Source organism: Mesorhizobium sp. M3A.F.Ca.ET.175.01.1.1, from assembly GCF_004791945.1.
Lineage (GTDB): Bacteria > Pseudomonadota > Alphaproteobacteria > Rhizobiales > Rhizobiaceae > Mesorhizobium.
The window spans coordinates 114,936-170,855 of sequence record NZ_SRTP01000006.1 but is presented as its reverse complement, the minus strand read 5'-3'; the positions used below and the strand labels follow the sequence as shown (position 1 = coordinate 170,855).

The 55,920-nt window shown below is 63.8% G+C and carries 57 protein-coding genes (2 of these 57 running past the window's edge); 30 read left to right on the top strand and 27 right to left on the bottom strand.

The annotated features are described in order from the left end of the window. From trpS to EN818_RS16580, 3 genes are all read left to right on the top strand, one after another. Window positions 1-797: the 3' portion of a tryptophan--tRNA ligase gene (gene trpS / locus EN818_RS16590; RefSeq protein ID WP_095806666.1), read on the top strand. 271 nt of this gene lie to the left of the window's left edge; 797 of the gene's 1,068 nt are visible here — the last part of the coding sequence; the start codon falls outside the window, past its left edge; the stop codon is at window positions 795-797. Window positions 798-891: 94 nt separating this feature from the next. Further along, window positions 892-1,383 carry a universal stress protein gene (locus EN818_RS16585; RefSeq protein WP_095806667.1) on the top strand — a complete coding sequence of 164 codons (492 nt, stop codon included), beginning with the start codon at window positions 892-894 and terminating at the stop codon, window positions 1,381-1,383. Window positions 1,384-1,571: 188 nt separating this feature from the next. After that, window positions 1,572-2,141 carry a NifU family protein gene (locus EN818_RS16580; protein ID WP_095806668.1) on the top strand — a complete coding sequence of 190 codons (570 nt, stop codon included), beginning with the start codon at window positions 1,572-1,574 and terminating at the stop codon, window positions 2,139-2,141. A 261-nt stretch (window positions 2,142-2,402) separates the two neighbouring features. Here the strand turns inward: EN818_RS16580 and EN818_RS16575 are convergent, their stop codons facing one another. Further along, window positions 2,403-3,020, bottom strand: coding sequence for a L,D-transpeptidase (locus EN818_RS16575; RefSeq protein WP_129553517.1), 618 nt, complete (start codon window positions 3,018-3,020; stop codon window positions 2,403-2,405). Between the two features lie 227 nt (window positions 3,021-3,247). Here EN818_RS16575 and cueR point away from each other — a divergent pair, with 227 nt between their 5' ends. From cueR to EN818_RS34315, 3 genes are all read left to right on the top strand, one after another. Continuing rightward, entirely contained in the window at window positions 3,248-3,661 is a 414-nt protein-coding gene (cueR, locus tag EN818_RS16570; RefSeq protein WP_095806669.1) for a Cu(I)-responsive transcriptional regulator, read from the top strand. A gap of 109 nt (window positions 3,662-3,770) precedes the next feature. Then, window positions 3,771-4,064: a DUF1330 domain-containing protein gene (locus tag EN818_RS16565; RefSeq protein ID WP_095806670.1), complete on the top strand. Its 294-nt coding sequence runs from the start codon at window positions 3,771-3,773 to the stop codon at window positions 4,062-4,064. 131 nt (window positions 4,065-4,195) lie between these two features. After that, complete coding sequence (locus EN818_RS34315; RefSeq protein ID WP_280952445.1) at window positions 4,196-4,321, top strand: hypothetical protein; 126 nt, start codon at window positions 4,196-4,198, stop codon at window positions 4,319-4,321. A gap of 163 nt (window positions 4,322-4,484) precedes the next feature. Here the strand turns inward: EN818_RS34315 and EN818_RS16560 are convergent, their stop codons facing one another. Further along, on the bottom strand, window positions 4,485-4,781 hold the full coding sequence (locus EN818_RS16560; protein ID WP_095806671.1) for an immunity 53 family protein: 297 nt from the start codon (window positions 4,779-4,781) through the stop codon (window positions 4,485-4,487). 169 nt (window positions 4,782-4,950) lie between these two features. Here EN818_RS16560 and EN818_RS16555 point away from each other — a divergent pair, with 169 nt between their 5' ends. The 4 genes from EN818_RS16555 (at window position 4,951) to EN818_RS16535 (ending at window position 7,558) form a co-directional block, all read left to right on the top strand. Beyond that, window positions 4,951-5,223 carry a hypothetical protein gene (locus EN818_RS16555; protein WP_165349929.1) on the top strand — a complete coding sequence of 91 codons (273 nt, stop codon included), beginning with the start codon at window positions 4,951-4,953 and terminating at the stop codon, window positions 5,221-5,223. Between the two features lie 125 nt (window positions 5,224-5,348). Then, entirely contained in the window at window positions 5,349-6,281 is a 933-nt protein-coding gene (locus EN818_RS16550) for an IS1595 family transposase (RefSeq protein ID WP_135904805.1), read from the top strand. Between the two features lie 193 nt (window positions 6,282-6,474). Then, the gene (locus EN818_RS16545) at window positions 6,475-7,047 is read left to right on the top strand and encodes a Panacea domain-containing protein (protein WP_135904803.1); all 573 of its coding nucleotides are present in this window, start codon (window positions 6,475-6,477) and stop codon (window positions 7,045-7,047) included. Window positions 7,048-7,372: 325 nt separating this feature from the next. Further along, window positions 7,373-7,558 carry a hypothetical protein gene (locus tag EN818_RS16535; RefSeq protein ID WP_135904799.1) on the top strand — a complete coding sequence of 62 codons (186 nt, stop codon included), beginning with the start codon at window positions 7,373-7,375 and terminating at the stop codon, window positions 7,556-7,558. A gap of 9 nt (window positions 7,559-7,567) precedes the next feature. Here EN818_RS16535 and EN818_RS16530 read toward each other — a convergent pair whose 3' ends face one another. Beyond that, on the bottom strand, window positions 7,568-7,771 hold the full coding sequence (locus EN818_RS16530) for a hypothetical protein (RefSeq protein WP_245518828.1): 204 nt from the start codon (window positions 7,769-7,771) through the stop codon (window positions 7,568-7,570). Window positions 7,772-7,830: 59 nt separating this feature from the next. Then, window positions 7,831-8,142, bottom strand: coding sequence for a hypothetical protein (locus tag EN818_RS16525; protein ID WP_135904795.1), 312 nt, complete (start codon window positions 8,140-8,142; stop codon window positions 7,831-7,833). Between the two features lie 197 nt (window positions 8,143-8,339). Here EN818_RS16525 and EN818_RS16520 point away from each other — a divergent pair, with 197 nt between their 5' ends. Then, window positions 8,340-8,840, top strand: a complete 501-nt coding sequence (locus tag EN818_RS16520) for an MmcB family DNA repair protein (RefSeq protein WP_165349931.1) — start codon at window positions 8,340-8,342, stop codon at window positions 8,838-8,840. Window positions 8,841-8,883: 43 nt separating this feature from the next. Here the strand turns inward: EN818_RS16520 and nhaA are convergent, their stop codons facing one another. The 4 genes from nhaA to hrpB all read right to left on the bottom strand — a co-directional run bounded on the left by nhaA (window position 8,884) and on the right by hrpB (window position 14,906). After that, window positions 8,884-10,074 (bottom strand): Na+/H+ antiporter NhaA, encoded by a 1,191-nt coding sequence (gene nhaA / locus EN818_RS16515; protein ID WP_095806674.1) that lies wholly within the window; start codon window positions 10,072-10,074, stop codon window positions 8,884-8,886. Window positions 10,075-10,252: 178 nt separating this feature from the next. Next, window positions 10,253-10,816 (bottom strand): ActR/PrrA/RegA family redox response regulator transcription factor, encoded by a 564-nt coding sequence (locus tag EN818_RS16510; protein WP_095806675.1) that lies wholly within the window; start codon window positions 10,814-10,816, stop codon window positions 10,253-10,255. Between the two features lie 214 nt (window positions 10,817-11,030). Continuing rightward, a complete protein-coding gene (locus tag EN818_RS16505) occupies window positions 11,031-12,356 on the bottom strand; it encodes an ActS/PrrB/RegB family redox-sensitive histidine kinase (protein ID WP_165350077.1) in 1,326 nt (441 codons plus the stop codon). Between the two features lie 48 nt (window positions 12,357-12,404). Further along, a complete protein-coding gene (gene hrpB, locus EN818_RS16500) occupies window positions 12,405-14,906 on the bottom strand; it encodes an ATP-dependent helicase HrpB (protein ID WP_095806677.1) in 2,502 nt (833 codons plus the stop codon). A gap of 121 nt (window positions 14,907-15,027) precedes the next feature. Between hrpB and EN818_RS16495 the strand changes: the two genes are divergently transcribed. After that, window positions 15,028-15,720: a PIG-L deacetylase family protein gene (locus EN818_RS16495; RefSeq protein WP_095806678.1), complete on the top strand. Its 693-nt coding sequence runs from the start codon at window positions 15,028-15,030 to the stop codon at window positions 15,718-15,720. A 92-nt stretch (window positions 15,721-15,812) separates the two neighbouring features. Then, window positions 15,813-16,847, top strand: a complete 1,035-nt coding sequence (locus EN818_RS16490) for a nucleotidyltransferase family protein (protein WP_095806679.1) — start codon at window positions 15,813-15,815, stop codon at window positions 16,845-16,847. Window positions 16,848-16,956: 109 nt separating this feature from the next. On the opposite strand, the gene EN818_RS16485 is transcribed toward EN818_RS16490, so the two are convergent. Genes EN818_RS16485 through EN818_RS16475 form a run of 3 tightly spaced genes read right to left on the bottom strand, consistent with a single transcriptional unit; the run spans window position 16,957 to window position 18,661 of the window. Further along, window positions 16,957-17,943: a serine kinase gene (locus tag EN818_RS16485; protein ID WP_095806680.1), complete on the bottom strand. Its 987-nt coding sequence runs from the start codon at window positions 17,941-17,943 to the stop codon at window positions 16,957-16,959. Further along, complete coding sequence (locus EN818_RS16480) at window positions 17,940-18,374, bottom strand: lasso peptide biosynthesis B2 protein (protein ID WP_095806681.1); 435 nt, start codon at window positions 18,372-18,374, stop codon at window positions 17,940-17,942. The genes EN818_RS16485 and EN818_RS16480 overlap by 4 nt, the downstream gene beginning before the upstream one ends. Beyond that, window positions 18,374-18,661, bottom strand: a complete 288-nt coding sequence (locus EN818_RS16475; protein ID WP_095806682.1) for a PqqD family protein — start codon at window positions 18,659-18,661, stop codon at window positions 18,374-18,376. The genes EN818_RS16480 and EN818_RS16475 overlap by 1 nt, the downstream gene beginning before the upstream one ends. A 478-nt stretch (window positions 18,662-19,139) precedes the next feature. Here EN818_RS16475 and EN818_RS16470 point away from each other — a divergent pair, with 478 nt between their 5' ends. From EN818_RS16470 to EN818_RS16460, 3 genes are all read left to right on the top strand, one after another. Further along, window positions 19,140-21,047: a propionyl-CoA synthetase gene (locus tag EN818_RS16470; protein WP_095806683.1), complete on the top strand. Its 1,908-nt coding sequence runs from the start codon at window positions 19,140-19,142 to the stop codon at window positions 21,045-21,047. Window positions 21,048-21,177: 130 nt separating this feature from the next. Continuing rightward, window positions 21,178-22,257, top strand: a complete 1,080-nt coding sequence (locus EN818_RS16465) for an acyltransferase (RefSeq protein ID WP_095806684.1) — start codon at window positions 21,178-21,180, stop codon at window positions 22,255-22,257. A gap of 204 nt (window positions 22,258-22,461) precedes the next feature. After that, window positions 22,462-23,169 carry a metallophosphoesterase family protein gene (locus EN818_RS16460; protein WP_165349932.1) on the top strand — a complete coding sequence of 236 codons (708 nt, stop codon included), beginning with the start codon at window positions 22,462-22,464 and terminating at the stop codon, window positions 23,167-23,169. Between the two features lie 74 nt (window positions 23,170-23,243). Here EN818_RS16460 and EN818_RS16455 read toward each other — a convergent pair whose 3' ends face one another. The 6 genes from EN818_RS16455 to EN818_RS16430 form a co-directional block, all read right to left on the bottom strand. After that, on the bottom strand, window positions 23,244-25,628 hold the full coding sequence (locus tag EN818_RS16455; RefSeq protein WP_095806685.1) for a polysaccharide biosynthesis tyrosine autokinase: 2,385 nt from the start codon (window positions 25,626-25,628) through the stop codon (window positions 23,244-23,246). Window positions 25,629-25,795: 167 nt separating this feature from the next. Next, window positions 25,796-26,692 carry a UTP--glucose-1-phosphate uridylyltransferase GalU gene (gene galU / locus EN818_RS16450; RefSeq protein ID WP_095806686.1) on the bottom strand — a complete coding sequence of 299 codons (897 nt, stop codon included), beginning with the start codon at window positions 26,690-26,692 and terminating at the stop codon, window positions 25,796-25,798. A gap of 74 nt (window positions 26,693-26,766) precedes the next feature. After that, window positions 26,767-27,717, bottom strand: coding sequence for a glycosyltransferase family 2 protein (locus EN818_RS16445; protein WP_095806687.1), 951 nt, complete (start codon window positions 27,715-27,717; stop codon window positions 26,767-26,769). Beyond that, the gene (locus EN818_RS16440) at window positions 27,707-28,642 is read right to left on the bottom strand and encodes a glycosyltransferase family A protein (protein ID WP_095806688.1); all 936 of its coding nucleotides are present in this window, start codon (window positions 28,640-28,642) and stop codon (window positions 27,707-27,709) included. The genes EN818_RS16445 and EN818_RS16440 overlap by 11 nt, the downstream gene beginning before the upstream one ends. Further along, the gene (locus tag EN818_RS16435; protein WP_095806791.1) at window positions 28,642-29,637 is read right to left on the bottom strand and encodes a glycosyltransferase family 2 protein; all 996 of its coding nucleotides are present in this window, start codon (window positions 29,635-29,637) and stop codon (window positions 28,642-28,644) included. Before EN818_RS16435 ends, EN818_RS16440 begins: the two co-directional genes overlap by 1 nt. Window positions 29,638-29,680: 43 nt before the next feature. Next, entirely contained in the window at window positions 29,681-30,853 is a 1,173-nt protein-coding gene (locus EN818_RS16430) for a glycosyl transferase family 1 (protein WP_245420370.1), read from the bottom strand. Window positions 30,854-31,050: 197 nt separating this feature from the next. Between EN818_RS16430 and EN818_RS16425 the strand changes: the two genes are divergently transcribed. Then, on the top strand, window positions 31,051-32,547 hold the full coding sequence (locus tag EN818_RS16425; RefSeq protein WP_095806792.1) for a lipopolysaccharide biosynthesis protein: 1,497 nt from the start codon (window positions 31,051-31,053) through the stop codon (window positions 32,545-32,547). Window positions 32,548-32,619: 72 nt separating this feature from the next. Continuing rightward, window positions 32,620-33,642, top strand: a complete 1,023-nt coding sequence (locus EN818_RS16420) for a phosphoribosyltransferase (RefSeq protein ID WP_095806690.1) — start codon at window positions 32,620-32,622, stop codon at window positions 33,640-33,642. Window positions 33,643-33,662: 20 nt separating this feature from the next. On the opposite strand, the gene EN818_RS16415 is transcribed toward EN818_RS16420, so the two are convergent. The 8 genes from EN818_RS16415 to EN818_RS16380 form a co-directional block, all read right to left on the bottom strand. Beyond that, complete coding sequence (locus EN818_RS16415) at window positions 33,663-34,742, bottom strand: glycosyltransferase (protein WP_095806691.1); 1,080 nt, start codon at window positions 34,740-34,742, stop codon at window positions 33,663-33,665. Window positions 34,743-34,814: 72 nt separating this feature from the next. Further along, a complete protein-coding gene (locus tag EN818_RS16410; protein WP_095806692.1) occupies window positions 34,815-35,258 on the bottom strand; it encodes a hypothetical protein in 444 nt (147 codons plus the stop codon). An 11-nt stretch (window positions 35,259-35,269) separates the two neighbouring features. Then, window positions 35,270-36,715 carry a GMC family oxidoreductase gene (locus tag EN818_RS16405; RefSeq protein ID WP_095806693.1) on the bottom strand — a complete coding sequence of 482 codons (1,446 nt, stop codon included), beginning with the start codon at window positions 36,713-36,715 and terminating at the stop codon, window positions 35,270-35,272. Between the two features lie 93 nt (window positions 36,716-36,808). Then, complete coding sequence (locus EN818_RS16400; protein ID WP_095806694.1) at window positions 36,809-38,140, bottom strand: UDP-glucose/GDP-mannose dehydrogenase family protein; 1,332 nt, start codon at window positions 38,138-38,140, stop codon at window positions 36,809-36,811. A gap of 77 nt (window positions 38,141-38,217) precedes the next feature. Next, window positions 38,218-39,090 (bottom strand): glycoside hydrolase family 16 protein, encoded by an 873-nt coding sequence (locus tag EN818_RS16395; RefSeq protein ID WP_095806695.1) that lies wholly within the window; start codon window positions 39,088-39,090, stop codon window positions 38,218-38,220. A 129-nt stretch (window positions 39,091-39,219) separates the two neighbouring features. After that, complete coding sequence (locus tag EN818_RS16390) at window positions 39,220-39,597, bottom strand: hypothetical protein (RefSeq protein ID WP_095806696.1); 378 nt, start codon at window positions 39,595-39,597, stop codon at window positions 39,220-39,222. 119 nt (window positions 39,598-39,716) lie between these two features. Then, window positions 39,717-40,748 carry a glycosyltransferase family 2 protein gene (locus EN818_RS16385; RefSeq protein WP_095806697.1) on the bottom strand — a complete coding sequence of 344 codons (1,032 nt, stop codon included), beginning with the start codon at window positions 40,746-40,748 and terminating at the stop codon, window positions 39,717-39,719. A gap of 70 nt (window positions 40,749-40,818) precedes the next feature. Next, window positions 40,819-41,970 (bottom strand): nucleotidyltransferase family protein, encoded by a 1,152-nt coding sequence (locus EN818_RS16380; protein ID WP_129553524.1) that lies wholly within the window; start codon window positions 41,968-41,970, stop codon window positions 40,819-40,821. A 471-nt stretch (window positions 41,971-42,441) separates the two neighbouring features. On the opposite strand from EN818_RS16380, the gene EN818_RS16375 reads away from it, so the two are divergent. The 6 genes from EN818_RS16375 to EN818_RS16350 all read left to right on the top strand — a co-directional run bounded on the left by EN818_RS16375 (window position 42,442) and on the right by EN818_RS16350 (window position 48,248). Continuing rightward, window positions 42,442-42,594: a lasso peptide gene (locus EN818_RS16375; protein WP_095806793.1), complete on the top strand. Its 153-nt coding sequence runs from the start codon at window positions 42,442-42,444 to the stop codon at window positions 42,592-42,594. Between the two features lie 184 nt (window positions 42,595-42,778). Continuing rightward, entirely contained in the window at window positions 42,779-43,048 is a 270-nt protein-coding gene (locus EN818_RS16370) for a PqqD family protein (RefSeq protein WP_245420371.1), read from the top strand. Further along, window positions 43,032-43,448, top strand: coding sequence for a lasso peptide biosynthesis B2 protein (locus tag EN818_RS16365; protein WP_129553525.1), 417 nt, complete (start codon window positions 43,032-43,034; stop codon window positions 43,446-43,448). Before EN818_RS16370 ends, EN818_RS16365 begins: the two co-directional genes overlap by 17 nt. A 2-nt stretch (window positions 43,449-43,450) precedes the next feature. Further along, on the top strand, window positions 43,451-45,355 hold the full coding sequence (locus EN818_RS16360; protein ID WP_129553526.1) for a lasso peptide isopeptide bond-forming cyclase: 1,905 nt from the start codon (window positions 43,451-43,453) through the stop codon (window positions 45,353-45,355). Beyond that, the gene (locus EN818_RS16355; RefSeq protein WP_129553527.1) at window positions 45,352-46,344 is read left to right on the top strand and encodes a serine kinase; all 993 of its coding nucleotides are present in this window, start codon (window positions 45,352-45,354) and stop codon (window positions 46,342-46,344) included. The genes EN818_RS16360 and EN818_RS16355 overlap by 4 nt, the downstream gene beginning before the upstream one ends. Before the next feature lie 8 nt (window positions 46,345-46,352). Further along, window positions 46,353-48,248 (top strand): ABC transporter ATP-binding protein, encoded by a 1,896-nt coding sequence (locus EN818_RS16350; protein ID WP_129553528.1) that lies wholly within the window; start codon window positions 46,353-46,355, stop codon window positions 48,246-48,248. Window positions 48,249-48,347: 99 nt separating this feature from the next. Here the strand turns inward: EN818_RS16350 and EN818_RS16345 are convergent, their stop codons facing one another. Further along, complete coding sequence (locus EN818_RS16345; RefSeq protein ID WP_129553529.1) at window positions 48,348-48,599, bottom strand: exopolysaccharide production repressor exox; 252 nt, start codon at window positions 48,597-48,599, stop codon at window positions 48,348-48,350. 210 nt (window positions 48,600-48,809) lie between these two features. On the opposite strand from EN818_RS16345, the gene EN818_RS32715 reads away from it, so the two are divergent. The 4 genes from EN818_RS32715 (at window position 48,810) to EN818_RS16330 (ending at window position 52,437) form a co-directional block, all read left to right on the top strand. Further along, the gene (locus EN818_RS32715) at window positions 48,810-48,947 is read left to right on the top strand and encodes a hypothetical protein (protein ID WP_165349933.1); all 138 of its coding nucleotides are present in this window, start codon (window positions 48,810-48,812) and stop codon (window positions 48,945-48,947) included. Between the two features lie 262 nt (window positions 48,948-49,209). Continuing rightward, window positions 49,210-49,887, top strand: coding sequence for a sugar transferase (locus tag EN818_RS16340; protein ID WP_095806704.1), 678 nt, complete (start codon window positions 49,210-49,212; stop codon window positions 49,885-49,887). 154 nt (window positions 49,888-50,041) lie between these two features. Then, the gene (locus EN818_RS16335; RefSeq protein ID WP_245420372.1) at window positions 50,042-51,232 is read left to right on the top strand and encodes a polysaccharide biosynthesis/export family protein; all 1,191 of its coding nucleotides are present in this window, start codon (window positions 50,042-50,044) and stop codon (window positions 51,230-51,232) included. A gap of 113 nt (window positions 51,233-51,345) precedes the next feature. Continuing rightward, window positions 51,346-52,437, top strand: coding sequence for an acyltransferase (locus tag EN818_RS16330; protein ID WP_095806706.1), 1,092 nt, complete (start codon window positions 51,346-51,348; stop codon window positions 52,435-52,437). Window positions 52,438-52,555: 118 nt separating this feature from the next. Here EN818_RS16330 and EN818_RS16325 read toward each other — a convergent pair whose 3' ends face one another. Continuing rightward, window positions 52,556-53,839, bottom strand: coding sequence for an O-antigen ligase (locus tag EN818_RS16325; RefSeq protein ID WP_135904793.1), 1,284 nt, complete (start codon window positions 53,837-53,839; stop codon window positions 52,556-52,558). Between the two features lie 311 nt (window positions 53,840-54,150). Between EN818_RS16325 and EN818_RS16320 the strand changes: the two genes are divergently transcribed. Then, window positions 54,151-55,080: a TIR domain-containing protein gene (locus EN818_RS16320; RefSeq protein WP_095806708.1), complete on the top strand. Its 930-nt coding sequence runs from the start codon at window positions 54,151-54,153 to the stop codon at window positions 55,078-55,080. A gap of 99 nt (window positions 55,081-55,179) precedes the next feature. Further along, window positions 55,180-55,920 carry the 5' portion of an SDR family NAD(P)-dependent oxidoreductase gene (locus EN818_RS16315; protein ID WP_095806709.1) on the top strand. It continues 3 nt past the right edge of the window, so 741 of the gene's 744 nt are visible here — the first part of the coding sequence; its start codon is at window positions 55,180-55,182; its stop codon lies beyond the right edge, outside the window.

Sequence of the window (55,920 nt, the reverse complement as noted above, 5' to 3'; positions counted from 1 at the left end):
CCGAGCTCGCCTGGATCTTCAATTGCGTGGCGCGCATCGGCTGGATGTACCGCATGACGCAATTCAAGGACAAAGCCGGCAAGGATCGTGAGAACGCCTCGCTCGGCCTGCTCGCCTATCCGAGCCTGATGGCCGCCGACATCCTGCTCTACCGTGCCACGCATGTGCCGGTTGGCGAGGACCAGAAGCAGCATCTCGAGCTCACCCGCGACATCGCGCAGAAGTTCAACAACGATTTTTCCGAGCGCATCGCCGCTCTTGGCGTAGGCGTCGAGATGGAGGTCGGCGAAGAGACCGTGAACGGCTATTTCCCGATCACCGAACCGGTGATCGGCGGCCCCGCGGCGCGCATCATGAGCCTGCGCGACGGCTCCAAGAAGATGTCGAAGTCGGACCCTTCGGACCTTTCGCGCATCAACCTGACGGACGATGCCGACACCATCTCGAAGAAGATCCGCAAGGCCAAGACCGATCCCGCGGCGCTGCCGAGCGAGGTCGACGGGCTGGAGAGCCGGCCGGAAGCGGAGAACCTGGTCGGCATCTATGCGGGGCTCGCCGAAATCTCCAAGGCCGACGTGCTGAAGGAATATGGCGGCCAACAGTTCTCCGTGTTCAAGCCGGCGCTCGCCGACCTTGCCGTGGAAAAGCTCGCGCCGATCGCTTCCGAGATGCGCCGCATCGAGGGCGACCGCGCCTATGTCGACGCCGTGCTCAAGGACGGCGGCGATCGTGCCCGTGCGATCGCCGAGGGGACGATGAAGACGGTACGCGACATCATCGGCCTGCTGCAGGACTGATCGGTCCCGCCTTCCATCGCCCTGTCGGCCGGCGGCTTGCCGCCGGTTCGTGGCGGTGGCAGATTGCGCCGAGTCTCATACCGAGCAGACAGACATGGTTTCCAAACGCCTTAGCCGCGAAATCGGCCATCGCCGCAAGTTCCTGGCGATCATCGACGACACGCCGGAATGCGAGCGCGCCGTCGCCTACGCCTCGACGCGGGCGCAAAGCACCAGCGGCGTGCTGGTGCTGCTCTATGTGATCGAGCCGGACGATTTCCAGCATTGGCTGGGCGTCGAGAAGATCATGCGCGAGGAGGCAAACGCGACCGCGCGCGCGGCGCTCGACACCTACGCCAACAAAGTACGCCAGAAGCTCGGCATCGAGCCCGAGCTGGTGGTGCGCGAGGGCAAGCCGACGGAAGAGATCCACAAGCTGATCGAGGAGGACCAGGACATCGCCATCCTCGTGCTGGCGGCCGGCGCCGGCAAGGAAGGTCCCGGCCCGCTGGTGAGCGCCGTGGCCGGACGGGGGGCCGCGTTCCCGATTCCGGTCACCGTGGTGCCGCAGAATTTGTCCGATGAGGAGATCGAGAGCCTGGCTTGAGATGTGCAGGTATTCCGGTGAGGCCGGCCTGACCCGAATACCAGTACATCTCAGCGTGAGTGCAAAGGGCCGAAAAAACATTCCGCCAGCCAGCCATTCGGGCGACGCGTTTCGCTTGAATGTCCAGCCGATAGAGCCTATTTAGAACTATTCCAAACTATCGGCCCGGCAAGGGCCTGGAGATATCCATGTTCATCCAGACCGAATCGACGCCGAACCCGGCGACGCTCAAGTTCCTGCCCGGCAAGGAAGTGCTGCGCGACGGCACCGCCGATTTTCGCGACGCCGCCAGCGCCGGCGAAGCCTCGCCGCTGGCCGGTCGGCTGTTCGAGATCCCCGGCGTCACCGGCGTGTTCTTCGGCTATGATTTCATCACCGTCAGCAAGGACGGGCCCGACTGGCAGCATCTGAAGCCGGCCATCCTCGGCGCCATCATGGAGCACTTCATGTCCGGCGCGCCGGTGATGGCGTCCGCGGCTCCGGCGAGCGACGCCGGCCAGGCCGGCGAGTTCTACGACAAGGCTGACGAGGAGCTGGTTCTGACCATCAAGGAACTGCTCGACACCCGCGTGCGCCCGGCGGTGGCGCAGGACGGCGGCGACATCACCTTCCGCGGCTTCGAGAACGGCACCGTGTTCCTGCACATGAAGGGCGCCTGCGCCGGCTGCCCGTCGTCGACGGCGACGCTGAAGCACGGCATCCAGAACCTGCTTCGCCACTTCGTACCGGAGGTGCAGCAGGTCGAGCAGGTCGCCTGACGCCCATTGATAGTTCTACCCTGCTGACCATCTGGCTCGGTTTCCTGCGCTTCCGGTGCTCACGTACCAAAACGTACGCTCCGCTCCGGTTCTCGAAAACCAAACCATATGGATTCAGCAGGGCGAACTCTCAAAAGGGCGTCGATCCGCAACACGCCAAAAACAAAAAACCGGGCCGAATTGCCCGGTTTTCTGTTTTTGGACGTCTTGTTGTTGCCTAGACGGTCCGCCCACTAAAGCTTTTGGCCGCGGCCATCGCGATCACATCACGATGACCTTGGCACCGACCGAGGTCCGGTCGTAGAGGTCGATGATGTCCTGGTTCATCAGGCGGATGCAGCCCGAGGACATCGCCTTGCCGATCGAGAACCACTCCGGGCTGCCGTGCAGGCGGTAGCCCATGTCACCGCCCTTGTTGAACAGGTACATGGCGCGCGCGCCGAGCGGGTTCTTCAGGCCCGGCTCCATGCCGCCGGCGAATTTGGCGAGTTCCGGCTGGCGCCTGATCATCTGCGAGGGCGGCGTCCAGGTCGGCCATTCGCGCTTCAGCGCGATACGGGCGGTGCCGTGCCATTCGAAACCCTCGCGGCCGACACCGATGCCGTAGCGCATCGCCAGGCCGTCGCCCTCGACGAGATAGAGGAACTTGTTCTGGGTATCGACGATGATGGTGCCCGGCTTTTCCTTGGTGTCGTAGTCCACCTCCTGCCGGTGGAAGCGCGCCGGAACCTTCTCGATCGGGATGCGCGGCAGCTGATAGCCGGCATCGGTCATCGCGCCATAGTTGTTGGTGAACAATCGCGAGCCGATGGTGCTGCAGCCGCTGATCGCGGTCGACAACGCCAGAGCCGCGACGATTGCAAAAGACTTCAAGCGCATGAAGATGTCCGACGCCCTGCATAATAGCGGCGGCACGAATTGGCCGCCTTTCTTAACCATCATTCATGCTGTCATTTCTTTTGCTTGCCAAGCTCGCGCTGCCTATATGCATGGTCTTCCCTGACGGTATGCGCCGAACTGCGGCATTTCGGCAACATGGCTCTCGGGATTGTGAAGCAAAATCAATGAGGCTGTCCGACGGCTCGCCGTCAACAAGGAGAGAGCGCATGAATGTCGGCGATGCGGCGGAGCGTTCCGGCCTGCCGGCCAAGACCATCCGCTACTATGAAGAGATCGGCCTGATCCGGCCGGCGCGGGCCGGCAACGGCTACCGCGACTACTCCGGCGACGACGTCCACAGGCTGGCCTTCCTGCGCCGCGCCCGCAACCTCGGTTTCTCAATCGACGATTGCAGGCAGCTGATGGCGCTTTATCAGGACCGCGACCGCGCCAGCCATGACGTGCGCGAGATCGCAGCAGCCCATGTCCGGGCGATCGAGGAAAAAGTGCGCGAACTGCAGTCGATGCGCTCGACACTGCAGAAGCTGATCCACGCCTGCCACGGGGACGGCCGGCCGGACTGCCCGATCCTGGACGACATGGCGGGGACGGCGGAGGACGACAGGGTTGTAGGCGCTTAAGGACTGCCCGACAGGCCAGGTGCGCGTCATACGAAGGTGAAGCTGGACAGGCGCTCGATCCCGGTCTTAGCTCGCAACAACCACCACTCAGCGGCAGGAGCGCTTAACTGTGAAGGGATACTGGCTCATCATCGGCACCGAGATTTCCGATCAGGAAGCGCAGGCCGAGTATGGACGGCTGTGGAAACCCATCGGCGAGAAGTATCAGGCGCGCACCAACCCCTCGAAAACGCCGCCCTTGCTTAAAGAGGCGCGCGATGCCGGCCGGGTGCTCGTCGTCGAATTCCCGTCATTGGAGGCTGCCAAGGCCTGCTACGATGACCCGGCTTACGAGGAAGCGAAGCGGTTCGCGCTGCAGGCGTCGAGCCGCGTCTTGCTGATCTTCGAAGGGGACCTCGGGTAGCTGGAGTGAAGGGCCCTGCAATCGACCGCATAACCGTTTGACAAAACCAGTTGGCACTCGGCCGGCGGGCATGGACACATTGCTTTAACCGCTGCTAATCAATGCTCCTCGCAAAAAGGGGGATTTGGCAGATGAAGAAATATGAGAAGCCCACACTGGTCAAGGCGGCCCGCCTGCAAGCGCTGACGGCTCAACAAGTGAGCTCCCAGCCGCCAGTGGATGATAATAGCGATGGCTCCGGTACCGACGTTAACTAGGCCCCTGTCAAATTCGGATTTGTCAAAAATAAAGTCGCCTACTGATATCGCGCAATGAGACCACTATCGGTCAATGCAGGACTCGTACGGCGCCGTTGAAGTCCGTGCGGGAGATCACCGGGAGGGACGCCGCATTCATCCCCTGTTTTGGGGCTGGGTCGCGCTAGCGAATTTGCGTCGCCCACTCTCGAAACTTCTCAAGCAGGGAACGAAGCTGGAGCGGGCCGCCGGCGCCGTGAAACACGTTGCCCTCTGTCCAGCACGTCCACCAGTCGGTTTCATGCTCATAATTGTGCGAGACTGGATCAAGGGTCCGTCCGTCGCAGTCTGTCCCGGCTAGGTCGATTTTTAATGACCAACCCGGGTTATCGATGGTGTTGATTGAAGGACCAGCCCCGTGTTCCCAATCCCCATCGCATTGGGCTTCGTACCAGTGTGCCAACCAATCCAGAACATCCATCAGACTAAGCTAGCGAACTGCCCCAGCATGGAAAGACGGCCTTCAACCAAGCCGGATTTGTCGAATATGACGCCCACAACTAGGATGATCCTATATTTGACAGGTCCGGATAACGGGCTGATGATTTCAGGTGCGGAGGGCGATGGTTCTTGCAAGGGAGGGGAATACCATGGTCCGCATTTTTGCACTATCAGTCGCTTTCGCCACGCTTGCTCTTCCGACCTTCGCCGAGGACACGGTCGATACTGCAAAAGTCACCTGCAAAGAGTACCTCGACAGCGATCACAATTTGATGGTGGCGATGGAGACGGCGTTTCACGAGGCAATGAAGAACGATCCTAAGCTCGGCTCGCTCAATCAAGCCGAATTATCCCTTGTGATGTGGGACAATTGCACCGGCAAGCCAGACACGAAGGTAATCGACGCCCTGCAGGCGCAGTGATCGTTCCGGCGCAGCTTTGCAGAGCGTGGAAGGCTAGAAGGCCGTCGAGAGAGTTGGCGACTGGGCGATTATCTGGTTGACAAACCCAACGGGAACTGCGATAACGATTCCAAGGAGTTATCGCTATGTCCGTTTTGTCCCGCCCCGAATTCCATGACGAAGCCAAGGCTTTCGAGCATGTCGAATCCATACTGTGGCCGAACGGTCCTGTTTGCCCGAAGTGCGGTAGCGTTGATCGCCACTACGCATTGAAGGGCGTTCGCACCAAGCCTTCCAAAACGAACCCTAACGGCGTCGAACGTCATGGCCTGTACAAGTGCAGCGCCTGCCGTTCGCAGTTCACTGTTCGCATGGGCACGATCTTCGAGGAAAGCCATCTGCCGCTCACCAAGTGGCTACAGGCCATCCACCTTATGTGCGCCTCGAAGAAGGGTATCAGCGCCCACCAGATGCACCGCATACTCGAATGCACCTATGAGGCCGCTTGGTTCCTGTGCCATCGCATTCGCCTTGCTATGGCCTCTGGCGCGCTTGCCCCGATGGGCGGCAATGGCAGCACCGTTGAAGCCGACGAAACCTATATCGGTCGTTTGCAAGGCTCGCCCCTCAAGCGTGGCGGCAGCGCCCACAAGAACACGGTCGTTACGCTGGTCGAGCGCGGTGGCCGTGCCCGTTCCTTCCATGTCGATACGGCGCGCATGGGCAACGTCATGCCTATCGTCCGCGCCAACATCGCCAAGGAAAGCGCATTGATGACCGACGAGAGCGGCATCTATCGCCGCGCGGGCCAGGATTTCGCCTCGCATGAGTTCGTCACGCACTCCAAGGACGAATATGTTCGCGGCAACGTCCACACCAATACGGTCGAAGGCTTCTTTTCGATCTTCAAGCGTGGCATGAAGGGCGTCTATCAGCATTGCAGCGAACACCACCTGCACCGCTACCTTGCCGAATTTGATTTCCGCTATTCGAACCGCGTTGCGCTTGGCGTCGATGACGGCACCCGCGCTTTCATCGCGTTGAATGGCGTGAAGGGTAAGCGCCTTACCTATCGATGAGATCACTTCGGCCAAGCACCAGCACTATCGGAAACCTGTACAGCTAGAGCTACCGCTTTGGCCGAAGAAAAGGCGGCGCAAGTAGTTGATTTCGTTTGACTAACCCCGAATCGGCGGCGCCGCTACATTAAAAATGTTGGCATGTCAACGACCGATGGGTTACAATCCAAGGGCAATAAGATGATTCGTAATCATGCATATGCCGTCGAAGAATAGTCTGAATTTTTCCTATCCCGTTGAGAGAGGTCTCCAACGGTTTCGGGAGCTTATTATCTATATCTCGGAGAAGTCTAAGGACGACCCTGATTTTGGATCCGTTAAGCTTAATAAGATTCTCTATTTCGCAGACTTCATTGCCTATGAGCGCTTCGGCGTGCCTCTTACTGGCATGGTCTATCAAAAGCTGGAAAACGGCCCGGCACCGCGCGCCTTTCTCCCGGTTCGCGCCGAACTCATTGAGGAAGGCGCGATCAGGATTGAATCCGTCCCCTCGTTCAGCTTTGTGCAGTTGCGAACGATCGCTATGCGCAAGGCAGTGACCGACTTGTTTTTTGCCGATGAGATAGCCGTTGTGGATGAGGTCATAGCCGATCTTAAGGGCCACAACGCTACAGATGTCAGTCTGCGAAGCCACGATTTGCGCTGGAAGGCGGTGCAACTGTACGACTCCATCCCTTACGATTTCATCTACCTCGATACCAACCAGCCAACCGACGACGACATACGCCGTTCGAAGGAGCTAGCGGGTGAATTTGGCTGGCGATAGTTGCGCGAGGAAGATTGGGAAATCATAGAGGAACGGGCCTACACTGACTCTCTGTCGAGATGCGGTGACATTCAGGCCGTGGAAGCCGCGCTTTGTGGCATTGACTATGGGCTTCGGCGCAACCCGATGAACTTCCCACTGGTTCCGGGTCTGGTGGAAACTCATTTCGCCAAAACCCGGTTGCGGGTAATTGAGGGGAGCGTGGTTCCCTCCTTGCGAATGTGGTTCAGGCCAAGGCCGCAGGACCGGGTTGTTTTCAAGCTCTATGTCGAGCCATGCCCGCCCCGGGAAATGAAGTTTGGCGAGAACTTTTGGGACACAAAGGATGACGATGGCATCCCCTTCTAAATCACAGATCGACAAGTTCCGCGAGGCCGCTCGCGACCTCGAAACCGACCAGTCGGACGAAGCCTTTGAGTCCGCTCTAGGCAAGATCGCCCACGCGCCCAAGCTCACCAATGAGCAGATAAAGGAACTGGCGCGGCGGAAGAAGGATCACGCCAAGGACTAGCGCCGATCCCTAGCCTTGCGTTGAATTCAAAAGCCGATCCCGGTGAGCAACGTGCAAAATCTGCATCTGCTCGAACAGGTCCAAAAGCTCTTCGGCTAGGTCAGTCCGGTAGCCCCTGTGGCGGAAGTCAGCAACGATCTCTCGCTGGCGCTCTATGTGGCGCTCTCCCAAGAGAACGTGGCGCTCTAGCATCTCAAGCGTGGTTTTGGGCATAACCATCTCGTCCTAAGAGGGGACCGTACACCTTTACGCCGTAGAAAGTCGAATGCCGGCTAGTGCTGATCCCCCTCAGCGCCGGGGCTTTTCGATTCGACCTGACCTGATATCAGTTCCCAGCGGGCGACGTTCTCCGCTTGGGTTTTGATGAACTTGCGCAGAAATTTTTCGGCCTCCTCTGTCGGATGCCCATCCTGTGCAAGCTTTTCGATGAGAGCGCGCTGGCGGGCGATTATTGCCTCGCCTTCGACGAGTGCCGCAGCGAAGTCCCGCCATTTGCTCTCGTGGAGTTTGCCGTCCTGAGCTTCGTTTGTGACCGATCTTGGGGTTTCGACATCCATTGCCGACAAGGATTCTGAATTCGCCATCTTCCCCTCCATTTGCGGGGGCGAAGACCCTTCCCCGCGAACGGGCAGATTATAACTCTACACGCTTAATTTCGCGAGTCCTTATGAATGCCGGCCTGTCTGGATTATATTCCTATCGCATTCGTGGTTTGTCAACCAGATAATCGCCGGCGACTGGAGGGTTCAAACCGTGAACAAAATCTGGCATGGTACCGGCCATGCCGATCGTTTCCCCGATTCCCCTCAACCCTCTGATCGACGGTCGCCAGTCCGAGCGCGCCATGCTGGTGAGGCGCGGCGTGCAGCGGCTCTTGAGCCAGATGGGCGCGCATGTGCTGCCGGAGCTGTCCCTGGCCACCGGACGTCGCGCCGATCTCGTGGCGCTGACGCGGCAGGGCGACATCTGGATCATCGAGATCAAATCGTCGATCGAGGATTTTCGGGTCGACCGCAAATGGCCGGATTATCGGCTCCACTCCGACCGCTTCTTCTTTGCCACCCATCCCGGCGTGCCCGCGGAAATCTTTCCGGAGGAATGCGGCTTCATCCTCTCCGACGGCTACGGCGCCGAGATCCTGCGCGATGCGCCGGAGCACCGCATGGCGGCGGCGACGCGCAAGGCGCTGATGCTGCGGATTGCTCGTGCGGGCGCCGCGCGGCTGCTGGCGGCGGAACTCGCCGGTGTTTCGGTGCCGGTGCTGGACGGCGAGAGCGAGTAGCTGGCTGCTTGGGCTTGCAATAAATTTCCACCCGTCGGCGGCCCTATTCAATTTCCTCCTCGACCCCACCCGCCTCCGGCGCCAGCAGGAGCACCGCCGCGCCGGCAAGCGCGGCAATCAGCGAGCCGGCGAGGATGCCGACCTTGACCGCGTCCTGAAGGGCGGCGTCGTTGGCGAAGGCGAGCAGGCCGATGAACAGGCTCATGGTGAAGCCAATGCCGCACAGCAACGAAATGCCGATCATATGCAGCCAGCCGGCATTGGCCGGCAGGTCGGCGAGGCCGAGGCGGATGGCGAGCGCCGAGGAGCCGAACACGCCGATCAGCTTGCCGAGCACCAGGCCGGCGGCGACGCCCAAGGTCAGCGGCTCGACCAGAGCGGCGAGGCTCAGGCCGCCGAGCGAGACGCCGGCATTGGCGAAGCCGAAGACCGGGATGACGATGAAGGGCACCAGCCGGTGCAGGCCGTGCTCCAGCCGGTGCAGCGGCGAATGCTCGGCATCGTGGCCCGTGCCGGCGGAGCGTTCGAGCGGAATGGTGAGCGCCAGCGCCACCCCGGCCAGCGTGGCATGCACGCCCGATTTCAGCACCAGCACCCAAAGCAGCGCGCCGAGCACGAGATAAGGCATGAGGCTCATCACCCGGATGCGGTTGAGCACGACGAGCGCGGCGATGACCGCGAAGGAGGCGCCCAGATAGGCGAGCGACAGGCCGCCGGTGTAGAACAGCGCGATGATGATGACGGCGCCGAGATCGTCGATGATGGCCAAAGCGGTGAGGAACACCTTTAGCGAGGCCGGGACCCGGCTGCCGAGCAGCGACAGCACGCCGAGCGCGAAGGCGATGTCGGTGGCGGTCGGGATCGCCCAGCCGGACAGTGCTGCCTGGTTGCCGCGGTTGATGAGGACATAGACCAGCGCCGGAACCACCATACCGCCGGCGGCGGCGATGCCCGGCAGCATGCGGCGCGGCCAGGTGGAGAGCTGCCCGTCCAGCACCTCGCGCTTGATCTCCAGCCCGACCAGCAGGAAGAACACCGCCATCAGCCCGTCATTGATCCAGTGCGAGACGCTGAGCGGCCCGAGATAGGCATGCAGGAGCGCGAAATAGGTTTCGGCGAGCGGCGAGTTGGCGACGATCAAGGCGAGCGCCGCAGCCGCCATCAGGACGATGCCGCCGGCCGCCTCGCCGTCAAGGAATTCGCGAAGCATCGATTTCGGCCGCTGGTCGCGCATGTCCCCTCCCTACCCAACCTGTTGGCCGGATTCATTCATGATGATGGGCATGATGATGGGCAAGCCTTGTCGGCGACGCAAGTCGCCCAGGGCCTTGGAGAATGGCCGAGACGACCGTCGCTTCGTTGGGGAGGCCTTCGCCAACAGTGAGCTTGCGACGGCTCCCCAAACGACGCGCTCAGCGCGGCGCGCGTTTGGCCAGTATGCGCTGCAAGGTGCGGCGATGCATGTTGAGCCGGCGTGCGGTCTCGGAGACGTTGCGATCGCACATTTCGTAAACGCGCTGGATGTGTTCCCAGCGCACACGGTCGGCCGACATCGGATTTTCCGGCGGGGCCGCGCGCTCGCCTGAGGTGCGGGTGAGCGCCGCGAAGACGTCGTCGGCGTCCGCCGGCTTGGAGAGATAGTCGACGGCGCCGAGCTTCACGGCGGTGACCGCCGTGGCGATGTTGCCGTAGCCGGTCAAAATGATGGTGCGGGCATCGTCGCGCTTCTCGCGGATGGCGGCGACGACGTCGAGCCCGTTGCCGTCGCCCAGCCGCATGTCGACCACCGCATAGGCCGGCGGATTGGCGCGCGCCTTGGCCACCGCCTCCTGGACGCTCTCGGCGGTGTCGACGGTGAAGCCCCTGGTTTCCATGGCGCGGGCAAGCCGGGTCAAAAACGGCTTGTCGTCGTCGACGATCAGCAGCGAGGTGTCCTCGCCCTCTACCATTGCACCGGTGCTTTCGTCTGCGCTCATCGCTTTCAGAGTTCCTGCTGGCTTAAAGCGCGTCGCCCTACTCGCTGATCAAGCAATGCGCCTTAAAGTCCTTTTCCCCACGCCTGCCTTCCCCAAAACCGCCGCACACTTTTAGAGCGACATGCGTTAATTTTACGCAGATACAATTCCGCAACAGCAATGTCCAATTTTTAGAGCCGGCAACAGAGCTGCCATGCGCAATGCGCATGGGTGCTCAGGCATTGTCGAACATGGAGGCGGAAGCCTGCTCGGAATTGAGGAAGGCGCCGCGCGGCCAGGCGATATGCACGATCGCGCCTTCGCCGAGACCGCTCGAATTGCGGAAATCGAGCGTCGCGCCCGACCGCTCCAGCAAGGTCTTGGCGATGAACAGCCCCAGCCCGAGGCCGCCGCCGGCCTCGGTGCCCTGGCGCGTCGACATGTAGGGCTCGCCGATGCGGTCGATGATCTCGGCCGGGAAGCCCCTGCCGTCGTCGATGATCGAGAAGGTGACGGTGGTCTCGTTCCAGCTCCAGCTCACAGTGACGGATTCGCGGGCGAAGTCGACGGCGTTCTCGACCAGATTGCCAAGCCCGTAGATGACGCCCGGATTGCGCTGCCCGACCGGTTCGGGACCGATGCGCTCCCCGGGCCGCAGGCGGATCGCGATGCCGAAATCGCGATGCGGCGCCGTCACCTCCTCGACCAGCGAGGTCAGCGGGAGGCGCGACAGATGCGCCTCGCCTTCCGAGGACAGGCTGGTCAGCCGCTTGAGAATCTCGCGGCAGCGCTCGCTCTGCGAGCGCAACAGCTTCACGTCGTCGGCAAATTTCGAATCCTTGCCGATCGCCTTTTCCATTTCCTTGGAGACGACGGTGATGGTGGCCAAAGGCGTGCCGAGCTCGTGCGCGGCGGCGGCGGCAAGCCCGTCGAGCGCCGACAGATGCTGCTCGCGCTGCAGCACCAGCTCGGTAGCGGAAAGCGCGTTGGCAAGCAGGCGAGCCTCCTCGGCGACGCGGAAGGCATAGATGGCAGTGAACGCGATGGAGGCGAACACCGCCATCCACATGCCCGCGACATAAATGAAAGGCATCTGCAGCGGCGAGCCCTCATACCAGGGCAGCGGCAGATGGAAGAACACCAGCAGGCTCGCCATCACCATGACGAGCGCCCCCAAGATTGCGGTAAGGCGCAGCGGCAGCGACGCGGCGGAGATGACGACCGGCACGGAGAGCAGCACCGAGAAGGGATTGGTGAGGCCGCCAGTCATGTAGAGCAGGCCGGCAAGCTGCAGGCTGTCGAAGGTCAGGATGGCAAAGGCCGAGAGCGGCGCCAGCCGGTGCGCCGCCGGATAGCGGAAGGTCAGCCACAGATTCATCCAGGCCGAGCAGGCGATCAGCGCAAAGCACATCGAGACCGGCAGCGGGAATTTCAGCCCATAGGCGACGACGAGAACCGCCAGGCTCTGACCGACTATGGCGAGCCAGCGCAAGCGGACCAGCGTGTTCAGCCGCAGACGCTGGCTCTGCTGGAAATCGGGCGTGCGCAGGATCTTGATCATGGACAAGGATTACATCCGCTCGCGCGGAAGCGATAGAGCATGACTCTCTCAGGTTCCGCGGGGCTTGGCGCGGGCGGTGGCGGCCGCCAGGAGCGGGTTTTCCGGCCAGACATGCTTGGGATAGCGGCCGCGCATGTCGGCGCGCACATCCGCCCAGGAGCCGCGCCAGAAGCCCGGCAGGTTCCGCGTCGTCTGGATCGGGCGATGCGCCGGCGACAGGAGCTCCAGCGTCAGCGGCACCGTGCCGTCGGCGATCGCAGGATGGCGGTCGAGGCCGAACAGTTCCTGCACGCGGATCGCCAGCACCGGCCATTCGCCGTCATAGCGGATCGGCACATGGCTGCCCGACGGCGCATTGAAATGGGTCGGCGCCAGCGCGTCGACCTTGCGCTGCAGCTCGTGCGGGACCAGCGACATGAGGGCGGCTGTGAGCGTTGCCGGCCTGATCGCCGCAAAAGAGGCCTCGCCCTGCAGGAAGGGCAGCAGCCAGCCGTCAAGCCGGTCGAGCAGCGCCTGGTCCGAGACATCCGGCCAGGACACGCCAAGGCCGCGATGGAGCCAGCCGAGCCGCTGGCGCAGCGCCTCGGCCTCCTTGCCCCAATCGAGCAGCGATAGGCCATGCTGGCGCAGGGCGTCCAGGATGGCGCGGTCGGCATCGGCGCCGGAGGGCGGCGGCAGCATGCGCTCGGATAGCGTGATGGCGCCAAGCCGCGCGGCCTCGCGCACGCGCACGGCGCGACGCTCGCGGTCGAAGCTCGTGTCGCGCCGGGTCTCGATGCGGTCGGCAAGAGCCGCGCGGATGTCGGCTTCGTCGACTGGAGCCGCCGCGGTGATACGGGCGTTCTGCGCCTTGCCCTGCAGGTCGGCCACGACCAGCCAGGTCTCGTCTGCCAGCGGATCGGCGGCGTCGACCATCGCGCCCGAACCGTTGGCGAGCACGAAGCGGCCGCGCTCGCCGCGCGCCCTGGCGACACGATCCGGCCAGGCGTGGATGAGGAGAGCGCCGGCGTTCTTACCCTCCCCCTTGAGGAGAAGGGTCGGTCCGGGCACGCGGCCGGCGACCCCGCCCCTTGAGGTGGCCTGCTTCGCAAGCCGCTCGGCCAGCTGCCGCGCGGCATTGGCGCGGGGCGATTTCTCGGCGCGAAAGCGTATCAGCCGGCGTTCGAGGTCGGCGCTGTCGCCGCCCAGGCCGCGCTCGGTGAGCAGCAGCGCGAGCGCTGCCGCTTCGAGCGCATGACCCGTGGTCGATGCTTCCGCCACCATGTGAGCGAGCCGCACCGGCAGCGCCAATCCGCGCATCGCGGCGCCCGCCTCCGTCAGCCGGCCGGTGTCGTCTATGGCGTGCAGTGCCTGGAGCAGCGTCCGCGCCTCGTTGAGCGCCGGTGTCGGCGGCGGATCGAGAAAGGCCAGGCTGGTCGGATCGGCGACGCCGAAGGCGGCGCAGTCGAGGAGCAGGCCCGACAGATCGGCCTCGAGGATTTCCGGCGGCGTGAAGGCGGGAAGCGCGGCCGTCTGCTCGGCCCGCCACAACCGGATGGCGACTCCTTCTTGAGTGCGCCCGGCGCGGCCGGCGCGCTGATCGGCCGAGGCCTTGCTCGCACGCACCGTTTCCAGCCGGGTCAGGCCGCTCGCCGGCTCGTAGTGCGGCAGCCGCGACAGGCCGGAATCGATGACAACCCGCACCCCGTCGATGGTGATCGAGGTCTCGGCAATCGAGGTCGCCAGCACCACTTTGCGGCGGCCGGGCGGAGCCGGCCTGATCGCCGCGTCCTGCATCCTGTTGTCGAGCTGGCCATAGAGCGGAACGATATCGGTGTCGGCAGCGGTGTTGCCCTGCAACCGCTCGGCGGTGCGCTCGATCTCACGCTGTCCGGGCAGGAAGGCGAGCACGCTGCCTGGCTCGGTGGCCAAAGCCGAACGCACCGCCCTCGCCATGGCATCCTCGATCGCCACACCCGCCGGCCGTTCGTCGTAACGGACCTCTACGGGGAAGGCGCGGCCCTCGCTTTCGATCACCGGAGCCCCGGACAGAAGTCTGGCGACGCGCGCACCATCGAGCGTCGCCGACATGACCAGCAGACGCAGGTCCGGCCGGAGCGCGCCCTGCACGTCGAGCGCCAGCGCGAGACCGAAATCGCCGTCGAGCGAGCGTTCATGGAATTCGTCGAAGATCACCGCCGACACGCCAGGCAGTTCCGGGTCGTCGAGGATCATGCGTGAGAGCACGCCTTCGGTGACGACGAGGATCTTTGTCCGCGCCGAGATGCGGTTCTCCATGCGCATGGCATAGCCGACGGTGCCGCCGGGCTCTTCTCCGAGCAGCTCGGCCATGCGGCGCGCGGCGGCGCGGGCGGCCAGCCGGCGCGGCTCGAGCAGCACGATCCTGCCCTCGCCCAGCCAGGGCGCGTCGAGCAGCGCCAGCGGCACGAGCGTGGTCTTGCCGGCGCCGGGCGGCGCCACCAGCACGGCGCTATTGCGCGCGGCGAGTGCCTCAGCAAGTACCGGCAGCACGGCAGTTACCGGAAGCTCCGGCAAAGGTCTTGTCTTCATTGCGCCCGCATATCAGCGGCCATGGCCGGGGCGCAATGACGGCGTCACTGCACGAATAGCTTGCACAGGCGGCCAGGCCGGGCAGAATCCCGTTCGGCACATTTCATTCCGGGAGAGGCAAGTGAAGATACTGGCGCTGGGCGCTCATCCGGACGACATCGAGATCTTCATGTTCGGCACGATGACCGCCTATGCCGCGCTGGGCGCCGAGCTGAGCTTTGCGATAGCCACGGATGGCGCCAGGGGCGGCACGGGCGGCGACCCAGCGGCGCTCGCCAAGGCGCGGCGCAGTGAGGCGGCCGCGGCGGCCGGGCTGCTTGGGGTCACGCCGCGCTTCATGGATTTTCCCGACGGGTCACTGGTCGCGGATGCCGCTCTCATTGCCGCGCTGAAGGCACTGATCGGCGAGATCGAGCCCGATCTCGCGATCACGCATGCGCCGAACGACTATCACGGCGACCACCGCGCGCTGTCGGACGGGATGCGCATCGCCGCATCCTTCGCGGTACCGGTGCTGCATGCCGACACGCTCGGCGGCACGGGTTTCTCACCGACACACTATGTCGAGATTTCCCATCATTGGGACGTCAAGGCGAAAGCGATCCGGGCGCATAGATCGCAGGGTCCGGAGCACTATGTCGACAGGGCGCGGATACAGAATGAATTCCGTGCCGGCCAGTGCAACGGCGGGCCCGGCGCGCTGGCCGAGGCTTTCCGCTTCGAGCCTGTCTTTCCTTTCGCCGACATACGCGCATTGCTGCCGCCGGCGCCGCCGCTCCGGCCGGTGATGGGAAGCACCAAACCGGTCGGCTAGTTCTCTGCCGCCGGCAGTTCGACATGCTCTCTCTGGCCTAGGCGCGGCTTTTCTGCGATATCCGGGCGGCCAATTCGCGACTTTACCAGCTGATGCTGCCATCACTTTCGCCTGCCGAAGAGAAATTGCTGCTCGATTTCGCCGACCCCGAAGCGCCGGCCGGCGGGGGCCAGACCGTTTCGGCGAGCCGTTGGATGGCCTTGCTAACAAATGCCGAGTTCCACGGCGTGCTGCCGATCATGCTGCGCAAGCTCGGCGAGCGCGGCGACGCCAACCTGCCGGACGATGCCGCCTTGCGGCAGAAGTTGGTTGAATTGCGCGACCAGACCACACTGGCAACCGGCCAGTCCATGCTGCTGCAATATCATGGCGACCGCGTCATGAAGGCTCTGGCGGCAAGAGGCGTTCCGGCGCGGATCGTCAAGGGACCGGTCTTCGCGCGCAAGCTCTATCGCCATGCCGCCGACCGGCCGTTCACCGACATCGACATCCTGGTCGACCCGACCAGCATCGGCGAAGCCAACAGCGTGATCGCCGAATGCGGCTTCAAGCTTGCCAGCGGCGAGGCCAAGTCGCACGACCTGCAGGAATTCAAATGGCTGGAGAACGAGAATTCCAGCCTGCTGATCGAACTGCATGGCAATCTGGTCCATGATTCAGGCATGCGCCGACGCTTGTCGCTCGGCTTTCGCGAGCTGCGGATCATCGACGGCGACGAACCCGACAGCCCGGCTTCGCTGCTTACCATCGCCATCGTCCATGCCGCCGGGGGTCACAAATTCCATCGGCTGCAGCTTTGCGTCGACGTGCTGCAGGGCGTGCGCGCGCTGCAATCGCCGGAAGCGGAAGCGCGCCTGCTGGAGGCGGCGTGGATGACCGGCATCGAGCTCGAGTTGGCTACCGTGCTCAACGTGACCGGACATCTGTTCGACATGCCGCGGGCGATCGAGCTAGCCGGCCGCATCAAGCCGGATCTGGCGATACGTGTGGCCAAATGGCTGATCACGGGGAACATGCTGCTTCGCGTGAATTCGAAAGAGAAGATGCGCTCCCGTCTGAGCCGCGATGCGTTCCGCTGGGTGCAGAGGCTGGCCCGGCCAAGGCCCTATTTGGCCTCAGGCCGATAGAGTTCGCCGGAAACGTCGCGCTGAAACGGCTTCAGCCGACGCGCTTTTCGGCTTTGTTTCTACGCATGTCGTCGCCCCAGAACCGCTACACACTCCTGGACGACATGCATTAACGAGCCAGCGCAGCAAGGATCAGAGCCGCTGCGTCCGCCGGGCTTGCGCCCACTTCGAGTGTGAAGGTCGGCACGGCTTTGACAAGCGCGGCGATTGTCGCCATCCGCCGTTTCTGCATCGCCAGCAGGCCGGTCATGCCGGTCCTGACATTGTCGGCGGCTAAAGCCACCATGGCGTCGGTCCTCGCCATGGGTATGAGCCTGGTCTGGCCGTCGGCGGCGCGGGCGAGATGAAGCAGTGCCGCGACCGGCCGGGCACCGGCATCCTCGATGCGGATAATTTCCTTCAGCCGCTCCAGTGACACGGCCTGCTCGCCGTTGCCGTCCCATTGGCCACCGAGGCAGGGCAAGACGAAGGGCAGCATCGCGGCCGTGTTGCGGTGGATTTTTGCCGCGCGCGGCAGCCCCCAGGCCAAAGGCGCTGATGAGGCGGCGTCGACGATCATGGCATCGTCGGAGCAGAGGCCAAATCCTTGCGACGTCAGCGCCAGCGATGTCGTCGATTTGCCGGTTCCGCTCGGCGCATGGATCAGGATCACGCCGTCGCGATCCGGCAGCGTCAGGCCGGCAGTGTGCAGCATATGCTGGCTACCGGCGTCGAGGGCGGCGTCGAGCGCCAGCATCCCCAACGTCCAGAGGACCCTCGCGCCTGCCAGAACCCGGATCTCGGCCTTGGCATCGGCGGCGTGAATCGCGGCGGCCTGCCGACCCGGGAAGATCAGATGGAGGGCCGAGCCGGCATCGATCATGCGGCAATGGCCGTCGAGCGGCACCTCGCCGTCGAAGGCGAGCGAACCTTCCGGCGCTTCGTCCAGGGATTGCGTCTCGCTGATGCTCAGCCTGAAGCCCGGCTTTGCCGGCGCCGCCAGCCGCAAGCTGCCAAGCATGGCCTCGAAATCCCGCCAGAGCTCGGGGCGCGGTGCATCGACGCCAAAGACGCGGCCATTGAGATCATAGCAGACGGAAGCGGCCGATGCGGTCAAGCTGGCTTCGCCCTGGCAGTGCCGGCGTGGTGGCGGTAGATCTCCACCATGCCGGGCAGGCTGTCGCTGACCACCGGCTTATCGTCCAGACAGACCCAGCAATGCGCCGACAGGCGCGGTTCCTGCATCGACTTGGCATCGACACCGAAACGCAGGTCCGGATCAAAACCCGCCATGCGCAGGAAACGGAACCCGAGCAGCCCTTCGCGCAGACATCTGCGGTCGCGCATCAGCCAGGGGTGCCGGACCGTGCGGTTGACGCTGGCGACGATGTAGGCCGACGGCAGGCCACGATAGGGCGTCGGCGCCTGGAGCGGCGCCCATTTGAGCACCGTCTCGAAGTCACGCTGGCCAATCAGGACCGGCATCAGCCGCGCGCTCAGCCACAGATGAAGGCGAAACAGCGCGCGCAGGAACGGTCTGTCGGCCATCAGGCGCCCGGGTCGGCGAGGATGCCTTCGGCCACCAGTTCGGCCGCCAGTTCGGCCATATCCTGGTCGAGCGTGTCCCTGGCGACTTCGAATTCATCCGACAGCAGGCCGACGATCTGGTCGAGGCTGCGTGCGCCGTCGACCTTGTCGAGAAAGGCCTCGGTGGTGCCGTTGCAAGTGTAGAGCTGGCCGCTGCGCGCCAAAAGCACGACCGCGCCGTCTCCGACATGCTGAACGGACGCGTCGTCCGCCAGGCGCAGCACCGTTTCAGAGGCGATTTCGACCAAGGATGCGCTCCAGACCCAATTGCCGGAGAGGAATTAGCGCGACGATGCGGCGCTGTCCATCGCCTGCATCAGGCCGTCAGGGCATCGGCCCGGCGACGGCCGGAACGACGGCTGGTTGCGGTGAGCGCAATGATACCGCCAGGGTTGCCATCCTTCCCCAAAGTAAGCTAAGAGTCCGCCGGGTTCCGCGGAGTGAGTTGTATGCGTTACAATTGGGATCGGGCTCCGACGACTTTCGAGCGCCATCGGAAAGCCTTGGCGGCTGCCATTTTGATCGCCGGCGGGGTCGGGCTGATGCTTGCGGCACTGCCTATCTAAAAGTAAGCGACTTTCGACCCGGCTTGTGTAACGGCGCTCCGCCTGGAAGCGTCGCTCGGATCGGTTTGGCGGCGATGTCGGCCAAAATGCAGGAAGACTGGCCGGCAGAAGCGGCTTAGGCTATTCGCCATACGACGAAATATTCCGAGGAGGAAGGTCGATGGCCTCACGCTACCATGAAGTCTATGAGGGCTGGAAACGCGACCCCGTAGGGTTCTGGGCCGAGGCCGCCAAGGCGATCGACTGGTATTCGCCCTACGACAAGGTCTTCGATGCCGAAGCCGGCGTTTATGGCCGCTGGTTCGCGGGCGCCAGTTGCAACACCTGCTTCAACGCCATCGACCGCCACGTCGCGGGCGGGCGCGCCGACCAGCTGGCGCTGATCCACGATAGTGCGATCACCGGCACTGTTCGCAAATTCACCTATGCCGAATTGAAACGCGAAGTGGTGGCGCTCGCATCCGTGCTCAAGAACCGGGGCGTCACCAAGGGCGACCGGGTGATCATCTACATGCCGATGGTGGCGGAAGCGGCCATTGCCATGCTCGCCACGGCGCGCATCGGCGCGATACATTCGGTGGTGTTCGGCGGCTTCGCCTCGCATGAGCTTGCCACCCGCATCGATGACGCCAAGCCGAAGCTGATCATCTCGGCATCCTGCGGCCTGGAGCCCGGCCGCGTGGTCGCCTACAAGCCGCTGCTCGACAAAGCAATCGAGATGTCAAGGCACAAGCCCGACGCCTGCCTCATCCTGCAGCGCGACCAGTTGCGCTGCGAGATGAAGGACCATTACGACATCGACTATGCCGACGCGGTCGCCCGCGAGCGGGCCGCCGGCGCCAATGTCGACTGCGTCCCGGTAATGGCCACCGATCCGCTCTACATCATCTACACGTCCGGCACGACCGGCCAGCCGAAGGGCATCGTGCGCGACAATGGCGGGCACATGGTGGCGCTGAAATGGACGATGGACAACGAGTTCGGCGTCAAGCCGGGCGAAGTGTTCTGGGCGGCTTCCGACGTCGGCTGGGTGGTCGGCCATTCCTACATCGTCTACGGCCCGCTGCTGCATGGCGCGACAAGCGTGCTCTTCGAAGGCAAGCCGATCGGCACGCCGGACGCCGGCACCTATTGGCGGGTGATCGCGGAGCACGGTGTGGTGGCGCTGTTCACCGCGCCGACGGCCTTCCGCGCCATCAAGGGGCAGGATCCCAAGGGCGAGTTCGTGCCGAAATACGACCTGTCGAAATTCCGCACGCTGTTCCTTGCCGGCGAGCGCGCCGACCCCGAAACCATCAAATGGGCGGAGCAGAAGCTGAACCGGCCGGTGATCGACCATTGGTGGCAGACCGAGACCGGCTCGCCGATGACGATCAACCCGGCGGGGCTCGGGCTGCTGCCGGTCAAATACGGCTCGCCCGGCGTGCCGATGCCCGGCTATGACATCCAAATTCTCGACGATGCCGGCCATGACGTGCCGCGCGGCACGCTGGGCAACGTCGTGGTCAAGCTGCCCCTGCCGGCAGGCTGCCTGCCGACGCTGTGGAATGCCGATGCCCGCTTCCGCCAGGCCTATCTGGAGGAGTTCCCGGGCTTCTACAAGACGGCCGACGCCGGCATGATGGATGAGGACGGCTACCTCTATGTCATGGCCCGTACCGACGACATCATCAATGTCGCCGGTCATCGGCTGTCGACGGGCGCCATGGAGGAGGTTCTGGCCGCGCACCCCGATGTCGCCGAATGCGCCGTCATCGGCATCGCCGATGCAATGAAGGGCCAGGTGCCGCTCGGCTTCGTGGTGCTCAACGCCGGCGTCTCGCGGGATGTCGCCGCCATCGAGAGCGAAGTGGTGGGGCTGGTGCGCGAACGCATCGGTCCGGTCGCCGCCTTCAGGACGGTGGTCACGATCAAGCGCCTGCCCAAGACGCGCTCCGGCAAGATCCTGCGCGGCACGATGCAGAAGATCGCCGACAAGGAAGAATGGTCGATGCCGGCGACCATCGACGATCCGGCAATTCTCGACGAGATCACGGCGGCGTTGAAGGGACGAGGCATCGGGCTCTAGCACGATACCCGCCACCGTTCGGGATGTTGCGACGTGGCGATTTTTGTGATTGCCGCAGCGCCCAATCTTTATTGTGCGACGCAGCAGGCCACCCTAGAGTTGCGGCGGGGGGCCATCCGGCGGCACGGCATTGGCTCAGCAGAAAATAACATTCGGCGGCGTGGACATATTGCGTTTCCTGGCGGCCGTCATGGTGATGTTCTATCACTACGGCTTCTGGGTATGGGCATTCCCCGACGGCGTCTCGGCTTGCGCAAGCGGCGGCGTCCCTGCCCATCCCGAGATGGCCTTTGTCGGCTCAGGCTGGGTCGGCGTGCAGGTGTTCTTCGTCATCAGCGGCTTCGTCATCGCCTTCAGCGCCGAGAACTCGACGCCGCTCAAATTCTTCGAGGCGCGCGTCAGGCGACTGGCGCCGGCAGTGTGGATCTGCGCGCCGATCTCGGCGATCGTGCTGTTGCTGGCCGATCTTTCCTGGCCGACCGACGCCGTGGTGCGACTTGCCCGCACGGCGTTGTTCGTGCCGTTCGAGCCGTGGGTGGACAGCGTCTACTGGACGCTCGGCATCGAGATTGCCTTCTACGCTATCGTTTGGGCAATGCTGCGCCTTGGCCGCTTCGACCTGATCGAGACGGTCGCGATTATCATCGGGCTCGCAAGCACGCTGTTCTGGTGCCTCTTTTTCGCCTTCGGCTGGACCGACCTTGCGGAGACGCGCTGGCTGCAGCTGACGCTGGTGCATCATGGCGCGTTCTTCGCGGTGGGCGTGCTGCTGTGGCTGATGCGGTTCAAAGGGTTGACCGCGGCGCGCCTGGGCTTCTGCGCGCTGTGCCTCGCCGGCGGCGTGCTGCAGATCGTGAGCTCGGTGGACGTCCATAGCCTCAAGGTTGGAGCCACGATGCCTTATGCGCCCCCGATCGTCATCTTCCTGGCGGCGGTGGCACTGATGGCCTGGTCGCTCAGGCTCGATCTTTCCTGGCGCGGCTGGCGCCGGCTGGGGCTGATGACCTATCCGCTCTATCTGATCCACGACGTCGTCGGCGCGGCGATGCTGGGCAGCCTGATGCGGACGGGCGTGCCATATCTCGTTTCGATTCCGATCGTCGGCGCAACCATGGTCGCGACAAGCTGGCTGGTGGCGAGCGAGGCCGAGCCGCGTATCCGGCTTCTGCTCGACCACACGCTTTTCCGCTACCGGCTGAAGCCCGCCTGAGCGCGAACCTTGCCTGACACCAGGTCGGTTCCTGGCCGGGGCGAGCCTGCGCTGGTGTGGAATTGTTTGCATTCGGCATGATATCGAGGCTTGGTCTGCGCCGGTGTGGCGCAGCGCCTGTGCGAGCACCGAGCCAATCCCGTGAGCCTGTTCCAGCGATCGAGACGACCCCGACCCTTACCGCGCGAACGCCTGATCCTGGATATGCGGGACACTGTGGTTTACGCGATCGGCGATGTGCATGGCTGCTATAACGAACTGCTCGCGCTGGAGCAGAAGATCCTGCTCGACGCGCTGCAGTTCCGCGGCCGCAAGATCATCATCATGCTCGGCGACTATATCGATCGCGGGCCCGACTCGCGTCGCGTGATCGAGCATCTCATTGCACCGTCGCCAAAAGGTTTTCTGCGCGTCTGCCTGGCAGGGAACCACGAGGTGGCGATGCTCAACTATCTCGACGGACTTCTGTCACGCGAGCCCTGGCTGCGCGTCGGCGGACGCGAGACGCTGTTCTCCTATGGCATCGATCCGGACCGGCTGGCCGAACTCTATGGTTCGAGCGACGATGTCGACGCGCGCATCCGCGAGGTCATCCCGGCCAGCCATGTCGGCTTCATGCGCACGCTGCCGGTGATGGTCAGCTCGGAGAGATTCGTGTTCGTCCATGCCGGCATCAGGCCGGGAATCGCGCTCGAGACGCAGGACGAGGCCGACCTGCTCAATATCCGATCAGAGTTTCTCTCAGCCGCTAATCGCCTGGATCACTGGGTCGTGCATGGGCACACGATCGAAGACGCGCCGCACCCGGACGGGCGTCGACTCGGCATCGATACCGGTGCCTTCCGGACCGGCCGGCTGACCGCCGTCCGGATCATCGGCAAATACGGCCGGTTGCTGTCCTCGGGGGACTGAGCGCAGCCTTGGAGCGGTTCAGCTTTCACAGAAAACGCCAACCCACTCCGCCGCCGCAGTGTCCTGGAACGCAATCAGGCGGCCTGCTTGGCGCGCGTCTCGGGCTTCTCCAGATAATAGCTCGAATAGCGGTCGAAGAATTTTTCCGAGCCGCCGAAGGACCCATATTTCGCCAGCTTCTTCAGATCGACCTTGTTGAGCACCGCGCCGACGATCTTGTCGGCGAGGTAGGTTTCCGATTCCAGCATCGACCGGACCATGGCGCGCGGGGTGCGACCCCATTCGGCGACCAGGACGAAGCCGTCGACAAACGGCGCGAAGGCCTTGGCGTCGACCACCGGGCCGAGCGGCGGCAGGTCGACGACAATGTACTCGAATGTCTCCTTGGCATTGTCGAGGAAGCGCCGCATGCCGGCCGAGCTCAAAAGCTCGCTGGTGTGGGAGAACTGACCGCGCAGCACGGCCGGAATGATCGCCAGCTTGGTCTGGCGGTCGACCTTGCCGACGGACTGCCATGTCTGCCCGCTGACCACGGCTTCCATCAGGCCATGCTCGGCCTCCATGCCGAGGCTGCGGCTGAGGCCCGGATTGCGCAGGTCGCCATCGATCAGCAACGTCCTGGCGCCGTTGGCGGCCAGCAATCCGGCAAGGTTCGCCGCCACGGTCGACTTGCCTTCTCCGGGCAGCACCGAGATGACGCCGATGACCCGGCTGCCCTGGCCCTCCATAACGACATCGAAGGCGATCTTGGCGTTACGCAGCGTCTCGGCGAACATCGAGGCCGGCGCGTCGATGCTGACTCGCATTCGCGCCCGTTTCTCCACGGCCGAAAGGCTGGCGACCTTGGCATCCGCCGGCGAGTCGTCCGACTTAGCGTCCTTGGGCTTGCCGCCGCCGATCATCGGCAGATAACCGAGGAACTTGAGGCCGACGCGGTCGCGAATGTCCTCGCCCGTCCGGAAGAAGCGCTCGTTGAACTCGTTGAGACCGCCGAAGCCCACTCCCAGCATCAGGCCTAGAACGAGCGACAGCGCCAGCACGCGCAGGGTGCGCGGGCTCGACGCGGCCAGCGGCATGTTCGCATCCGAGATGATGCGGACCTTGCCGACAGGGAAGGTCTGCTGCTGCGAAGCTTCCTGGTAGCGGCTGAGGAAGGTCTGGTAGAGGGTGGAGAGCGCCTGCGCCTGCTGGTCGAGTTCCCTCAGCCTCACCTGCGATTCATTGTCGATCGAGCTCCTGCCGGCAGCGGCCGCGATCTTTTGCTTGAGTTCGGTTTCGCGCGCCTGCGCCACCTGGAAGTCGTTGCGGTAGCTTTCGGTGATCTGCTTCAATTGACCGAAGATCTGCGCCGCCACATCGGCCTTTTCCTTGGCCAGCGCCACCGCCTGGGGATGATCCTTGCCGAAATTCGCCTCGACATCCTGCAGCCGCTTGGAAACGGCGAGATAGCGGGTCTTGAGCCCGATGATGACCGAGCTGCTCGGCTGATCGGCGGCGATCGCCGAATCGTTGAAGGCATTTTCGGAGCCGCTGTCGACGATCGCCTTGTATTGCTGGTAGCGGGCGCTGGCGCGCGCGGTGTCGGCCTGCGCTATGATGAGCTGGGCGTTGAGGTCGGACAGTTGCTTGCCGCTCATCAGCTGGCCGTCGCTGTTCGCTGACAGCCCATGCTCGGCCCTGAATTTCTCGACTTCCATCGCGGCCTGTTGCGAGCTCTGGCGGAGCTCGGTCAGCCTGCCCTGCAGCCAGACGGCCGCGCGCTCGGTGGCGTCGAAGCTGGCATTGAGCTGATCGGCGAGATAGGCCTCGGCATAGGCCTTGGTGATCGACGTTGCGAGCGCCGGATTCGTCGACTGATAACCCAAGGTGATGACGTTGCTGCGGCCGACGCGATCAGCCATCAGCTCCGTCTGGAGCTTGAGCACCGCGTAGTCGTGACGCGCTGCGGTGATCATCGCCTCCCGCGTCGCTGCGTCGACATTCTGGATGCCGGGAATGTCATCCGTTCCGGAGCCGCCGCGAAAATAGGCGACCACGCCGCGCAGAAAGCCGATGCCCTTGGCAAGGGCCGATTGCGGCGGGTTCATGAACTCGTCGTTCTGGTCGAGCTTCAGCTTGTCGACCACCACCGACGCCAGCCGCGCCGACGACAGGATTTCGAGTTGGCTGAGGATAGTCGCGTCCGTCTGCACCGTGGCGCTGGCGGCCGAGATGTCGTCCACGACCTTGTTCAGGCCCTCGTCGATCAAAACGCTCGAAAGCGAGGTGAACTGCTTGGGCGTGGTCTGAAGATACACCACGCCCAGGAACAGGCCGATGACGGCGCAGACCGCCACCACCTTGACCTGCCGGGCCGCCATGCCAAGCAGGCGCTCGACGTCGATGAAGTCGTCGCCCTTTTCCGCTTCGGTATTGGGCAATGGCATCCTCTTATCGAGAGGGAAGTTGGCATAGTTCATCGTCGGTCCAATTCCAGGTTGCAGGCTCTAGCGGCCTTCGAAAAGTGGCGTCGTCACCAGAAAAGACCACGCAACATTCGTGCCATGGGGCACCCGGCCAGGAAGGCCGGGCGCCAGCGTCGATGTCGCGCCATCGCGATTTCGCATATGCACCCAAAATTTGGGCATTATGCGGCTACTTCCCGGCGCTCATGCGACCGGACGAACTGCTGCAGCATCTCCATGACTGGCCCCTTCATGTCGTCGCGCGCGAGCGCAAAGGCGATCGTGGCCTCGATGAAGCCTTCCTTGGAGCCGCAATCGAACATGCGGCCGTTGAAAGGCTGGGCATGGAACGATTGGCTCTGTGCCAGGCGGACCATGGCGTCGGTGAGCTGGATTTCGTTGCCGGCGCCGCGCTGCTGGTTGCCGAGCAGCGCGAAGATCTCCGGCTGCAGGACGTAGCGGCCGTTGATGTAGAAATTCGACGGCGCGTTGGCCGGTGCAGGCTTCTCGACCATGGCGGTGACCTCGAAGCCGGAGCCCACTTCCGCGCCGCGCCCGACAATGCCGTATTTGCTGGTTTCGGAGGGATCGCAGCGCTCGACGGCGATGACGTTGCCGCCCGTCCGCTCATAGAGATCGACGGTTTCGGCCAGGCATCCGCGCGCGCCGAACGACACCATGTCGGGAAGCAGCAGGGCGAAGGGTTCGTTGCCGATCACCTCGCGCGCGCACCACACGGCATGCCCGAGACCCTGGGGCGACTGCTGGCGGATGAAGCTGGTGGCGCCCGCTACCGGAAGCAGGCTTTCCAGCGACTGCAGCTGCGCCTTCTTGCCGGTCTGTTCGAGGGTTCCGACCAGTTCCGGATGGAGGTCGAAATAGTCCTCGATGACCGCCTTGTTGCGACCGGTGACGAAGACGATGTGCTCGATGCCGGCCTCGAAGGCTTCGTCCACCGCATATTGCACGACAGGCTTGTCGACGACGGGCAGCATTTCCTTCGGCATCGACTTGGTCGCCGGCAGGAACCGTGTTCCGAGACCTGCCACCGGTATGACTGCCTTCCTGACTTTCTGCATCGCATATTCCTTCTGCGGAGATCGATTTCATCTGTTGCTGGCTATGAAAAACACATTCCATCTGCCGGCATGCTTCACCTCCCCGCCCCCACGGCAAACTGTGCCGTAACCCTTCTCAGCCGTACCGCGATCGGCATGCTGAGATGCTTGATCGCGGCCGGATCGCGGAGCGCGGTGCGTATCGCCTTGAGCGGCGCGCGCGCCTTGATGTGCTGAACCAGCGACAGGAACGATGCCGCCTTGCGCAGGCTGCGGCTGCGCCTGGCAAACGCCGCCTGGGCCTCGCTGTCCATGGCATGGGAAGCGGCGAAAGCGGCGTCGGCGCACGCCATCGCCTCGACATGATGCAGTTCGAGCACGCGCGAGATCGAGCCGGTGCGGATGTGGTAGATATAGCCAGTGGTCGGCTCGACCACGCAGCGGCCACCTCTCGCCAGCGCGCTTGCCAAGAGGATGTAGTCTTCGCCGATGCGCAGTTGCTCGTCGTAGCGCAACCGATTCTCGTGGAGGAAACGGCGCTGGAAGATCGGCTTCAGATAGCCGAGGTTGAAACGGGACTCGAAGACGAGATTGCCGGCTATGTAATCCGCGAGCGATATCTCCCGCAGCCCTTCCAGATAGCCGGCAGGGAACATGGTGTCGTCAGGCGTGCCGTCCTCGCGCACCACCTGAACGTTGTCGACCGCGATCTCAGCGCCGGCGTGCTCTGCCCTTGCGATCATTGCCGCAATCCGGCCGGACAGGACGGCGTCGTCGGAATCCAGCACCGCCACCCAGCGGCCGCGCGCCACGTCGATGCCGGCATTCCTGGCGCCGCCCGGGCCGCGATTGGCGGGAAGCGCGACCACTTTGACGATTTCCTCGGGATAGGCGCGCGCCACCTCCAGCGTGCGGTCGCGCGACCGGTCGTCGACGACGATGACCTCGACGGAGACGCCGCGCTGCGCCATCGCGCTGGCGATCGCCCGATCGAGCGTGGCCTCAGCATTGTAGGCGGCGATAACGAAGCTCACGTCAGGCTGCACGCTTGTCCCCTTCCTGCGGGGTCATGCCGTATTGGCGGATTTCGCGGACGCCAGCCAAACCGCTGACGACACCAACGTGCATAATGCCGCGCAGCACGCTGCGGTTCCGGCGCACCGGGCTGACGGCGGTCAAAACGGCCATGCCGAAGCAATATGCGGCCTTGGCCGATGCGAGGCCGATCTGACCGACCCGGCGCAGACCGCTCGTGTTGCGCCCGATGAGGTGGCCATGCGTCTGGCCAAAGCGGAAACGACGGCGGCGCAGCCAGTCGAAGGCGGCCCTCGAGCGCGGCACCACCTCCTCGACCACGGCCTGCGGGGCAAAGGCGATGCGCCCGCCGGCTTTGACCATGTGATCGAAGAACTCGGTATCCTCGCCGCCGGTCTGGCCGCGTGCGAGGCTGAAGCGGCGGTTGCGCAGGCTTTCGTGGGTCGTTCTGAGCAGGACATTGCAGGTGTAGCCGGTGCGGATCTCGCCGCGCACCCAGACCGGAAAGGTCGAGTGGAAATCGCCGTTTCGCATCCAGTCGGGCGCGTCTGGGCGATAGCTGGCGCGAACCGGCCCAAGCACGGCCGCCGCGCCGGTCACCGCCGCGATTCGGGCGAGTTCTGCGAGCCAGCACGGCGACGCCGTCTCGTCGTCGTCAATGAAAGCAACGAAGTCCGCTACGCTGGCATCGAGGCAGGCATTGCGCGCGACCGAGATGTTGCGCGCCGGCGCATGGCAATAGCGGATCGGCAGCTTCAACTCCTGCGCCAGCGCCTTGACCAGTGGCTGCGCCGTCGGCTGGTCGTCATTGTCGGCGACGACGACGCCGATCTCGAAGCCCGCGGGCTTCTCCAGCGCGGCGATGGAGCGCAGCGTGTCGGCCAGTTCGGGCCGGCGGAAGGTGCAGATGCAGATATCGATCGAGCGAGTCGCCATCACGCCACCCCGCGCCGCGCTCGGGACCCGAGCAGTTGCTGCCAGAAGCCGACCGACCAACCCAAATGCATGACCATTGCCGAAACACCGGCGAGCGCTATGCCCGGGTTGCGCTGGCGGACAGCCGTCAGCACGCCGTAGGCGAGGCATACGGCCGCCCAGATCACGAAAGGCACCACTGCGAGCCAATGCACCAAGGAGAAGAACGCCAATAGAACGACGGGAGCCACCAGCAGCGGAATCATCTGCCGCACCTTCGGCACCATGCGGTGCTTCAGCACGTTCTTGGCGCGGCCACGGCCATAGCCGAGATACTGGAAGTAGAGGCCTTTCAGCGTCGCGCGCGGGTAGTAGATCATGTGCGTGCTGCCGCTCATCCAGATGCGGTGGCCCGCCTGGCGAAGGCGGTGGTCGAGTTCGGCGTCCTCGTTGTGGCTGAAGCTCTCGTCATAGCCGCCCACCGCCTGGAAGGCGGCGATGCGCATCAGCGCATGATGGCCGTGGTCGACCCATTCGCCGTCCGACATGTGACGATGCTTCGAACCGCCGGTGCCGAGCTTGGAGTTCTGCGCGGCAGCCACCGCCTTCTGCACCGCTCCGGTGCCGCTGGTCAGCATTGAGACGACAACCGAATCGGCACCCGTAGCGAGCGCCTCCTCGACCAGCCTGTCGCAGTAGTCGGCAGGATAGCCGCCATGCGCATCGATGCGGATGAGAAAATCCGCGCCCGCGCCGAATGTCGCCACGGCAAGGTTGATGGCCGCGCTCTGGATGCGCTTCGGATTGGGGAGCAGGACAACCCGCGCGTCCTCGGCCGCCACCTTCTCGACGATGCCCTGCGTGCCGTCGTTGCTGCCACCGTCGGCCACGACGATCCTGGCGCCCAGCCTAGCCGCAGACGGTTGCAGTTGCGCGAGCAGCGCACCGATATGGTCTGCCTCGTTGAGGCACGGAATGACGATCAGCGTCGATGCCGGCGTTGCCTTCTGCGTCATCGACTTCGTTCCATCTTCTGCACTCATGCGTTCTTTGGCCATGCTATGCCAGCGCCTCGCTCGGGAAGGCCGCGGAAACGGTGACCAGACGTCGCAACTTTTCGACGAAGGCCAGGCAATCGCTGCGGTCGTAGCTCCAGGTTCTGGGATTGCGGGCAAGAACGCGGGACCGCAGCCCGCCGAAGCGCTCCTGGTCCATCCCTCCCAGCGTGGCCTCGATGCCCCCCGGCGTTGCCTCGGACAGAAGCACTCCGATGTCCTGCCGCTTGAGGAAGCGACCGGTTTCGGTGGCAGCCATCGAGATGGGCACGGCGCCGAAACGGCAGCCCTCGTAGAGGCGGTTGGGAAGCAGCCATTCGGAATTCTGGCCCTGCTCGAAGAAATCGATCGCCCAGGAGAAATGCACCTCCCGGTAGATGGCCGCCATATCCTCAGGATTGCGGTAGGCGCCGCGAAAGGAAAGCCAGGGTTCGGCCTCGACGAAGCCGTGGAAATCCGGAAACTCCGACAGTGCCGGGCGTCCTCTCAGCACGACTTCGAAACGTCCGTTTTGACGGCGGGTGAACGCGGCCAGCAGCTCCAGCGAGCGCCGGCATCGCAGTGCGCCGAACCAGCCGATTCGCCATGGCGGCTCCATCGCGGCACCGGCCTGGGAGGGATCGTGCGGTGGCGATGGCGTGACGTCGAAGTGTTTGTTCTCGATCAGTTCGACCGGTGCGGCGATTTGCCCGAACAGCTCGAAGTAATTGGCGATGAAGGCCGGGGAACTGGTCACCAGCAGCTTGACGTCGCGGGCGAGATGGCGTTCGGCGCCGCGCAGCAACTTGCCGACCAGATCGTTGCGCAGCACCAGCCGATGGATGTCCAGGCATTCATAGACGGTCGGAATACTCGCGCCGAAAGCTCCGTTGGCGCGGCGAGCAAGCGCCAGCATCTCGAGGTTGCGCGCGATGATGAGATCGGGCCGCGGCACGGCGGCAAGCTTGGCGCCGATCGACATCGCAGCCTTGGCCACCGCGCCGATGCGTTGCGCAAAGCGGGCGTCGCGCGTGGGACCGAGATCGATCGGCGCGGTCCCCTCGATGTCGGCGACCGGAGTGGTGGTGCGGCGGAAGCCCGCCAGGGTGATCCTGGCACCGCCTGCCTTGAGCATTTTGACCCTGCGGCGCACTGCCGGGTCGGAGACGTCATGCACAAGGTACAAGACATGCAGCATATAACTCGACCGCCGTTGGGCCCGCCACCCATTCGGGATGCTAGTACAGCTTTTGCTGCATCGCAACATTTTTGGTGCAGCGTAGCAAAGATCCAACGATTTTTGTTGCGCTGCAAAAACGACTTGCGGTAGTTTGCCCATGGCGGCGGGCGCCGGTCACGATCATGTCGGACCGGCGCAAAACAGGGATCCTGAATTTGGAAACCAGTGCATTCGATCCGCCCGAGGGCTCATTGCGCAAATCGGTCGGGCGCGGCGCCATCGTCACCGCGATGGCGCAAGGCGTGCGGGTGGCGACCCAGATCGTTTCTGTCATCGTGCTGTCGCGACTGCTGTCGCCGCAGGATTTCGGCGTCGTGGCGATGTGCGCTCCGGTGCTCGCCTTCATCGCGCTGTTCCAGGATTTCGGCCTGACCCAGGCGACGATCCAGAAGACGGGGATCCGGCATGAGGAAGTCAACACGCTGTTCTGGATAAACACGGCGGTGAGCGCGGTGCTGGCCTGCGTGCTTGCCGGAGCCGCGCCACTGGTGGCCGGCTTCTATGGCGAGCCACGCGTGGCTGGGCTGGTCGCCGCCTTCGGCCTGCAGATCATGGCCTACGGCCTCGGCGCGCAGCATCTGGCGCTGCTGACGCGGCGCATGGAATTCACGCGGCTCGCCGTCATCGATGTCGCCAGCGCCGTCTGCGGCCTCGCCGTCTCGATCGGCTGGACGTTCATCGATCGCTCCTACTGGGCGCTTTTCGCAGGCACGCTGACCGGCGCCGTGTTGCCAACGCTCTGCTATTGGGCGTTCTCACGCTGGCGCCCCGGCCTGCCGCGCAAGGTCGAAGGCATCGGCCAAATGATTCATTTCGGCGCCGGAATCACCGGGTTCAACTTCGCCAATTTCTTTGCCCGCAACCTCGACAATGTGCTGATCGGCAAATTCTGGGGCGAGGCGCAGCTCGGCCTCTACGACCGCGCCTACAAGCTGCTGCTGTTCCCCCTCAGCCAGATCACCAATCCGCTGTCGAAGGTCATGGTGCCGGCGCTTTCCCGGCTCAAGGACGAGCCCGACCGCTACCGCAGCGCCTATCTGCGGGTCATGCCGCTGATCCTCCTGGTGGCGCTGCCGGGTGTTGCCTTCGCAACCGCCATGTCGGACAGGCTCATTCCGTTCGTGCTCGGCGAACAGTGGCGGGCGAGCGCCGATATCTTCGTGGCGCTGGGCTTCGCGGGCCTGCTGCAGCCGCTCAACAATCCGGCGGGATGGCTGTTCGTCAGCCAGGGCCGCTCGGGCGACTTCATGCGCTGGGGCATCGTGACGGCGGTGACCTCGGTGCTGGCCTTCGCCATCGGCCTGCCCTACGGCGCGCTCGGGGTGGCGATCGTCTATGCCATCAGCGAATATCTGAGGACCCCTTTCCTGTGGCTCTATGTCGGCAGGACCGGGCCGCTGCGCGCCAGCCATGTGCTGCATGCGGCGACGCCGTTCGTGCTCGGCGCGCATCTGGCCCTGGCTCTGGTCTGGCTGGCCAAGCCGATGCTGCCGCCGCAGCCCATCGTCGCGCTCGCCGGTGGCGCGGTGCTTTCCTACGCCATCACCATCGTTGTCGCGTCGGCCTTCGGCGCCGGCCGCGAGGCACTTCGCGAGGCCGTGAAGCTGATCCCGGCGCGCGGCTTTTCCGCGGCACCCAGCGGGGCGAAATGACCTAGTGCGGCCAATTGCAACCGCATCTCGGCCGCCGGCGCAACCACTGACTTTTGAGGGTAAGGCAACGCCATGAACTACCGATCGATCTCAGACATGAACGACGCGATCATGCGCAACCTGCACCGGCTGCCGCGCGATATCGACCTGGTGGTCGGCGTGCCGCGAAGCGGCGTCCTCGCCGCCACGCTGGTCAGCCTGACGGCGAACATTCCGATGACCGACCTCGACAGCTTCCTCGCCGGCAGGATCTACACGTCGGGAATCACCAAGCGGCGCGCTGCGCTCGACCGGCAGGCCGCGGAGATGCGCAGGATCCTGGTGATCGACGACAGTGTCAGCGGCGGCAACGCCATGCGCGACGCGCGCGACAAGATCGAAGCCGCCGGCATCAAGGGCAATTTCGTCTTCGCCGCGGTGTTCGGGCTGCTGCCGCAGCACGAGGAGACCGACATCGTCTTCGAGGTCGTGCCGCATCCCAGGATGTTCCAATGGAATTTCATGCATCACATCTTCCTCGAGCAGTGCTGCGTGGACATCGACGGCGTGCTTTGCCTCGATCCGACCGAGGAAGAGAATGACGATGGCCCGGCTTACGAGAAATTCCTCGGCGAGGCGCGGCCGCTGCTCGGCCCGACCCGCAAGATCGGCTGGCTGGTGACGAGCCGGCTGGAGAAATACCGCAAATTGACCGAAGCCTGGCTCGCCAGGCACGAGATCAAATATGATCAACTCATCATGCTCGATTTGCCGAGCAAGGCCGAACGGCAGCGGCTGGGCGCCCATGGCAGCTTCAAGGCCGAGTTCTACCGCAAGTCGAATGCCATTCTGTTCATCGAGAGCGAGCACCAACAGGCGCTCAAGATCGCCAAGCTGTCGGGCAAGCCGGTGCTGTGCGTCGAAACCAACATCGTGAGCTTTCCCGACGCGCTGTCACTGCCTGCCCTGGAGCAGAGGGCGCGTAACCTGCCTGCACGACTCAGGGAGACCAATTCGCCAGAGGGACGCAAGAAGGTCGCCAAGGCAGCAGCGCGCGCCCTGCTCGGCGAACGCGGCTACGAGATGCTGAAAAGCCGCGTCAAACGCACCGCGTAAGCATAAGCTTACGGACCGGGTTAGGCGGCGCGACGGGCGCGCTGCCTGGCGGCGCTGTCGAGCAGGGTGAAGAAAGTGGCGAACTGACGCTCGGGATCGAGTTCCGGGCGCTGCGAGAAGGCGTGCGCCGCTTCCGAGACCCGTTCATATTGCTCGCGATCGTTCCACAGCCGCTTGATCGCCGCGACCCAATCGTTGAGCGGCGCGTCATAGTCCAGAACCACGCCACCGGAGCCGATCGCCTCCGGCAGGCCGCCCCGGCGCGAGCCGACGACGGGAATGCCGCTGCAATGAGCCTCCGAGGCGACGCGGCCCCACGCCTCTTCCCACTTGCTCGGCGCAAGCAGGATCTTGGTGCGGCCGTAGAGGGTCTTCATGTCGTCGGTGCGATTTTCCAGCTTGATGTTGGAGAAGGGCGCGATCGTCCGTCCGATGCTGGCGCGATGATCGTCCTCGAGCTTCCAGCTCTCGACGAAGAGGAAGGGTATTTCCGGGCATGCCGCGGCGATGCGCACGGCAAGCTCGAAGCCTTTTTCCTCATACGGGTTGATGAACGTGATGTACTCGCCAGTCGTCGGCGTGCTGTAGGCGGCGGGATTGATGGTCGGCGGGATGACCGTCGATTCGATGCCGAACTCGCGCTTGTAGGTTCGTGCGGTGAATTCGGAATTGGCGATGTAGAACGCCGAGTTCAGCTCGCGCAGGTCGCCGCCCAGTTCGTGGAACTCCACGTTTCTCAGATAGACGACCAGCGGCACGCCTTCGGCCTGCAGCGCCTTGCCCATCGGGACCGACTTGTGACACTGCACCACGGCGACGTCCGGCTGCAGCTTCTTGACGGCGAACGCCGCCGCTTCCCAGGGAAACCAGGCCCGCACCACCGGGTAGCCGGGGAAATTGTCGATGACGGCGCGCTGGCCGAGCAGCTTCATCTTGGCGCGCGCCTTATAGCCGAACATGCCCTGGCCGAACAAAGCGGCGAGCACCGATGCCTCATGGCCGTGCTCGATCAGTTGCTCGGCAAGATGATGGGTGCTGGACTGAACGCCGCCGCTGAACTGGGGGGCATAACCGCTACCGCCTGCGAAGAGAACTTTCATGAGCTCGGCTCCTTGTCACATTCTTCTTGGCCATTTTCCTTGGCTTGCGGGTGAGCATGTCCGCCGGCGGTTTCAGGCATTCTGCTGCTCAAGATTGGCGAAGGGGTTGGTGCATGGATGCCAGCCGGTGAAGCGGATCGGGTCGCCCGGCGAGCCGCGCCAGGCATAGTCGGTCAGCATGTGGAACTCGGCGATCACCCAGCGCTCGAAATTCCCGACATCCTGCTGCTTGCGGCTGGGCAGGAATTCGCGCGCCTTGTCGAGCCTGACGGTCTCCAGAAGCGTCATCGCGTCCGCCAGCTTGGCGCTGGGAAAGACCCAGGGATTGCGGTTGCGGAATTCCAGCACGAACTGCTGCAGATGCTCGATGCGCATGTTGAGCGGCCCGAAGTATTTCTCGAGCGTGACGCGGACCAGGTCCTCGTCCGAAAAGGAAGAAACCGCAGCGGCCGCGATGCCGGTCGAGGCAACCCCGCCGGCAACGATGGCCAGTGCCGTGCGTCGCGTTATCTTCATCGATCCCTCCTTCACGCCAGCCGGCTCGCCGCGCGCAGGGACAGTGCCGCGGCGGTCAGGCTGGGATTGGCGCAGGAACAACTCGGATAGGTGCTGGTGCCGACAACGACGAGGTTCCTCAGCTGGTGATGGATCATGTCGCGATCGACCACGGAATCGGCCGGGCCGGTGCCCATGCGCAACGTGCCCTGCACATGCGATTCGGTCGGCCGGATGCCGCGATCGAAGATCTTTTCCACCGGCAGCGGCGCGAGCAGCGCCGGCAATCTTTCGAGCGCCTTGGCCATGCCGTTGACGGCGTAATCGGACGCGCCTTTGAAGCTGACGAAGGCGTTCTCGTCCTTGTCGAGGATCACGCGGTTTTCCGGATCGAGCAGGTTTTCGGTGACGATGACCAGCGGCAGCACCTGCCGCAGCCGTTCCTTCTCGGCGCGCATGCCATGCTGCCACCGGTTTTCGAAATAGACCAGCGCCGCCGCGTGCTCGGCGCGATGCGGACCGTCATAGAGGCCGAAATTCAGGCCGGTGGTGATGGTGCTGCCGTCGAAATTGTCGACGCCGTCGAGATAGACCTCATAGTTCCAGCCGTAGGATTCATGCAGGCCGAGGCCGACGAACTCGCCGCCGAGCCCGGAGCGCAGCATGATCGCCGGGCTCTGGATGGCGTTCGCGCCGAGGATGAACAGGTCGGCGCTGACAGAATATTCCTTGCCGTCGCGCATGAAGGCGACCGATCGCACTGAGCCGCCCGAATAATCGAGCCGGCGTACTTCGGCGCCGAGGCAGACCGACACGTCGGGATGCTCGAAGACATGCATGAGGCCGTTGTTGACGGTGAACTTGGCATCGACCGGGCACAGCCAGCATCTCAAATTGGCGCAGCATGAGGTGCGCTGCGCCGTCGCCACGCGAGCGCGGGCGGTCGGCATGACGAAGTGTTGACCGGGCTGAGCCGCCTTCATCATCCGGTCTGGCGTCGACATGCGGTGCGGCGGCTGCGGGAAAGGCCGCGAGCGCGGCAGCATGCGGGCCATGTCGGGATCGCCGGAGATCGACATGACCTCCTCGGCGTCGCAGTAGTACGGTTCCAGCTCGTCATACGAGATCGGCCAGTCGTTGCCGACCCCATAGGTGCTCTTCAGCTTGAAGTCGTTGGGGTGGAAGCGCGGTGTCTGCGCGAACCAGCAGTTGGTGCCGCCGCCAAGGCCGATCGTATAGTTCCAGGGCTTGTCGGCATTGTCGGTCTTATAGGTGCTCTCGTCGTCAATGTCGGTGTTGGCGTTCTGGTCGAGCTGCCATTCATGCGTGTTGTGGCGGCCCCATTCCAGCACCAGCACGCGGGCTTTGCGCCGCTTGCCGAACTCATGCAGGAAGAAGGCCGAGCCGAAACCGGAGCCGACAACGACGAGATCGAAATGTTCATTGGCGATTTGTTCGGGCCGAACGTCCAGCACCATCAGATCGAGCCCTTTTCAAAAACGCGCACGGTCACGGTCGGCCCCGTCGTCGTTCCGCGGAGCCGCCCGGCGGGCAGGTAGCCGTGGACGCCGTCATGCCGCTATCCTGCCGATCGAATGATATTCGATGCCGTAGCGCGCGATCACCTTCGGGTCGTAGAGATTGCGGCCGTCGAAGATGACCGGCGTCGTCAGCGCATTCTTGAGCGCGTCGAAGGACGGCGCCCGGAAGCTCTTCCACTCGGTGCAGATCAGCAGCGCGTCGGCGCCGCGCAGAGCCGCCTCCTTGGTGCCGCATAATAGGAGATCGTCGCGCAGGCCATAGAGGGCCTGGCATTCCTGCATCGCCTCCGGATCATAGGCCTGAACCTTGGCCCCGGCGTTCCACAGCGCTTCCATCAAGGTGCGCGACGGCGCCTCGCGCATGTCGTCGGTGTTCGGCTTGAAGGCGAGGCCCCAGACGGCAAAGGTCTTGCCCTTCAGGCTGCCCTGGAAGTAGCGGTCGACCTTGTCGAACAGCACCGACTTCTGAGCATTGTTGCGATCCTCGACGGCGCGCAGCAGCTTGGCGTCGAATTTGACGCTTTCGGCGGTCTTGATCAGCGCGCGCACGTCCTTGGGAAAGCAGGAGCCGCCATAGCCGAGGCCCGGATAGATGAAATGGTAGCCGATGCGCGGGTCGCTGCCGATGCCCTTGCGCACCTCCTCGATGTCGGCACCGAGCTGCTCGGCGAGATTGGCCATCTCGTTCATGAAGCTGATCTTGGTCGCCAGCATGCAGTTGGCCGCGTATTTGGTGAACTCGGCGCTGCGCACATCCATCACGATCATCTTCTCGTGGTTGCGGTTGAACGGCGCGTAGAGCTCGCGCATCACCGCCTCGGTGTCCTCGCTCGACGTGCCGACGATGATGCGGTCCGGCTTCATGCAGTCGGCGACCGCCGACCCTTCCTTAAGGAATTCCGGGTTCGAGGCGACGTCGAAGGTCAGGTCCTCGCGCCCGCGCGCCTTCAGCGTTTCGGCGATCCTGGCCTTGATCTTCTCGCAGGTGCCGACCGGCACGGTCGATTTGCCGACAATGATCTTGGGCGCCTCCATCGCCTTGCCGATGGCCTCGGCCACCGCGAGCACATATTTCAGGTCGGCCGAGCCATCCTCGCCGGGCGGCGTGCCGACCGCGATCATCTGGATCTGGCCGTGCTTGACCGCGGCGGCGGCGTCGGTGGTGAAACGGATGCGGCCGGCGGCGTGGTTCTCCTTGACAAGGCTTTCGAGGCCGGGCTCGAAAATCGGGATGAGGCCCTGGTTGAGCCGTTCCACCTTCGCCTCGTCGATGTCGACGCAGACCACTTCGTGCCCGACCTCAGCGAGCACCGCGGCCTGGACGAGACCGACATAGCCAATTCCAAACACCGTCAAGTTCATTCGGTTCTGTTCCTGTTGATGGCCGGGCCGCCTGCGGCCCGGACCGGGTTCGGGTGTCCCCCAGGGCCGTCGCGGACCTAGTTGCTGTTAGTTATGGTGCATGCCAGCGATTCCGGGAACTGGCATGGCTGGCCCAGCGCCGTGAAAGCCACACGCTTAACCTGCATGGTCAGCTTGCGGCCCGGATCCGCGAAGGGTCCCATCCAGTTGGCCAGCTTGTCGCTGCCCCAGAGGCTGAAGAAGATTTTCTGCGGATGGGTCGGCAGTTCATCCGGATTGGTCACCTCATGGACGAGCTTGCCATTGACGTACCAGCGCAGCCGATCCTTCTCCCAGACGAAGGCATAATCGTTGAAGCCCTTGTCGGCGCCGCCTTCGACGTCCACGAGCTTGCCGTTCTTCGGCTTGCCCTGGATGTAGCTGTTCACCTGGACCTTGGAGGGATCCTTGGTGAGAACCTCGAAGTCGATCTCGTCCCACGGCTGTTTGTCCTGCGGGCCGATATAGGTGAAGAAGGCTGCGTTGAGGCCCGAACCGATGTCGGTCTTCATGCGCGCCTCATAGACGCCATAGCCGTAGCGCTGCTTGGTCTGAATCTCGGCGCAGGCAAACTCGCGGTCCTTCAGCTTGCGCTTCTCGAATCCGAGCGACAGCGCGCCGTCGGAAAGCTGAACCAGGTCCTTGGACCAGATGCAGTTCTGGTGAGCGCCATTCGACCAGCCGTCGGACACATACCAGCGCGAGCGGTCAAGATTGGTGAAATTGTCGACGAAGGATGGCGCGCTCGTCATGTCCTGGGCACGCGCCGGATGCAGGAATGCGGCAAAAGTGGCCGCCACGGCGAAGAGCGCGCTGAAGAGCCCGCGCCGCAGGTTGCTCGGCCCATTCGATCGGGCGCGCGCCATATCGGAAACCACCGCAGTGGAGGTGTTGTTCGGATCTGCGTTCATAACCAACTAACCTTTGTGCTGTCCGCCCCAACCCAAAGACGTCCGTGGCTCGCGTCGAGCGAGCCGCTTTTGATCCTCCGCCCTATGATCTCCTTTTGCCTCGCACCGATCACGGCGCCTGCTGCACAGTCAACCTCTTCCCGCCGTCCTTGCCGAACCGGCCGGCGAACTCTCATCCACAATCGCGTCCAGCGAATGGCGCAGCTCCTTCATCAGGCCGTTCTGGCGCGCCAGTTCGGCTATGCGCCGCTCATAATTCAGGATCGTGTCCGTCATCGTGTTGACATCCGAGGACTTGCTTGACGAGGCCGAACCGTTTTCCATTGCTTCCATCAGGAAGGCGGCGTTGGTCGCCGTCGACCGATAACGATTCTCCAGTCCAGTCTTCTCCGCCTCGATCTCAGCACTGATTTGGTCGAACATCTTCGCCAGACGGTCGAAACGCTGCAGATCAGTCTGCCGGTCGCGCCCCGGGTTCCTGGTTCTGAAGCCAAAAATCGAAGCCATCCGATCGGCCCTTCGCAATTGCTGCACCGCAACATAGACTGCCATCCTCGGGGCGAGTAGGCAACCTTGTAGTTTCGAAACGCGGCTTTTTTTGCGATGGCACGGTCGCGGCGGTGTGGTTATTCCCTTGCCGCGGCGGCCGTTGCGGCGCCGGTCGCCGCCAGCAGGAAACGCATCGCCGGCACGGGCTGGCTGCGAACGATGCCGGCCTTGCGGAACAGCGCATCGAGCTTGTCGGCGGCGACCCCGCGAACGATCGGAACCAAATTCGATTGGCTTGCGAAAGCGTAGGCGGCAGCCGACGCCAGTCCGCGCTCGGCCTTCACGTCGAGGAAATTGCGCAGCCGATATTTGTCGCGCACATGGCGTTCGTGCCGCCGCAGCGCGGCCTTCGAGGCTTCCGGCAGGTCGCGGATCGCAAGCAGCGCCAGGTCTGCATCCGCGAGGCGCTGCAGATCCTGCGTCCTGTGGCGGCCGCTCAGCGAATCGGCGCGGACGATCGCGCCGTAGCCGCAGGACTTGATGACCTTGAAGCGCGCGCCGCAGGCGACAGCGCGAGCATAGAGCTCGTAGTCCTCGCCGAGCCGCAGGTTCTCGTCGTAGCTCAGCCCATGGCGGTCGAGAAAGGCCCGACTGATCACCGGCTTGAGGAAGCCCAGTTCGCCGCGCAGGACCCGGCGCCGCGAGATGTTGCCGTCAACGAACCGCTCGAAGTCGAGAAATTCCGGATCAGCCGCAAAGGGCGGCGCGGCAAGCCCGGCAACGTCGGTCGCGGCGTCGTCCCTGATCAGCATGATGTTGTCGGCCGCAAAATCCCAGTCGGCAGCGGCGAACAGCCGGCGAAAGCGTCCCTCGAGAAAGAAGTCGTCGGCATCGAGGATGCTGATGTAGGGCGATCGGGAAGCCTTGATCGCAGCGTTGCGGGCAAAGGAAGGCCCTCGGTTGACGTCGAGACGGATGACCGAGAGCCGACCGCTGCCATCGTCGGCGGCGCTCGCCGCAGCTTGCGTATCGTCGGTGGACGCATCGTCCACCACCACGACCTCCGCCACTTCCGCTTCGCGCAGCGCCGAAGCGATGGCGACCGGTATGGTCCGCGCCGCGTTGCGGGCAGCGATGATGACGCAGACCCTGGGGGTCGTCACAGGCATGAATTCACCTTTCAATCTGCATGTGTGACTGCCAATCCCGCCCGGGAACAATGCAAGAGATCAATAGCCATCAGCGGCCTCGCGTCGGTTCGGCGGCGGGCCGCTCAAAAATGCGGCGGCTGAGGTCGGCAGAGGCGGCCCAGCCTGCCTCGGCCAGGTAGCGGACCGGCTCGCGGCCGCAGAGCTCCCACAGCATCGTTCGCCGCTGCGGCCAGCGCAGCGATGCCAGCCAAGGCGCGATCACCATGTGGAAGAGGTCGGCATTGTCGATGCGCGCCAGTATTCGCTTAGCGCGGTCCGAGAGCAGCGTGTCGGCGGCGCCGAGCAGCACATCGGCTGCGCGCAGGCCCAGCAACAACGTGTCGGTCAGACCCTGCGCGGCCGCATGGTCGAGCACTTCCTGTTGTTCAGCCTCGCTCAGTCGGCTGGCGCTGGCGCGGACATCGCAGACATAGCCCGCGCAGGGCTCGCGATTGAAGAACGCCTTGGCGACGCTGATGCAGGACAACAGCAAGGTGTCGCAGGCCGAGATGACCGGCATGGAGGCGCCTGCGACCTCCACCTGGCGCCTGCGGCGCAGGAAGCCGTCGGTGTCGCGCGGGCTCGGCGAGCCCGGCTGCTGCAGCCGATGGTGAAGGTCCACCGTCGACGGCCGCGCCCCATCATGGCGCACCATGTGCTGCTCGCCAAGGAAACGCACCCACCAGATCGAGCGCGACTTGCCCGCGATTTCATAGCCCGCCGATCGAAGCGCTTGCCGGGCTGCGATAAAGCCGGCCGGCGGCACCAATATGTCGACATCGCCTGACGGTTTCATGAAATGATCGCCATAGAGCAACTGCTGCTGAAACGGACCTTTGAGGAAGACAAAGTCGACCTGCCGTTCGCGCAGCACCTGGTGGATGGCTATCGAATCGCCGATGCATGCCGCGTTCATCGAAACGGTGCGCCGGCGATAGCGATCGAGCCAGGCAGGGAGCTCCGGCGGCGTCGCGGCAGCCGGAGCGCGCGCGAGCGCCTTGAGCACGAACACAGCCACCTTGTTGAGCCTGGCGACGTCGGCGACGCGCGTCGCCGAAATGGCCGGAGCCGGCATTTCGGCACTGCCTGCGGGGCCGGCCCCAGGCGTGAAGAACAGCCTCAGGCAGGCCTGCACAAAAGCGACTTCGTCGGCGCAGCCGGCGACGCGGAGCCTTTCATACGATTCATCCTGGACGGCCATGCCTGTCCTAGTCTCCGCAACAAAAATGCAATATCGCAACTGCGAAGAAGCATCGTAAAAAACGGCCCGGCCGTCCAGTCATTCCGTCGCCACACCCGTCTTTTGCAACCGCCGCGTTCAAAATTACCCGTAGCGCGATCACATTTGAAAACAGGCCGGCGGGCTGACCCGGCTCAGCAGCAATTCTTCTCGCGCATGTAATCAAGCCAGGCCGCTCAAAAGGATTACATTAGTTAAATCAGCTAATTGGCCCCACTGCCAATGCGGGGCCCTGAACTGCCGACTGGCGCAGGCCTGGGATAAGAATATGAACGGATCGGTCGCCGTCCCAGAGCGAATGCAATCGATAGTTGACGGATAAATGATCAATCAGACTTGACTCATAAATGCTGCCGTGCAGCAATCGCGCTGCAGCATAGCGATGTGCTGGCGACAGTCAAAACCCGCTTCCAGTCGGAGTTGGAGACTAAAATGGAACAGAATGTGGAGAAGCAGGAGTACGAGACTCCCAGCCTGACGGTTCATGGTTCGATCGAAACCATCACCCAGGGCGGCGCTGGCACGACGGCGCTCGACGCGGCATTTCCCGCGCACACGCCGTTCGACCAGCTCACGTTCTCCTGAGCTGCTTGCGCCCGGGGTGCGACGTTGGGGCTCCGGGCGCAGTTTTCTGGAACTCCGGGGAGTCCCCGGTTTTCTGCCCCGGCTCCTCGACGGCAACCGATGGTCGCGGTTTCGGTCTGACGACATAACAGCGTTCAACGAGCGAGGTTTTAGGATGCACTGGAACCCATCGGACCATGATCTCGTGAGCGCGACCGGGGATGCGGTGGCCTGCGAGTTCGGCAACGGGCTGGCGCTGCTCAACCTGAAATCCAACATCTACTACAGCCTGAACAGCGTTGGAGCCTACATCTGGGAATTGATCCAGGAGCCGCGCTCCATCCTGGATATCCGCAATGCGGTGCTGACGCGCTATGACGTCGACGTCGAACGCTGCCGGGCGGATGTCGAGGGCCTGCTGAAGGGACTGACCGAAGCAGGGCTTGCGAGGCTCCATCATGAGGAACTGGTCTAGGCTCCGCACGCTGAGCCGGCCCGAAATGCTGTTCCTGGCGCACTGCCTTGCCGTGGTCGCGGCGGTGCGGATCGGCTTGACGGTGTCTTCCTACAACCGCATCCGCGATCTGGTGATCCGGCTGGACGCGCGGGGGGCGGCCAGCGTCGCCGACCTAAGGCGCGTCGCCTGGGGCGTCGTCGCCGCCGCACGGATCGTGCCCGGCGCCAGCTGCCTCACCCAGGCCCTGGCCGGACAATACCTGCTGGCCCGCCAGGGCAGCGCCTCTAATATCCGCATCGGTATCGAGCGCGATACGGGCGCCGAGTTCAGGGCGCATGCGTGGCTGATCAGCAGCAACCAGATCGTGCTTGGCGGCTCGATCGCCGGGTTTGCGCATCTCGCCGACCACGGGCAATAACGATGAGCGGGCTGGCCGGAATTCTGCTGAGGCGGGACGACAGGTCGGCGGTGGCGGCCGATATCCAGCGGATGCTGGCCCGCCTGCACCATCGCGCGCGGGACGGCAGCTCATGGTGGACCGATGCAGGCGTGGCGCTTGGCAACGCCTGGTTCAACACGACGGACGAGCCAGGTCCCGGCCCGCTGACGATGGCCGCGGGCAAGCTCGCCGTCACCGCCGATTGCCGGCTGGACAACAGGGACGAGCTGGCGGCGCGGCTCGGCCTTGGCGATGGCTCGACCGGTGACACCATGCTGGTGATGCAGGCCTATTTGCGCTGGGGCGAGGATTGCCCCAGCCATCTGCAGGGCGATTTCGCCTTCGCCATCTGGGACGGCGAGCGCCGGGCGTTGTTTTGCGCGCGTGATCATTTCGGCGTCAAACCGTTCTACTACCATTCAAGCGGCGAGCGCTTCGCGTTTGCCTCCGAAATCGGCCCCATCCTTGCCCTGGAGGGTGTCGGGACAGGTCTCAGCGAGCATCAGATTTCCGGCTTCCTGGCCGGTCTGCCCGATGACCCGCAATCGACGCATTATGCCGACATCTTCCGCCTGCCGGCGCGCCACAGCCTCACGGCGATGGAGGGCCGACTGACGCTGCGCTGCTACTGGCAGCTCCAAGCCTCGCCAAGGCCGCCCCGCGCGGATGCGGCGGAAGAGTTCGCGCATCTTTTCTCGCGGTCGGTGCAGAACCGAATGCGGGGCACGCCGGCCGTCGGCGCGATGCTGAGCGGCGGCCTCGATTCGTCCTCGATCGCCTGCGTCGCGGCGGAACGCAAGCCAGGGCTCCGGACCTTCTCGCTGGTCTTCGAAAAGGGCTCGCCGATGGACGAGAAGCCGTTCATCGACGCCGTGCTGGACCAGCGCCCGGTCGACGGCACGCTGATTGGCGTTGGCGACTATGCGCCCTTCGCCGAATTCGAACGTATCCTGGAAGAGCAGGAGGGAACGTTTTTGGCGCCCGGCCTGTCCTTGACCCGCAGCATTTATCGCACCGCCGGCTCCAAGGGCGTCAAGGTGCTTCTCGACGGCCATGGCGGCGACGAGGTCGTTTCGCAGGGCCATGGCCTGCTGCACGAACTCGCCGATGCCGGCAGATGGACGGAGCTGTGGCGGGAACTGCGTGGCGCCTCCGCCACCTATGGCGAGGGCATGCTCGCCATGTACTGCAAATTCCTGGCCAGATACGGCCCGGCGCGGCGGATTGCGAAGCTGAAAGGCCGATCGAACAGAGCGCTGGCGAGGCTGCTGGGGAGGCCGCCGCAGCCGCGCGAGCCGGCGTGGGGCAGACTGGTCAATCCGGACCTTGCCCGGCGCACCGATCTTGCCGACCGTTTCCACCGCGCCGGCGCCATGCCCGCCGGCGTCAGCGCCAACGAGGCGCTCACGCATCGCTGGATCCTGTCCAGCGGCCTGGTGCCGCACGCTTTCGAGGTGCTCGACAAGGCGGCGGCCAATTTCGGCGTCGAACCGCGCTACCCGTTCTGGGACAAGCCGCTGGTCGAGTTCTGCCTCGCGCTGCCCGGCGAGGAAAAACTGCGCAACGGCTTCGGCCGCTACGTGCTGCGCCGGGCCATGGAGGGCGTGCTGCCGCCGGTGGTGCAATGGCGGCGCGACAAGATCGACTTCACCGCCAATCTGGTGAACGGCATGCTCGGGAACCATCGTGAGCTTCTCGACAAGGTGCTGGTGTGCGACGGCGGCCGCATCGCACCCTACGTCAATCTGCCTGAGGTCACCGCGGCCTATGCGCGCCTGCTGCGGCAGCCCGAGCGGGCCTCGCCGCGCGACGTGCAATATGTCTGGCGCTCGACCTCGCTGTCGCTCTGGCTGCGCCAAATCCAAAACAGCGGAAACGTTGCATGACCGCCTCGACCGCTGCTCTCACCGCCACGACCGCGCAGGATGCCGCGCGCGGCAGCGGGCAGCGCGCGCGAGTCCGCCGCTTCTACAAGGCCTATGGGCTGACGATCGGTTCGGAGATGGCGCTGCCGGAGCTCGAACCGACGCCGCCGGCGGCGCCCGATATCGTGATTGCGGTCGGCCCGGTCGACGTTGCCAGGCCTGACGCAGAAGGTGGGTTCGCTTTCCGATTCGGGCCGACGCGCCAGTATCTCTCGTGGCCGGCCGTCGGCAGCTTCATGATTACCGATGCCGCCAGGATCGACGTCGACCCTGCGCCAGGCATTGATGATCCGCTGCTTGCCTTTCCGCTGCTCGGGCCCGTGCTGGCGCTGCTGCTGCACCAGCGCGGCCTGCTCATCCTGCACGCCAGCGCTATCGCCGTCGGCGACGGCGGCGTGATCTTCATGGGCGACAAGGGCGCCGGCAAGTCGACCACGGCAGGCGCGATGATCCGCACCGGCCACCGGCTGCTGAGCGACGATGTGGTGGCGCTGGATCTGTCCAGCCCGGGACGGCCGATGATCCTGCCGGGCTTTCCGCAACTGAAGCTCGCCGCAGAGGCTGCCGACGCTATCCGGATCGGCCAGGCAGAGGTGCGGCCGCCGGTGCATCCGCAGATCGAAAAGACACAGCATCGCTTGCGCGAAGGATTTTCGTCAGCCCCGGTTCCGGCGGCCCGGATCTATATCCTGCAGCGGGGTGAAAGGGCGGAGATCTCGCAGCTGCCGAGCGCCGGCGCGCTGCCGGCGGTGATCAAATTCTCCTATGTGACGCGGTTCGGCCGGCTGGCGCTGGGCGGCGATCTTGCGTCCACTCATCTGCACCACTGCGCCCAGCTCGCCGGCACCATCGGGATCCGTCGTCTCGGAGTGCCGACCGGCCTCGAGCGACTCGAAGAGGCCGTCGCTCTGATCGAAAGCGATGTGGCGGCCGGCGCGAGGAAGGGGTGAGCAAGGGCATGGCCTGGCCTCCGAAGCTGCGCCTGTCGGTTTTTCGGGATGTCGCCGGTCTCGGCGCCGTCGTGGCTGAGATCGGCGGCCGGCGCACCGCAACGGCTCTGATCTTCCTGATCCTCGGCAGCCTGACCGAAGGCATCTCGATCCTGCTGCTCATTCCGCTGCTGCATCTGATCGGCAATGCGGACCGGGACTTCGCAGTGCGAATGCCCGACATTCCCGTCTTGCGATGGCTGACGCCGGAGGGAACGCTCTCGCTCGCGACGGTGCTGTGTCTGCTGGTCGGACTTGTCGCGCTGCAGGCGATGTTCAACCGCTACAAGTCGCTCTACATGGCGCGGCTGCTCTACGACTTCGTCAATCGTGTGCGGTTGAACCTGTTCGAAAGTATCGGCAGGGCACGCTGGGGCGTCTTCATCCGCATGCGGAGCTCCGATCTCGATCACGCGCTCACCGGAGACATCGACCGCGTGCAGGCGGCGGCCTTCTCCCTGCTGATGCTGGCGCAGACCGCACTGCTGCTTAGCGGCTATCTCCTGGTGTCGCTGTTCATCTCGCGGGTGATGACCTGCTTCGCCATTCTCATCGGTATCCTGCTGTTCATCGCGCTGCAGCCATTTCGCGCGCGCGCCAGCGCTTACGGACGGATGCTGACCAGCCGCCGGCAGGATCAGTACCGCACGGTCTCCGAGTTCCTGGGGGGCATCAAGGTGGCGAAGAGCCTGAACGTCGAGGCCAGTTATTTCGCCGAGCTGCGCGCAACTCTGGACCGGATGAAGACCGACAACATCGCCTATGCCCGCAACAGCACCGTTGCCACCGCCTTGTTCCAGGTGACATGCGTGATCGGCCTCAGCCTGTTCATCTACGTCGCGCTTGTCCGCGTCCGCCTGTCGCTGGCCGACATCGTCGTGCTGCTTCTGGTGTTCATGCGGATAGCGCCGCGCTTCATGGACATCCAGACGCAGGCGCAGCAGTTGCTGATCAACCTGCCGGCCTACGCATCCATGCAAAGCCTGCAGGCACATTTCGATGCCGAGCGCGAGCCGCAGGATGGCGGAGCCGCACCAGGCGCAGGGCTGTCGCTCGACAGCGGCCTCGAGCTGCGCGGCGTTTCGTTCGCCTACGGCGACAGCAAACCGGTGGTGAAGGGCATTAGCTTCAGCCTCCCGGCCGGTAAGGTGACGGCGCTGATCGGCCCGTCCGGATCTGGCAAGAGCACAATCGCCGACATGCTGCTCGGCCTGCTCGAGCCGACGGAGGGAATGATCCTGGCCGACGGCACCGAGATTACGACGGAGAACCGCAGAGCCTGGCGCGAACAGGTCGCCTACGTGCCGCAGGATGTCTTCCTGCTGCATGACACGATCGCTGCCAATCTTCGGCTGGCGTCGGCGCGTGCCAGCGACGACGAACTCTGGGCGGCATTGCGCAGGGCGCATGCGGCGGACTTCATCGGGCGGCTCGAACGCGGGCTGGAGACGGTGGTGGGCGATCGCGGCGTCAGGCTCTCCGGCGGCGAACGCCAGCGGATAGCGCTGGCGCGGGCGCTGCTGCGCAAGCCGTCGCTGCTCATCCTCGACGAGGCGACGAGCGCGCTCGACTGGCAGAATCAGTCGCTGATCGCCGAATCGATCGACGGGCTGCGCGGCCAGATGACAATCCTGACCATCGCCCACCGGCCGTCGATGATTGCCTTCGCCGACTGGGTCGTGGCGATCGACAACGGCAGCGTCGTCGAAGTCGGTCAGTATCGGCAGCTGAAAGCCGAATCCGACAGCCGGCTGGCCAGGATGCTTTGGGGCGAGCGGACCGACCGCCAAGCCGCCACCGGCGCCGAGAGCGGGCCGGCACCGAAACCTACCAGGCCATCAGTGGAGGCTGCGCCTGGCGCCTAGAGCATCTCACCGTTTCAGGGAAACGGTGAATGCCCTATCTCCTTATGTTTTAACGCAATTTCGGGCGGAAAACCGATTCACACTTTTCCTGAAATTGCTCTAGGGCTTCTCGGCTTTGGCCGGTTCGTCCAGGACGAGCCTCCGTTCGGCGCCGCGCACCTTGTCGGCGGGCGTCGGCGTGCTCCTGGCGATCATGGCATAGACCAGCAGGATATAGCCTGCCTGAATGACAAGGCCACCGATGATGGTCCTCACCACGATAGTACCGGCCGACGCACCGCCCACGTACGACCAGCCGATGACGATCGCCAGAGCGAACGTCATTCCGATCATGAATTTCGGCAGAGACATGGCGTCGGTCCGTCACCCGAACCGAATATGCAAAAGCTGCGACTTACCCAACCCGCGTAACTCCCCGTTTCGCCAAAGAGATGCTCTTCCGGCTGCCCAATTCGGCCGGTTGCTTACGGCCTTGCTGTCCCACGCAAACTATGACGGAAACCATTTGCGACTCTATTAAGGCGACAGGTCGGCAGCAATGCCGATTGCAGGAGATTTCCAATGATTTCGCGCGATCGACTCCGCCATGCTGCGACGCACACTCCTGTGCTGCCGCGTATTCAGGATAGCCAAATCCATGATAGTAAAACTTACAACGTTAACCAGTATTTTACCGGAAAAACTTACCTGCGCGAGTGATTCTCAGGCTATGCAACCGCGAATCGTCTGCAGCGAAGAATGCACTGTCCAAAAATCGCCCAAAATCGGCACTTCATTTTCCTGATTTTCTCAGACCTTGTCATAAACGTGCCACAAAGGCCAAAATATGGGCAAGGCAGGTTTATTATTTAGTCAATTCATGACGTGAACATTTCATCCGGATGGGAAATTGTGTGTTGCGCTGCAACATTTTTTTGATATCGTGCGGTAAACCATCCGTTCAACGTATGGAGCTTTTTGCATGAGGGACGTCGCCAAGTCGGCCAATGCGGGCTTTTCGCATGCCGGCATTGATTTTCCACCCCCTATCGGCGGCCTGCTCAAACGCAGTTTCGATATCGTCGGTTCTCTGGCCGGCCTGGTCCTGCTCAGCCCGCTGTTCCTGATGGTCGCCCTGCTGGTCAAGCTTTCCGACCGGGGCCCGATCTTTTATGGCCATAAGCGAATCGGCCGCGGCGGAAGGATTTTCGCCTGCCTGAAATTCCGCACCATGGTGCAGGATGGCGAGCGGGTGCTGGCCGCGCATCTGGCCGCCAACCCGGATGCCAAAGCGGAATGGCTCGCGACGCGCAAGCTGAAGAACGATCCGCGCGTGACGCGTGTCGGCCAGGTGCTGCGCAAGCTCAGCCTCGATGAACTGCCGCAGATCATCAACATCCTGCAGGGCGACATGAGCCTGGTCGGACCGCGCCCTGTCGTGCGCGACGAGCTGGAGATCTACGGCAGCGCCGCGGTCTATTACCTGAAGTCCCGGCCGGGCCTGACCGGCCTTTGGCAGGTGAGCGGCCGCAACGACGTGTCCTATGACAGCCGCGTCGCGTTCGATCGCCACTATGTCGAGAACTGGTCGATGGTCGAGGACATTCGCATCATCGTAAAGACCGTGCCTGCCGTGTGGATGTCGCGCGGCAGCTATTGACCGACGGGCCTGCTCCGCTGCTTCGGGGCAGGCATCCGGCATTGATCTCATCGGGCGGATGGGGCCAACACGGATCGGAAGCGTTCATTTGAAAAACCATCCCTTCGGAATTCTTTCCAAGGCGCCCAGCCGATTCGCGGCTGCGGCGCTTGCGATGTCTCTGCTGACGCCGCAGATGGCGGCGGCCGGGGAATATCGCCTCGGGCCGCAAGACAAGCTCAACATCCGCGTCGCCGAGTGGCAGACGGTCGACGGCACGTTCCGCGACTGGTCGGCGATCAACGGCGACTACTCCGTCGGCCCGGGCGGAACGCTGTCAGTGCCGTTCGTCGGCGACATACAGGCGGCCGGCAAGACGACGTCGGAAATCGCGGCGGCGATCGGCCTGTCGCTGCAGCGCAAGCTGGCGCTGTCCGACAAGCCGGAAGCCTCGGTCGAAATGGCGCAGTTCAGGCCGTTCTACATCTCGGGGGAAGTGCAGAACCCCGGCCAGTTCCCCTATGTGCCGGACCTGACGGTGCTGAAGGCGCTCAGCATCGCCGGCGGGATCCGACGCAATGTCGACTTTGGTCCGCAGGTCGCCAAGGACCTGGTCACCGCCAAGGGCAGTTTCGATATCTATGACGACCAGCGGCTGCGGCTGCTCATCAAGCGCGCCCGCATCGATGCGGACCTCGCCGGCAAGGCGAGCTTCGACGTGCCGAAGGAGGTCGAGGGCGATCCGAGAGTGCCGGCGATCGTCGCCGACGAAATGCAGATCCTGACGGCTGACCAGAAGGCGCTGAAGCTGAAGCTGGACGCGCTCGACGACCTGAAAGCGGTTCTGCAAGGCGAAGTCGAATCGCTGCAGAAGAAGATCGTCAACCAGCAGCAGCAGGTGGATCTCGCGCAGCAGCAGCTCACCAGCATCGGGCCGCTGGCGCAGAAGGGCTTGGTCGCCAATGCGCGGCTGCTCGATTCGAAACAGTCGGTGGCCGACCTGCAGGGCAAGATCCTGGACTATGAGACGGCTGTCCTGACCGCCAAGCAGTCGATCAGCAAGGCCGAGCAGGACGCGATCGATGCCCGCAACACGCTTAACTCCAACCTGGCCGCCAGCCGGCAGCAGGCCGAAGCCGACCTGAACGAAGCGACGCTGAGGGCAAGCATGCAGAAGGGCCTGATCGCCCAGGCATCGGACCCCGCCACCACGGCCGCCATCACCGGCAGCGAAGAACCGGCCCTGCTTTACTCGTTGGTGCGGGTTGCCGACGGCAAGACCAGCGAAATAGACGCCAAGGAAGACACGCCGGTGCTGCCGGGCGACGTGATCAAGGTGAAGCTGGCGCCGACGGCCAGCCAGTAGCCAGGTTGCCGTCGCCCTGCGCAGGAGGGCGGGCGAAGGAGGGGAGGACGAAGGAGAAGGTCGCTTGCGCGAGGAGCGCGGGCGACGATTTGTTAGAGCGCCAAAGGCCTGGAATGCAGCCCGCCGCCCCGCGTCACGTCTATCTCAATCTCGATGCCATCCGCGGCGTGGCGGCGATCAGCGTGATGCTCTATCATTTCTCGCCGTTCCTTGCGGACGGCAAGGTGCTGCCGTCGAGCTATCTGGCGGTCGACCTGTTCTTCCTGCTCAGCGGCTTCGTCATTGCGCATGCCTATGACCGCAAGATCGAGAACGGCATGGGCTTCGGCGCCTTCGTTGCCATACGCCTGATCCGCCTCTACCCGCTCTACCTCGCCGGCACGCTGCTCGGCTTCTTCTATCTGATGGTGAAGAACCGGCTGATGCCGGGCGAGTATGTGCCGATGTCAGAGATCGGCTTGCAACTGACGACCGGAATGTTCTTCATCCCGCTGGTCGGCGAGGCCTATCACACGATCTTCCCGCTCAATCCTGCTTCGTGGTCGCTGTTCTTCGAGCTGATCGTCAACATCGCCTATGTCGCAATCTTCTTCCTGCTGTCGAAACGTGTCCTGACGGCATTGATCGCCGTCAGCCTGGTGCTGCTGATCGTCGCCTCTGTAGTGGCCGGCACGCTCGACTTCGGCATGACCGGCAAGACCATCATCAGCGGGCTGCCGCGCGTGACGTTCTCGTTCTTCCTGGGCGTGCTTCTGTGCCGGTCGATGGGGCGCTTCCAGGGCAGTCTCGGCTTCCTGAGGCGCGGCTTCTGGGTCGAGGCCGCTATCCTGCTCACGCTGGCGGTCTTTGCCATCGCACCAGCTGGCGGCACGCGCGTCGCCTACGACCTCGCCTGCATCGTGCTGGTGTTCCCGGTGATGGTCGTCACTGGCGCCCTGGGGCCTACCGCTTCGCTGCTGTCTGGCTTCTATGGCTGGCTGGGACGGATTTCCTACCCGATCTACATCATCCACACGCCAATGCTGATGATCATCGCCGGAGCCGGCAAGGCGGTGGCGGTCGACCCGTTCGCGCACCATCCCTGGTTCGGCATCGTCATGGCCGGTGCGGTCATCGTCATCGCCGACATCGCCACACGTCTCTATGACGAGCCGGTGCGGCGCTTCCTGCAGCGGCAGATGCAGCGCTCGCGAGCGGTGGCCTAAAGTGCGTCACGCTGAAACGGATCCAGGCGACGCGCTTTAAGCATTTGTTTGATGCATGTCGTTGTCTCCGAACCGCTGCACACTTGTGACCGACATGCATCAGAACGAAAGCCGCTGCTCAGACAGCCGCAGGCATGCGGCCGTTGGCGGCCTTTTCCTCCTGCACAGGAACATGCATCCGCCGGCGCCGGATGACCGGCATCGGCGCAAGCTTGAACAGGCCGTAATAGACAATGAAGGAGGCCGTGAAATAGGGGCCGAGGAGTTCGACCTCGAAGAAGGAGCGGATCAGCATCAGCCCGATCGCGCCGGCAAGCACCACCGAATCGGCATTCCAGTCACCGAACACCACCTTCGACACATGACCATAGAAGGCGCGCAGGATGACAAATGCCAGCATGGTGACGCCGATGAAGCCAAGCTCGACCAGGGTTTCAATATAGGTGTTGTGGAAATGGAAGCCGGTGCGGGTCGTGATGTAGAACTCAGCCCACAACCGTTCCGGATCGGCGAAACCCTGGACCCAGTAGGCGGCATAGCCATAGCCGAGCAGCGGGCGTTGCTGCGCCGCCTGCCAGCCCTGCTCCCAAAGATAGGTGCGGCCGGTGAGCGTCGAATCCTTGCCGAACAGGCCGAGCACGAAATCCAGCAGGCCAAGGTTCAAGGCAGCCGTAATGCCGGCGACCAGCGCGCCGGCGCCGACCACGAACAAGACGCGGCGGTAGCGGCGCGAGAGGACCTTGCTCATGGCTAGCAATGCGACGATGCCGATCACCGCCGGCAACGACGCGACGGAGGTCGCCGAGTGGGCGATCGCAAGCATATAGACCGACAGGAGAATGAGCGGAGCGGTCCAGAAGAAGCTCATCCAGTTGCGCCGGTAGAAGGCAAGGAAAACGAGGCTGAAAAAAATGCCGAGCGAAGAGAAGAAGCCTACCTGGTTCTTGGATCCGAAGGCGCCGACAAAATTGAAGGTGCCGTCCATGATGTCGAGCGCGTAAGCGCCGACTTTCAGTGAGTAGAGCAGCACGAAGAAAATTCCGATCAGCGAACCGAGCACAAGCGTACGGACGCTGATGGTGCGAGCGGTGACGAAGGCGCAGAGAATGTGGGAGGAATACTGCACCGCCGCCCGCGCGCTGGTGCCGGCCGCCTGCGACCAGAAGACCGACATGCAGACATAGACCGCGAAAAGGATCGGCAGCCAGGCGCTCGACAGATTCCAGGTAAAGCGCCGGTAGTCGACGAAGAGGAGCGGCAGCCAGACCGCATAATAGGCCAGGATGAGGATCTGGCCGAAATTGCTCGAATAGGCGAAGGCGAAGACAGAAACCGCAACGGCGAATGCCGCGTAGGCCTTGTTTGCGTCCGGGTCGATCAGAATGGATTTCGGAATTTTCATGCCGGATCTTTGTCCGTTGGGCCTCGAACGAGGGCGCAAGCTGGCGGTCGCCCCCCATTCATTGTGCACTGCAACATAACCTATCGCGCTATCGCCGGCGGCTCAACCGGGAAATGTGCTCGTGGCAAAAGGAACGCCGAGATGCTGTGTTGCACAACGAAACGGCCGGAATGGGGCAGGAGCGTTGCAATGGCCCCGGAGTGCGGCGAACTCTATTGCATTGCTTGATGCTGCTGGTGGGATCAAGAATACAGTGGTGAAGGATCGGCGGCGCAGGCTTCGCGCTCCGGTTTGCGATTGGAGGGAAACAAATGGCCAAGCCGCGAATCTTCTTGGGCTCTTCGGGGAAGCAGAAAAAGCTGCTGCAAGCGCTGGAACGAGGGCTTGGGGACATCGCCGATGTCGAACCCTGGACGACCTCCTTCAATCCCGGGACGACCACGCTGGAACGGCTGATCGAGCTTACTCGCGAGGTAGACTTCGCCGCGTTTGTGTTTGCCCAAGACGACTGGACAAGCGCAAGCCTGCCGGCATCGCCTGCCGCGGTACCCGCCCAAGCTTCTCCGCGAGACAATGTGGTGTTCGAAGCCGGACTGTTCGGTGGCGTGCTGGGAATGCGCCGTACCTTTATCCTGCATGCCAATGGCGCCAAGCTGCCCACCGACCTCCTCGGCCTGACGTCGGTGCGTTACGGCGAAGCAATGACCGCCGCGGAGATGAGAGCGATCAACCAGAAACTGCGGAACGCCATCGAGGCCGAGGGCCGCCTTGCCGGCATACAAGGCTTCTGGTGGCAATTTTCGCTGTCGGAGCGGACCACAAAGGAACCTTCCGCCGTAAGCCTTCTGCGGGTCTCGCGAGACCGCTCCGGCTCGCTGGAGCTGGCCGGTCGTTCGTGGCAGGAGAACGGCGCTCTGTCGGCCAGGTACTGGAGCGAAGCGTCGAAGGAGAGAAAGGACCCTTCCGGCATCTTCTACTATTGGAACGGGGAACGTCCGATGGACGTGAACGCAACCCAATTGTACGGAACAGGCGAGATAAAACTGGAGTCTGTCGATCGCGCGTCCGGCTACTTCACGACGCGTTCGGGTAAAGACCCGAAGATGGACGCGCGAACCTCCGGTACCTACCTGCGCGCCGATCCGGAAGATCTGACCATCCTGGACGGACCGGACAACCAGCGGCGCGTGGACCTGATCGCGGAGCGGCTCAGCCACTGGAAGTCAATCAAGAACGTCTGAAACCTCCAGGTTCATCAATATCCCATTCGATGGTCAGATGCGGCCTTGAACTCGTCCGCCGTTGACTCCACAGTCGCCGCCCATCAGGGAGGAATAGCCATGCCGGGTTTCGCGGGACGCTTTGCCGGACGGAGGGCGATCATCACAGGCGGTGCCTCGGGCATCGGCTTGGCGGTGGCGCAACGGATCGTCGAGGAAGGCGGCCGCGTCTCGGTGTGGGATCGCGATCCGGCCCTTGTCGAAGAGGCAAGAGCAGGCGGGCTGGAGGCCGCCGTCGTCGACGTCGCCGATGCAGCCGCGGTCGACGGCGCGGCACGGGAGACGATCGCGCGCCTCGGAGCCGTCGACATCCTCGTCACCAGCGCGGCGATCACCGGGCCGAATCTGACCGCATGGGACTATCCGCTGGAGGACTGGCGCCGGGTCATCGACATCAATCTCAACGGCGTCTTCCACTGCAACAAGGCCCTCGTTCCGCACATGATCGAGCGCAACTATGGCAGGATCGTCAACATCGCCTCGATCGCCGGCAAGGAAGGAAACCCCAACGCTTCGGCCTACAGCACGTCCAAAGCGGCGGTGATCGGGTTTACGAAATCGCTGGGCAAAGAACTGGCCAAGACCAATGTAACGGTGAACTGCGTGACGCCGGCGGCGGTGCGAACCGCGATCTTCCAGCAGATGACGCAGCAGCACATCGACTTCATGCTGTCCAAGATACCTATGGCACGGTTCGGCGAAGTCGCCGAAGTCGCGGCGCTGATCACGTGGATCGCGTCGGAGGAATGTTCCTTCACGACTGGCGCGGTCTTCGACATCTCGGGCGGTCGTGCAACGTAT

Bases quoted from the DNA above. Each gene is read 5' to 3' on its own strand.
- EN818_RS32715 (WP_165349933.1), top strand. From the start codon at position 48,810: ATGATTTCGCGCGATCGACTCCGCCATGCTGCGACGCACACTCCTGTG.
- EN818_RS16345 (WP_129553529.1), bottom strand. From the start codon at position 48,599: ATGTCTCTGCCGAAATTCATGATCGGAATGACGTTCGCTCTGGCGATC.
- EN818_RS16395 (WP_095806695.1), bottom strand. From the start codon at position 39,090: ATGAACGCAGATCCGAACAACACCTCCACTGCGGTGGTTTCCGATATG.
- EN818_RS16410 (WP_095806692.1), bottom strand. From the start codon at position 35,258: ATGAAGATAACGCGACGCACGGCACTGGCCATCGTTGCCGGCGGGGTT.
- EN818_RS16380 (WP_129553524.1), bottom strand. From the start codon at position 41,970: ATGGCCGTCCAGGATGAATCGTATGAAAGGCTCCGCGTCGCCGGCTGC.
- EN818_RS16520 (WP_165349931.1), top strand. From the start codon at position 8,340: ATGCCGATCGTTTCCCCGATTCCCCTCAACCCTCTGATCGACGGTCGC.
- EN818_RS16455 (WP_095806685.1), bottom strand. From the start codon at position 25,628: ATGAACTATGCCAACTTCCCTCTCGATAAGAGGATGCCATTGCCCAAT.
- EN818_RS16340 (WP_095806704.1), top strand. From the start codon at position 49,210: ATGAGGGACGTCGCCAAGTCGGCCAATGCGGGCTTTTCGCATGCCGGC.
- EN818_RS16525 (WP_135904795.1), bottom strand. From the start codon at position 8,142: ATGGCGAATTCAGAATCCTTGTCGGCAATGGATGTCGAAACCCCAAGA.
- EN818_RS16360 (WP_129553526.1), top strand. From the start codon at position 43,451: ATGAGCGGGCTGGCCGGAATTCTGCTGAGGCGGGACGACAGGTCGGCG.
- EN818_RS16365 (WP_129553525.1), top strand. From the start codon at position 43,032: ATGAGGAACTGGTCTAGGCTCCGCACGCTGAGCCGGCCCGAAATGCTG.
- EN818_RS16535 (WP_135904799.1), top strand. From the start codon at position 7,373: ATGACGATGGCATCCCCTTCTAAATCACAGATCGACAAGTTCCGCGAG.
- EN818_RS16420 (WP_095806690.1), top strand. From the start codon at position 32,620: ATGAACTACCGATCGATCTCAGACATGAACGACGCGATCATGCGCAAC.
- EN818_RS16530 (WP_245518828.1), bottom strand. From the start codon at position 7,771: ATGCCCAAAACCACGCTTGAGATGCTAGAGCGCCACGTTCTCTTGGGA.
- hrpB (WP_095806677.1), bottom strand. From the start codon at position 14,906: ATGAAGACAAGACCTTTGCCGGAGCTTCCGGTAACTGCCGTGCTGCCG.
- EN818_RS16470 (WP_095806683.1), top strand. From the start codon at position 19,140: ATGGCCTCACGCTACCATGAAGTCTATGAGGGCTGGAAACGCGACCCC.
- nhaA (WP_095806674.1), bottom strand. From the start codon at position 10,074: ATGCGCGACCAGCGGCCGAAATCGATGCTTCGCGAATTCCTTGACGGC.
- EN818_RS16335 (WP_245420372.1), top strand. From the start codon at position 50,042: ATGTCTCTGCTGACGCCGCAGATGGCGGCGGCCGGGGAATATCGCCTC.
- EN818_RS16405 (WP_095806693.1), bottom strand. From the start codon at position 36,715: ATGGTGCTGGACGTTCGGCCCGAACAAATCGCCAATGAACATTTCGAT.
- EN818_RS16440 (WP_095806688.1), bottom strand. From the start codon at position 28,642: ATGGCGACTCGCTCGATCGATATCTGCATCTGCACCTTCCGCCGGCCC.
- EN818_RS16375 (WP_095806793.1), top strand. From the start codon at position 42,442: ATGGAACAGAATGTGGAGAAGCAGGAGTACGAGACTCCCAGCCTGACG.
- EN818_RS16480 (WP_095806681.1), bottom strand. From the start codon at position 18,374: ATGGCCGACAGACCGTTCCTGCGCGCGCTGTTTCGCCTTCATCTGTGG.
- EN818_RS16585 (WP_095806667.1), top strand. From the start codon at position 892: ATGGTTTCCAAACGCCTTAGCCGCGAAATCGGCCATCGCCGCAAGTTC.
- EN818_RS16430 (WP_245420370.1), bottom strand. From the start codon at position 30,853: ATGCTGCATGTCTTGTACCTTGTGCATGACGTCTCCGACCCGGCAGTG.
- EN818_RS16435 (WP_095806791.1), bottom strand. From the start codon at position 29,637: ATGACGCAGAAGGCAACGCCGGCATCGACGCTGATCGTCATTCCGTGC.
- EN818_RS16325 (WP_135904793.1), bottom strand. From the start codon at position 53,839: ATGAAAATTCCGAAATCCATTCTGATCGACCCGGACGCAAACAAGGCC.
- EN818_RS16490 (WP_095806679.1), top strand. From the start codon at position 15,813: ATGCTGCCATCACTTTCGCCTGCCGAAGAGAAATTGCTGCTCGATTTC.
- EN818_RS16575 (WP_129553517.1), bottom strand. From the start codon at position 3,020: ATGCGCTTGAAGTCTTTTGCAATCGTCGCGGCTCTGGCGTTGTCGACC.
- EN818_RS16330 (WP_095806706.1), top strand. From the start codon at position 51,346: ATGCAGCCCGCCGCCCCGCGTCACGTCTATCTCAATCTCGATGCCATC.
- galU (WP_095806686.1), bottom strand. From the start codon at position 26,692: ATGCAGAAAGTCAGGAAGGCAGTCATACCGGTGGCAGGTCTCGGAACA.
- EN818_RS16510 (WP_095806675.1), bottom strand. From the start codon at position 10,816: ATGAGCGCAGACGAAAGCACCGGTGCAATGGTAGAGGGCGAGGACACC.
- EN818_RS16350 (WP_129553528.1), top strand. From the start codon at position 46,353: ATGGCCTGGCCTCCGAAGCTGCGCCTGTCGGTTTTTCGGGATGTCGCC.
- EN818_RS34315 (WP_280952445.1), top strand. From the start codon at position 4,196: ATGAAGAAATATGAGAAGCCCACACTGGTCAAGGCGGCCCGCCTGCAA.
- EN818_RS16355 (WP_129553527.1), top strand. From the start codon at position 45,352: ATGACCGCCTCGACCGCTGCTCTCACCGCCACGACCGCGCAGGATGCC.
- EN818_RS16545 (WP_135904803.1), top strand. From the start codon at position 6,475: ATGCATATGCCGTCGAAGAATAGTCTGAATTTTTCCTATCCCGTTGAG.
- EN818_RS16400 (WP_095806694.1), bottom strand. From the start codon at position 38,140: ATGAACTTGACGGTGTTTGGAATTGGCTATGTCGGTCTCGTCCAGGCC.
- EN818_RS16390 (WP_095806696.1), bottom strand. From the start codon at position 39,597: ATGGCTTCGATTTTTGGCTTCAGAACCAGGAACCCGGGGCGCGACCGG.
- EN818_RS16580 (WP_095806668.1), top strand. From the start codon at position 1,572: ATGTTCATCCAGACCGAATCGACGCCGAACCCGGCGACGCTCAAGTTC.
- EN818_RS16460 (WP_165349932.1), top strand. From the start codon at position 22,462: ATGCGGGACACTGTGGTTTACGCGATCGGCGATGTGCATGGCTGCTAT.
- EN818_RS16505 (WP_165350077.1), bottom strand. From the start codon at position 12,356: ATGATCAAGATCCTGCGCACGCCCGATTTCCAGCAGAGCCAGCGTCTG.
- EN818_RS16550 (WP_135904805.1), top strand. From the start codon at position 5,349: ATGTCCGTTTTGTCCCGCCCCGAATTCCATGACGAAGCCAAGGCTTTC.
- EN818_RS16415 (WP_095806691.1), bottom strand. From the start codon at position 34,742: ATGAAAGTTCTCTTCGCAGGCGGTAGCGGTTATGCCCCCCAGTTCAGC.
- EN818_RS16555 (WP_165349929.1), top strand. From the start codon at position 4,951: ATGGTCCGCATTTTTGCACTATCAGTCGCTTTCGCCACGCTTGCTCTT.
- EN818_RS16320 (WP_095806708.1), top strand. From the start codon at position 54,151: ATGGCCAAGCCGCGAATCTTCTTGGGCTCTTCGGGGAAGCAGAAAAAG.
- EN818_RS16560 (WP_095806671.1), bottom strand. From the start codon at position 4,781: ATGGATGTTCTGGATTGGTTGGCACACTGGTACGAAGCCCAATGCGAT.
- EN818_RS16385 (WP_095806697.1), bottom strand. From the start codon at position 40,748: ATGCCTGTGACGACCCCCAGGGTCTGCGTCATCATCGCTGCCCGCAAC.
- cueR (WP_095806669.1), top strand. From the start codon at position 3,248: ATGAATGTCGGCGATGCGGCGGAGCGTTCCGGCCTGCCGGCCAAGACC.